This is a genomic window from Patiriisocius hiemis (genome assembly GCF_031846325.1).
Classification (GTDB): domain Bacteria; phylum Bacteroidota; class Bacteroidia; order Flavobacteriales; family Flavobacteriaceae; genus Patiriisocius_A; species Patiriisocius_A hiemis.
Window position 1 is genome coordinate 692057 of sequence record NZ_JAVRHZ010000001.1, and the last position, 57671, is coordinate 749727.

At 33.7% G+C, this 57671-nt stretch carries 52 protein-coding genes (2 of these 52 running past the window's edge); 15 read left to right on the forward strand and 37 right to left on the reverse strand.

Annotated features, from left to right (window positions below; genetic code table 11):
- A protein-coding gene (locus tag RM538_RS03310) for a M16 family metallopeptidase (RefSeq protein WP_311331969.1) crosses the window boundary here: on the reverse strand, positions 1-2432 show its 5' portion. It extends 439 nt beyond the left edge of the window; only the first 2432 of its 2871 coding nucleotides appear in the window; it begins with the start codon at positions 2430-2432; its stop codon lies beyond the left edge, outside the window.
- A 393-nt stretch (positions 2433-2825) separates the two neighbouring features.
- Between RM538_RS03310 and RM538_RS03315 the strand changes: the two genes are divergently transcribed.
- Both RM538_RS03315 and RM538_RS03320 read left to right on the forward strand, forming a co-directional pair.
- The gene (locus tag RM538_RS03315; protein ID WP_311331970.1) at positions 2826-3395 is read left to right on the forward strand and encodes a hypothetical protein; all 570 of its coding nucleotides are present in this window, start codon (positions 2826-2828) and stop codon (positions 3393-3395) included.
- A 4-nt stretch (positions 3396-3399) separates the two neighbouring features.
- The gene (locus RM538_RS03320; protein WP_311331971.1) at positions 3400-3768 is read left to right on the forward strand and encodes a response regulator; all 369 of its coding nucleotides are present in this window, start codon (positions 3400-3402) and stop codon (positions 3766-3768) included.
- Positions 3769-3825: 57 nt separating this feature from the next.
- Here the strand turns inward: RM538_RS03320 and RM538_RS03325 are convergent, their stop codons facing one another.
- The 13 genes from RM538_RS03325 to RM538_RS03385 form a co-directional block, all read right to left on the reverse strand.
- Positions 3826-5367: a YifB family Mg chelatase-like AAA ATPase gene (locus RM538_RS03325; RefSeq protein ID WP_311331972.1), complete on the reverse strand. Its 1542-nt coding sequence runs from the start codon at positions 5365-5367 to the stop codon at positions 3826-3828.
- A gap of 95 nt (positions 5368-5462) precedes the next feature.
- Entirely contained in the window at positions 5463-6293 is an 831-nt protein-coding gene (locus tag RM538_RS03330; protein WP_311331973.1) for a glycosyltransferase, read from the reverse strand.
- A gap of 59 nt (positions 6294-6352) precedes the next feature.
- The gene (gene pgi, locus RM538_RS03335) at positions 6353-7918 is read right to left on the reverse strand and encodes a glucose-6-phosphate isomerase (protein ID WP_311331974.1); all 1566 of its coding nucleotides are present in this window, start codon (positions 7916-7918) and stop codon (positions 6353-6355) included.
- A 38-nt stretch (positions 7919-7956) separates the two neighbouring features.
- Positions 7957-8832 (reverse strand): N-acetylglucosamine kinase, encoded by an 876-nt coding sequence (locus RM538_RS03340; RefSeq protein ID WP_311331975.1) that lies wholly within the window; start codon positions 8830-8832, stop codon positions 7957-7959.
- A gap of 3 nt (positions 8833-8835) precedes the next feature.
- Positions 8836-9834, reverse strand: a complete 999-nt coding sequence (gap, locus tag RM538_RS03345; RefSeq protein WP_311331976.1) for a type I glyceraldehyde-3-phosphate dehydrogenase — start codon at positions 9832-9834, stop codon at positions 8836-8838.
- 14 nt (positions 9835-9848) lie between these two features.
- Positions 9849-10835, reverse strand: a complete 987-nt coding sequence (gene pfkA, locus RM538_RS03350; RefSeq protein ID WP_311331977.1) for a 6-phosphofructokinase — start codon at positions 10833-10835, stop codon at positions 9849-9851.
- Positions 10836-11300: 465 nt separating this feature from the next.
- Positions 11301-13142: a CocE/NonD family hydrolase gene (locus tag RM538_RS03355; protein ID WP_311331978.1), complete on the reverse strand. Its 1842-nt coding sequence runs from the start codon at positions 13140-13142 to the stop codon at positions 11301-11303.
- Positions 13143-13144: 2 nt separating this feature from the next.
- Complete coding sequence (locus RM538_RS03360) at positions 13145-15115, reverse strand: protein-disulfide reductase DsbD family protein (protein WP_311331979.1); 1971 nt, start codon at positions 15113-15115, stop codon at positions 13145-13147.
- A gap of 4 nt (positions 15116-15119) precedes the next feature.
- Positions 15120-16430: a tRNA lysidine(34) synthetase TilS gene (gene tilS, locus RM538_RS03365; RefSeq protein WP_311331980.1), complete on the reverse strand. Its 1311-nt coding sequence runs from the start codon at positions 16428-16430 to the stop codon at positions 15120-15122.
- Positions 16431-16432: 2 nt separating this feature from the next.
- Positions 16433-17167 (reverse strand): DUF3307 domain-containing protein, encoded by a 735-nt coding sequence (locus tag RM538_RS03370; protein WP_311331981.1) that lies wholly within the window; start codon positions 17165-17167, stop codon positions 16433-16435.
- Positions 17168-17220: 53 nt separating this feature from the next.
- Positions 17221-17907, reverse strand: coding sequence for a fumarate hydratase (locus RM538_RS03375; protein ID WP_311331982.1), 687 nt, complete (start codon positions 17905-17907; stop codon positions 17221-17223).
- A 109-nt stretch (positions 17908-18016) separates the two neighbouring features.
- Positions 18017-19306 carry an anthranilate synthase component I family protein gene (locus RM538_RS03380; RefSeq protein ID WP_311331983.1) on the reverse strand — a complete coding sequence of 430 codons (1290 nt, stop codon included), beginning with the start codon at positions 19304-19306 and terminating at the stop codon, positions 18017-18019.
- Positions 19306-19848 (reverse strand): NADPH-dependent FMN reductase, encoded by a 543-nt coding sequence (locus RM538_RS03385; protein WP_311331984.1) that lies wholly within the window; start codon positions 19846-19848, stop codon positions 19306-19308. Before RM538_RS03385 ends, RM538_RS03380 begins: the two co-directional genes overlap by 1 nt.
- A 243-nt stretch (positions 19849-20091) precedes the next feature.
- Between RM538_RS03385 and RM538_RS03390 the strand changes: the two genes are divergently transcribed.
- Positions 20092-21279, forward strand: coding sequence for a phage tail-like protein (locus tag RM538_RS03390; protein WP_311331985.1), 1188 nt, complete (start codon positions 20092-20094; stop codon positions 21277-21279).
- Positions 21280-21360: 81 nt separating this feature from the next.
- Here the strand turns inward: RM538_RS03390 and lpdA are convergent, their stop codons facing one another.
- The 3 genes from lpdA to RM538_RS03405 all read right to left on the reverse strand — a co-directional run bounded on the left by lpdA (position 21361) and on the right by RM538_RS03405 (position 23974).
- Entirely contained in the window at positions 21361-22761 is a 1401-nt protein-coding gene (lpdA, locus tag RM538_RS03395; protein ID WP_311331986.1) for a dihydrolipoyl dehydrogenase, read from the reverse strand.
- Positions 22762-22877: 116 nt separating this feature from the next.
- Positions 22878-23516 (reverse strand): CPBP family intramembrane glutamic endopeptidase, encoded by a 639-nt coding sequence (locus tag RM538_RS03400; RefSeq protein ID WP_311331987.1) that lies wholly within the window; start codon positions 23514-23516, stop codon positions 22878-22880.
- Complete coding sequence (locus RM538_RS03405) at positions 23516-23974, reverse strand: Lrp/AsnC family transcriptional regulator (RefSeq protein WP_311331988.1); 459 nt, start codon at positions 23972-23974, stop codon at positions 23516-23518. The genes RM538_RS03400 and RM538_RS03405 overlap by 1 nt, the downstream gene beginning before the upstream one ends.
- A 151-nt stretch (positions 23975-24125) precedes the next feature.
- On the opposite strand from RM538_RS03405, the gene RM538_RS03410 reads away from it, so the two are divergent.
- The 8 genes from RM538_RS03410 to ribB all read left to right on the forward strand — a co-directional run bounded on the left by RM538_RS03410 (position 24126) and on the right by ribB (position 33577).
- Entirely contained in the window at positions 24126-25337 is a 1212-nt protein-coding gene (locus tag RM538_RS03410; protein WP_311331989.1) for an aminotransferase class I/II-fold pyridoxal phosphate-dependent enzyme, read from the forward strand.
- A gap of 66 nt (positions 25338-25403) precedes the next feature.
- A complete protein-coding gene (nhaC, locus tag RM538_RS03415; protein WP_349254601.1) occupies positions 25404-26873 on the forward strand; it encodes a Na+/H+ antiporter NhaC in 1470 nt (489 codons plus the stop codon).
- A gap of 77 nt (positions 26874-26950) precedes the next feature.
- Positions 26951-27451 carry a thiol peroxidase gene (tpx, locus tag RM538_RS03420; protein ID WP_311331990.1) on the forward strand — a complete coding sequence of 167 codons (501 nt, stop codon included), beginning with the start codon at positions 26951-26953 and terminating at the stop codon, positions 27449-27451.
- Positions 27451-27810 carry a diacylglycerol kinase gene (locus RM538_RS03425; protein ID WP_311331991.1) on the forward strand — a complete coding sequence of 120 codons (360 nt, stop codon included), beginning with the start codon at positions 27451-27453 and terminating at the stop codon, positions 27808-27810. The genes tpx and RM538_RS03425 overlap by 1 nt, the downstream gene beginning before the upstream one ends.
- 98 nt (positions 27811-27908) lie before the next feature.
- Positions 27909-30263 (forward strand): FtsK/SpoIIIE family DNA translocase, encoded by a 2355-nt coding sequence (locus tag RM538_RS03430; RefSeq protein WP_311331992.1) that lies wholly within the window; start codon positions 27909-27911, stop codon positions 30261-30263.
- Position 30264: 1 nt separating this feature from the next.
- Complete coding sequence (lolA1, locus tag RM538_RS03435; protein WP_311331993.1) at positions 30265-30906, forward strand: outer membrane lipoprotein periplasmic chaperone LolA1; 642 nt, start codon at positions 30265-30267, stop codon at positions 30904-30906.
- 10 nt (positions 30907-30916) lie between these two features.
- Complete coding sequence (locus RM538_RS03440) at positions 30917-32356, forward strand: LptF/LptG family permease (RefSeq protein WP_311331994.1); 1440 nt, start codon at positions 30917-30919, stop codon at positions 32354-32356.
- A 75-nt stretch (positions 32357-32431) separates the two neighbouring features.
- A complete protein-coding gene (ribB, locus tag RM538_RS03445) occupies positions 32432-33577 on the forward strand; it encodes a 3,4-dihydroxy-2-butanone-4-phosphate synthase (RefSeq protein WP_432279792.1) in 1146 nt (381 codons plus the stop codon).
- Here the strand turns inward: ribB and RM538_RS03450 are convergent.
- The 11 genes from RM538_RS03450 to dnaK form a co-directional block, all read right to left on the reverse strand.
- Positions 33574-35184: a thrombospondin type 3 repeat-containing protein gene (locus RM538_RS03450; protein WP_311331996.1), complete on the reverse strand. Its 1611-nt coding sequence runs from the start codon at positions 35182-35184 to the stop codon at positions 33574-33576. The two genes, ribB and RM538_RS03450, sit on opposite strands and share 4 nt — an antisense overlap.
- Before the next feature lie 121 nt (positions 35185-35305).
- Complete coding sequence (locus tag RM538_RS03455; RefSeq protein ID WP_311331997.1) at positions 35306-36502, reverse strand: DegT/DnrJ/EryC1/StrS family aminotransferase; 1197 nt, start codon at positions 36500-36502, stop codon at positions 35306-35308.
- A gap of 192 nt (positions 36503-36694) precedes the next feature.
- Positions 36695-37180: an aminotransferase gene (locus tag RM538_RS03460; protein WP_311331998.1), complete on the reverse strand. Its 486-nt coding sequence runs from the start codon at positions 37178-37180 to the stop codon at positions 36695-36697.
- A 5-nt stretch (positions 37181-37185) separates the two neighbouring features.
- Complete coding sequence (locus RM538_RS03465; protein ID WP_311331999.1) at positions 37186-37749, reverse strand: helix-turn-helix domain-containing protein; 564 nt, start codon at positions 37747-37749, stop codon at positions 37186-37188.
- 209 nt (positions 37750-37958) lie between these two features.
- Complete coding sequence (locus tag RM538_RS03470) at positions 37959-38441, reverse strand: hypothetical protein (protein ID WP_311332000.1); 483 nt, start codon at positions 38439-38441, stop codon at positions 37959-37961.
- 108 nt (positions 38442-38549) lie between these two features.
- The gene (locus RM538_RS03475) at positions 38550-39302 is read right to left on the reverse strand and encodes a DUF2321 domain-containing protein (RefSeq protein WP_311332001.1); all 753 of its coding nucleotides are present in this window, start codon (positions 39300-39302) and stop codon (positions 38550-38552) included.
- Between the two features lie 135 nt (positions 39303-39437).
- The gene (locus RM538_RS03480) at positions 39438-40151 is read right to left on the reverse strand and encodes a hypothetical protein (RefSeq protein ID WP_311332002.1); all 714 of its coding nucleotides are present in this window, start codon (positions 40149-40151) and stop codon (positions 39438-39440) included.
- Positions 40141-42795 carry a TrlF family AAA-like ATPase gene (locus RM538_RS03485; protein WP_311332003.1) on the reverse strand — a complete coding sequence of 885 codons (2655 nt, stop codon included), beginning with the start codon at positions 42793-42795 and terminating at the stop codon, positions 40141-40143. Before RM538_RS03485 ends, RM538_RS03480 begins: the two co-directional genes overlap by 11 nt.
- 164 nt (positions 42796-42959) lie before the next feature.
- A complete protein-coding gene (locus tag RM538_RS03490; protein WP_311332004.1) occupies positions 42960-43484 on the reverse strand; it encodes a hypothetical protein in 525 nt (174 codons plus the stop codon).
- 9 nt (positions 43485-43493) lie between these two features.
- On the reverse strand, positions 43494-44267 hold the full coding sequence (locus RM538_RS03495) for a hypothetical protein (protein ID WP_311332005.1): 774 nt from the start codon (positions 44265-44267) through the stop codon (positions 43494-43496).
- 685 nt (positions 44268-44952) lie between these two features.
- Positions 44953-46869 (reverse strand): molecular chaperone DnaK, encoded by a 1917-nt coding sequence (dnaK, locus tag RM538_RS03500; protein ID WP_311332006.1) that lies wholly within the window; start codon positions 46867-46869, stop codon positions 44953-44955.
- 182 nt (positions 46870-47051) lie between these two features.
- On the opposite strand from dnaK, the gene RM538_RS03505 reads away from it, so the two are divergent.
- Positions 47052-48509, forward strand: coding sequence for a T9SS type A sorting domain-containing protein (locus RM538_RS03505; RefSeq protein WP_311332007.1), 1458 nt, complete (start codon positions 47052-47054; stop codon positions 48507-48509).
- A 177-nt stretch (positions 48510-48686) separates the two neighbouring features.
- Here the strand turns inward: RM538_RS03505 and RM538_RS03510 are convergent, their stop codons facing one another.
- The gene (locus RM538_RS03510) at positions 48687-49946 is read right to left on the reverse strand and encodes a Y-family DNA polymerase (protein WP_311332008.1); all 1260 of its coding nucleotides are present in this window, start codon (positions 49944-49946) and stop codon (positions 48687-48689) included.
- 4 nt (positions 49947-49950) lie between these two features.
- Positions 49951-50313 carry a S24 family peptidase gene (locus RM538_RS03515; protein WP_311332009.1) on the reverse strand — a complete coding sequence of 121 codons (363 nt, stop codon included), beginning with the start codon at positions 50311-50313 and terminating at the stop codon, positions 49951-49953.
- 104 nt (positions 50314-50417) lie between these two features.
- Between RM538_RS03515 and RM538_RS03520 the strand changes: the two genes are divergently transcribed.
- Positions 50418-51842, forward strand: coding sequence for an L-serine ammonia-lyase (locus RM538_RS03520; RefSeq protein WP_311332010.1), 1425 nt, complete (start codon positions 50418-50420; stop codon positions 51840-51842).
- A gap of 67 nt (positions 51843-51909) precedes the next feature.
- On the opposite strand, the gene RM538_RS03525 is transcribed toward RM538_RS03520, so the two are convergent.
- Positions 51910-52374 carry a nuclear transport factor 2 family protein gene (locus RM538_RS03525; RefSeq protein WP_311332011.1) on the reverse strand — a complete coding sequence of 155 codons (465 nt, stop codon included), beginning with the start codon at positions 52372-52374 and terminating at the stop codon, positions 51910-51912.
- A gap of 67 nt (positions 52375-52441) precedes the next feature.
- Here RM538_RS03525 and panB point away from each other — a divergent pair, with 67 nt between their 5' ends.
- Together panB and RM538_RS03535 are read left to right on the forward strand one after the other, a co-directional pair.
- Complete coding sequence (gene panB, locus RM538_RS03530; protein WP_311332012.1) at positions 52442-53260, forward strand: 3-methyl-2-oxobutanoate hydroxymethyltransferase; 819 nt, start codon at positions 52442-52444, stop codon at positions 53258-53260.
- A 95-nt stretch (positions 53261-53355) separates the two neighbouring features.
- On the forward strand, positions 53356-54057 hold the full coding sequence (locus tag RM538_RS03535) for an RluA family pseudouridine synthase (protein WP_311332013.1): 702 nt from the start codon (positions 53356-53358) through the stop codon (positions 54055-54057).
- Here RM538_RS03535 and RM538_RS03540 read toward each other — a convergent pair.
- The 6 genes from RM538_RS03540 to pxpB all read right to left on the reverse strand — a co-directional run.
- Positions 54047-54700, reverse strand: a complete 654-nt coding sequence (locus tag RM538_RS03540) for a response regulator transcription factor (RefSeq protein ID WP_311332014.1) — start codon at positions 54698-54700, stop codon at positions 54047-54049. The genes RM538_RS03535 and RM538_RS03540 overlap by 11 nt on opposite strands.
- Complete coding sequence (locus RM538_RS03545) at positions 54675-55490, reverse strand: sensor histidine kinase (RefSeq protein WP_311332015.1); 816 nt, start codon at positions 55488-55490, stop codon at positions 54675-54677. The genes RM538_RS03540 and RM538_RS03545 overlap by 26 nt, the downstream gene beginning before the upstream one ends.
- Positions 55463-56155: a hypothetical protein gene (locus RM538_RS03550; RefSeq protein ID WP_311332016.1), complete on the reverse strand. Its 693-nt coding sequence runs from the start codon at positions 56153-56155 to the stop codon at positions 55463-55465. Before RM538_RS03550 ends, RM538_RS03545 begins: the two co-directional genes overlap by 28 nt.
- Positions 56155-56487 (reverse strand): hypothetical protein, encoded by a 333-nt coding sequence (locus RM538_RS03555; RefSeq protein ID WP_311332017.1) that lies wholly within the window; start codon positions 56485-56487, stop codon positions 56155-56157. Before RM538_RS03555 ends, RM538_RS03550 begins: the two co-directional genes overlap by 1 nt.
- A 101-nt stretch (positions 56488-56588) precedes the next feature.
- Positions 56589-57425, reverse strand: coding sequence for a 5-oxoprolinase subunit C family protein (locus RM538_RS03560; protein WP_311332018.1), 837 nt, complete (start codon positions 57423-57425; stop codon positions 56589-56591).
- Positions 57418-57671, reverse strand: partial view of a 5-oxoprolinase subunit PxpB gene (gene pxpB, locus RM538_RS03565; protein ID WP_311332019.1) — the 3' portion only. The gene runs 478 nt beyond the window's last position; only the last 254 of its 732 coding nucleotides appear in the window; the start codon falls outside the window, past its right edge; its stop codon occupies positions 57418-57420. The genes RM538_RS03560 and pxpB overlap by 8 nt, the downstream gene beginning before the upstream one ends.

Sequence of the window (57671 nt, forward strand, 5' to 3'; positions counted from 1 at the left end):
TTGCTCCCACTAAACCCTGTACGAGCTCCATAGGTATATCCTTTTTCTTCACGAAGAATTAAATTTACATTTCCACTAAATGATCCACCTAATTTGTAATTCATAACTTCAGCTGGGTAAAAATCCTTATCTGTTCTTGGTAATGCGATATATCCAATATTAATAACAGATTGTTTTGCGCTAGGGATATCTACAAAGTATAAGCTTGACTTATCTCTATTATTTGCAATTGGGTATTCTGGCAATTCAACCTCTTTTGAAGCCCAACGTTCTTCTAATCCTTTAAGGCTCTTTAAGGCATCATCTTTATTAATTTTTCCAACTACATGGAATTTACTTATAGATGGAGAAAAGTTTTTATCATAGAAAGACTTTAAGTCATTAATAGTAATAGCGTTTACAGACTCTACAGTACCACTTGTAGGGTAGCTAAAAATATGATCTTCACCATATAATAGTTTATTATACACTCTATTTGCAACTACATTTGGGTTTGCATCAGAACGCTTAATACTATTTATTGTGGCTGTTTTAATCCGGCCAAACTCTTCTTCATCCCAACGTGGTTCTAGTAAAATCTCTTCAATAAGGTTCATAGTCTTATCAAAATTACGAGTAAGCGTATTTCCTCTAATAACTATAGATTCTCTCGTTGTGTACATGTTAATGCTAGCTCCAAGTAATTCAATTTCTTCTTCAAGCTGTGCTGGAGTTTTATTAGCAGTACCTTCCATCATGATGTCTGTCATAAGGTTAGCAACTCCATTTTTATCCATGTCATCTAGTAAGTGTCCTCCTTCTATAACTAAACTAAAGTTTACTGTAGGAATTTCATTTTGCTCAATTCCATACACATCAATTCCGTTAGCTAACTCAGCAGTCCAATTTGAAGGGACATTTAAAGCAGGAGAAGGTCCTTGCTCTGGTGGAGTTGAACGATCAATATTTGAAGGTGTTTTTGCAACTTCAGTTTCAGCATCTTCAATAACTTTGGTTACATTTTCTTTAATTTCTTCTTCTACAACAGGAGCAACTATACTATTTTCTGTAATTAATTCTAATTGTCCTTTAGGGACAAAACTCGTCATTACAAAAGGTTTGTCCTTAATGTACTTATTGTAAACACGTATTACATCTTCCTTAGTTACTTTTTTAATGTTCTCAATATCTGTTTCAATAAAACCAGGGTCTCCAGCAAATACATTGTACTGTGCTAATTGGAAAGACTTACCTAAAACACTACTAATCCCGTTGTAAAAACTAGTTTCTAAACCAGCTTTTATACGTTCTACGTCTCTGTCTGTTACACCTTCAGTTTCAAATAATTTAAAACCTTCCATGATACCCGCTTCTACTTCATCAAGGTCTTTACCATCGTTAGCAGTAATAACAATATGAAATTCTCCTGCAATTTCTTGAGAATTGTTATATGCCGAAGTTCTAGAAGTTAACTCTTTGTCTTTTACTAATACCTTGTATAAAGGAGCTTTTTTTCCGCTTGATAAAATTTCAGCAAGGAAGTCTAGTGCATATGCATCGTCTGTATATTGTTGTACTGTTGGCCAAACCATATTTAACTGAGGTGCTGTAGCAAAGTTATCTTCATGGTATAAACGCTTTGTTTCTGAAATAGTAACAGGTTGTGGCTCTAACTTAGGTACTTCTTGACGTCTTTTAATTTCACCAAAGTATTTTTCAATCATTGCTTTAGCATCAGCAGTTTCGAAATCTCCTGCTAATACAAGTGTTGCATTGTTAGGTCCATAATATTTATCGTAAAATTCACGAACGTCTTCTACTGTTGCGTTTTGAAGATCTACTAACTCTCCTATAACCTGCCAGTTATATGGGTGTCCCTCTGGATAAATATTCTTGTCTAATACCCAATTGGTATGTCCGTAAGGATTGTTATCTACACGTTGTCTTTTCTCATTTTGAACTACTTCTTGCTGATTGTAAAAAGCAGATTCTGTTACTGTATTTATTAAGAACCCCATACGGTCACTCTCTAACCACATAACAGTTTCTAGAGCATTACTCGGTACAATTTCATAATAAATAGTACCATCTTTCCAAGTACCACCATTAAGTGTTCCTCCTGCATCTTGAATCATTTTGAAGAATTGATCTTGCGGTACATTCTCAGACTCTTGAAATAACATATGCTCAAATAAGTGAGCAAAACCTGTTCTTCCTGTTTTTTCACGATTAGAACCTACGCCATACTGTATTGCTACAGAAACTATTGGATCACTTTTATCTTGGTGTAATATTACATCAAGTCCGTTTTCTAGTTCATACTTTTCGAATGCTACTGAAAGTTTTGCACTTTCTTCTGAAGAAGTTTCATTTTTATTATCACATGATAAAAACGAAAAAGCCACTACAAAAGCAGCAATCAACGAAATTCTAGATACTTTTTTTGTTATCATTATTTGATTGTTTAGTTTAATTTTTAATAAGACTCTAAAAGTACACACACGTTACATGACATACCTTAAAGAATTGTTAAAAAATAACTCTGAGCATCTTAATTATTAGAAAGTTAGGAGTTTTTATCCCAACCAACCATCTCTATCTAAACTTCTATATTGAATGGCTTCAGAAATATGAGTACTTGTTGTTTTAGTAGAGCCTTCTAAATCTGCATCTGTTATGTTGTTAGTTGCAGAGGTGAAAATGGTATATACTAAATTAACAATAAATAAGATATTATATTTTATTTATCACTATAATTGAAAAATACTGATTTGCTATTTCTTGAAAAGAAATCTATCTTGCTTAAATATTATCCCCCTTTAAAAAATCACATTCTTTTGTTGCTTATGGATTTAGAAGTCTGGCTTGCATTAATATCATCATTAAGTGCCATCGTTATAGCCGTTATAGGAATATTTGGCACATCGTTTAATAAAAAAAGAGTTTTGAAAGCTGAAAAAGCTTTAGAGGATTTTAAGGTTAAACTAGAAACCGAAAAAGTAAAATATCAATTATATAGTGAGAATACAACACGAAGGTTCAAGTTTATGGGTGAATTTATAAACTTAATCCAAGCTTTTAAAGATTATATATTAATGCTGCAAACTTCAAATGCAGTTTTAGAAAAAGAAATTGTAGTTAGAGCTATCTCTGAATTAAAGTCAAACTTCTTTACATTTTACCAGACTAACTCACAATTCATGATAGGTAAATCTTTAGATGCTGCTCATAATGCTAAGCATTTAGTAAACGAATTAGATAATTACGTAAGGTACTGCTGTCAAAATGGGTCTAATGATATAATACATTTCAAAGATGACACATCAATAAAATCTATTCATTCAAAATTGAGTGATTGTCAGAACACAATGAGAGACGCTAGGGCTGAAATTATTACTGTTCCAAATGAATTATAATCTCTTGATTATTGAAGATGCCTATTTAGAATCTTTAATTCTTGCACAACAATTAGATAGATTTGGTTTTAATATTGTTCACCTATTCAAACCTGAAATATTATTTGAAGAATATGATATAAGTAGATATGATTTAATACTAACAGATGTTAGCTTAGTTGATTCAATGGATGGGTACGAAGTATGCAGAAGAATTAGACAAATGAATTTAAATATTCCAATAATCGTTAGGTCTTTCAGTATGGAGTTTAAAAGCGAAATTGAAAAGGCTTATTTTTATGGAGCTACTTCCACTATCTCTAAAGGTGCTAAAATTGATGAGCTAGTAATTATTATTAATGAACTTTGCTTAGAATATAAGTCAGATAATTAAAGTTTGTTTAATATCATAAATTAAATTTCTATTATTTCTTTGAATTTAACATTTGTTTTACCCCAACCAACCATCTCTATCTAAACTTCTATATTGAATGGCTTCAGAAATATGAGTACCCGTTATTTCTTCTGAAGCTTCTAAATCTGCAATAGTACGGGCTACTTTAAGAATTCTATCATATGCCCTAGCCGAAAGATTAAGGCGCTCCATGGCTGTTTTCAACAACTGCAAAGAGGCTTCATCAAGTTTACAATACTTTCTAATTTGTTTTACTCCCATTTGAGCGTTATAATGAATTTTATCATATTCAGTAAAACGTTTCGTTTGTAATTCTCTTGCTTTGGTTACACGTTCTCTAATTACAATACTAGACTCCCCTCGCCTATCCTCACTTAGTTTATCAAAAGGCACAGGAGTAACTTCAATATGTATATCTATTCTGTCCAACAAAGGGCCAGATATTTTGCTTAAATAGCGTTGCATTTCGGCTGGAGAAGAAGATACAGGCGCATCTGGGTCATTAAAATAACCACCAGGACTTGGATTCATACTAGCGACTAACATAAAACTAGCAGGGTATGTAACAGTAAACCTTGCTCTAGAGATGGTTACGTCTCTATCTTCTAGTGGTTGTCTCATTACTTCTAGTACGCTACGCTTAAACTCTGGTAATTCGTCCAAAAACAAAACCCCATTGTGTGCCAATGATATCTCACCAGGCTGCGGGTATTGGCCTCCACCTACCAAGGCAACATCGCTAATGGTATGATGTGGGCTCCTAAATGGTCTTGATGTCATTACTCCTCCCTTTTCCATAGTACGTCCAGCTACACTATGAATTTTGGTTGTTTCTAAAGCTTCATTTAAATTAAGTGGTGGAAGTATACTTGGTAGTCTCTTGGCTAGCATTGTCTTTCCTGAACCAGGAGGTCCAATTAAAATAATATTGTGTCCTCCTGCAGCAGCTATTTCCATACAGCGTTTAATGGACTCTTGCCCTTTTACATCTGCAAAGTCAAACTCTGGGTTTTCAAGATGTTCATAAAACTCAGCTTTTATATCAATAGTAGTTTGCTGTAGTGAAGCATCTTCATTAAAAAAATCAATTACTTCTTTAATATTTTCTACTCCAAATACCTCCAAACCTTCAACAATAGCAGCTTCTTTTGCATTTTGTTTTGGTAAAATAAAACCTTTATATCCTTCATTTTTTGCATTGATAGCAATAGGTAGAGCTCCTCGTATTGGTTGTAGACTTCCATCAAGAGATAGTTCTCCCATGATAATGTACTGGTCTAGAGGGTTTCTCTCGTTAATTTGCTCTGTAGCTACTAAAATACCCATGGCAAGCGTTAGATCATAAGCTGAGCCTTCCTTACGCATATCTGCTGGGGACATATTAAGTATTAACTTTTTACCTGGGATTTTATAACTGTTATTTTGTAGCGCAGCAGCTATCCTATAATTACTCTCTTTAATAGCATTATCTGGCAATCCAACTAGATGATATCCAATGCCTTTATCAACGTTAACCTCTACAGTTATAGTAGTTGCTTCCACACCAAAAACGGCGCTTCCATAAACTTTTGTAAGCATATAAATTTAAAAATTGTGGGGAGTACAATTGGTGGGAAGATAATAAAATTATTTAGAGAAAAGAAAACAGTAAAGGTTGAACCTAAAAGAATAGTTTAAATCTTTGTAGTAGCACTTATCCCATAATACTCCATCAACTGTTCCCATTGTGTTCTATTATAATCTTGATGCTTATTGGTTCGTTTTAAAGCAATTGCTTGTGTTCCTAAAATTAAAACAGCAGGACTAGGTTGTGTTTCACTTATAATAACCTCTGTTTTTTGTAAAATTCCCATGGCTCTAAACCATAAATCATCTGCCTTAGGAGCTAGTTTTTTAATTAATTCAGAGTTGGTTGCATCTTCATGTAGTGAGTTAGGAGGATATAAGACTCCAAAAACACCAAGTGGCAGTAAAAAAGTACTATCCTTAGGTTGTTCTTTTGTGTGATACCACTCTACATATGGTTTAGGAGTGCCGTCTTTAGTATAAGTAATTTGCCTTACTTCATTCGCTACAATTGTATTAGGATACTTTTTATGTGTATTGTACAAAAGAGTTAAAAACTCTGGTGGATACATTAAGTCATCATCTACAGTAATTATATACTCGTCAGGATATAAATTAATTGTTTCAATTAGTTTTAAATGTGAAAAGTCATTTTTTGTAAAATGAATTTTAAATAAAGGACCTTCTATTTTCTGTAATGAACTTGGAACTTTAGACTTTAGATTTTCATGTAACCATAACACTACCTTCTTAGGCTTTTGATTTTGCGAAAGAATGCTTCTAACAGTTAGGTGCACGCTTTTAATTCTAGAGGGTATAGTTGTTAATGAAACAATAACTGGTATATCTGTATCACTAGAAGCATGTAATTTCTTAACAGGAATACTGCTTAATTTAAAGCGAGTACTTATAAAAGGCCAGATTTCACGAAATTTCAAAAAAGATAGTTTTAGAATTTAAAAATAGAAAACCTTGAGTAGTATAGAAAATGTTAGGGTTACGAATTTACTTTTTTTAATAATCCTTTTGTTGAAGAATTATTAATCATAGTAGTATTATTAGTCTCTATTGCGGTAAGGGTAGTCTTTGCTAGTTTTTTACCAAGTTCAACTCCCCATTGGTCGAAACTAAAGATATTCCAAAGAATTCCTTGACAAAATAATTTGTGTTCATACATCGCAAGTAGCTTGCCCAATGAATTTGGCGTTAGCTTTTTGATTACGATAGTGTTAGAGGGTTTATTGCCGTCAAAGACTTTAAAAGGGGTTTCTACTTCTTTTTTATAAGTTCCATTAAGTAATGCTTCTGTTTGAGCAATACAATTTGCTAATAACTTATTTTGATGATCTTCTTTACCATGAAGTGACTTTGAAAAACAAATAAAATCAATTGGAATTAATTTTGTTCCTTGGTGTACTAACTGAAAAAAAGCATGCTGTGCATTTGTTCCCGTGCCTCCCCAAACAATTGTTCCTGTTTGATAATTTATGGGTTCGCCATTTCTATCTATACTTTTTCCGTTGCTTTCCATTACTCCTTGTTGTAGATATGCAACTAGTTTATTTAAATACTGAGAGTAAGGTACTAAAGCTTCAGTTTCAGTACCATAAAAATTATTATACCAAATAGATAATAAGGCTAGTACTACAGGTATGTTTTCGGAAAAAGGAGTGTCTTGAAAATGGGTATCCATTTCGTTAGCACCTTGTAGTAGTTTTTCAAAATTAGGAAACCCAATAGCGCAACAAATAGAAAGTCCAACAGCACTCCATAATGAAAAACGGCCTCCTACCCATTCCCACATTGGGAAGCTATTTTCTGAATCAATTCCAAATGTCTTAACTGCTTCTAGGTTAGAGGAAACTGCTACAAAATGCTTAGCAATCGCTTCTTCTGAAGCATTTTCAAGAAACCAAGATCGTATTGTATTTGCATTGGTTAGTGTCTCTTGCGTAGTAAATGTTTTAGAAACGACAATGAATAGTGTTGTTTCTGGGTTTAATCCTTTAAGTGTTTCCATAACATGGTCACCATCCACATTAGAAATAAATTGAACGTTAAGATGGTTACGATAGTATCGTAACGATTCTACAACCATATCTGGACCTAAATCGCTTCCGCCAATTCCAATATTTACAATGGTATCTATAGATTTCCCTGTGTGTCCTTTCCAGTTACCTTTAATAATTTCTTCTGAAAAAAGTTTCATTTTCTGAAGCGTTTCAGCAACTTCAGGTTTTCTGTTATTAAAATCCCTTAAGGCAGTATGTAGTACTTTTCTATCTTCGGTTTCATTAATCGTTTCACCTTCAAATTGTGAAGTAATTGCTTCTTTAAGTTTAACCTCCTCTGCTAACTCGAATAGTAGTGTTAGTGTTTCATGAGTAATTCTATTTTTTGAATAATCCACATAAAAATCTTCCCAATCTATTACCTTCTTAGAAGCTCTTGAGACATCATTGGAAAATAAGTCTTGCATCTTAAGGTTTCTTGTTTCCTCAAAATGCTGTGTTAACTTTTTCCAAGCTTTTGTAGTTGTTGGGTTTATTTTGGGTAGTAGCATTTACTGGCTTTAAATGTTAGATTGATAATCAAAAATAATTACATTCTATTTTCTCTGTAGTAATCTATTAAACCATCAATTGGTCTTCTTATAATATTTCCTAACTCAAGATTATATGGTTTCATGCAATTTCGAATTATATCTTCACTAAAGTGTGCTATAGAACCAATAAAATGAATTGGGACATGCTGTGCTTCTTTAAAGCAAAGTATTTTATACTCAATAAACTTAAGCATTCCTTCGCTAATTAATTTATAAAAGTAGCCATTAATTTCTCCAGCTGAAGTTGGTCTATTTTCTCCAGGATTAAAAATAAACTCGGCAAAAGAAGCCAGATACATATTGGGATTGGGTTTTTTGTATAAGTTAAGTTTAATGTGGTCTGGATCTAGATTAAATCTTTTTTCAAACTCCTCTGCCAATACTGCCGGCATTTTTTTATAAAAATAATCACGAATGAGTCGCTTACCAAAGTAGTTTCCGCTTGCTTCATCCATTAAAGTATACCCTAAGGATTCTACACTATTCATTATGGTTTTTCCGTCATAATAACTACTATTGGACCCTGTTCCTAAGATACAAACTATACCTGGTTTATTAGTAGCAGCATGAACTGCCGCAACAGTATCTTCATTTACTGAAACTTTTGCTTGGCTAAAATACGTTTCTAATATTCTTTTTAAAATTGCTTTTGGAGTTTTGGTTCCACAACCTGCTCCATAAAAGTCTAAAGTAGTAACCTTCTTAAAAAGCGATTGTAAGTCTTTATTAAACTCAATTCTTTGAGCAAGTTCTTCTTCAGGAACGACAGCTGGATTAAGTCCCAATGTTCTTGTTTTAAGAGATACATTTCCTTTTGTATCCAATAAAATCCAATCGCATTTAGTAGAACCACCATCTGTAATTAATATCATAATTTAAACTGTTGCTATATGAGCTGCTAAGTCTATTAATTTTGAAGAATAAGCATATTCATTATCATACCAAGCAACTAATTTAAAGAAATTATCATTGAGTGCTATTCCTGCTTCTGCATCAAAATTACACGTGTTTGAATCACTTACAAAATCTTGAGAAACCACAGGTTCATCTACATAATCTACCACGCCTTGATATGCACCATTTGCAGCATCTTTAAAAAGTTGTTTAATTTCTTCGTATGTGGCTGCTTTTTTTGTTCTAACAGTTAAATCTACAACAGAAACGTCTGCCGTTGGTACTCTAAAAGCCATTCCCGTAAGCTTCCCTTTTAGCGCTGGGATAACCTTTGTTACAGCTACTGCAGCTCCAGTAGAAGTTGGAATAATATTGTTTATAGCGCTTCTCCCTAACCTGTAGTTTTTTCTAGAAGGGCCATCAACTGTAAATTGGGTAGCGGTTGCTGCATGAACGGTAATCATTAAACCTTCAACAATTTCTAAATTATCGTCTATGATTTTTGCCATAGGTGCCAAACAATTTGTTGTACAAGAAGCATTAGATACAATTGTGTCCTCAGGTTTCACTTCTGTATGGTTTACTCCCATTACAAACATAGGAGCTGTCTTTGAAGGTGCCGAAATAACTACTTTTTTTGCTCCGGCTTTTATATGAGCAGAAGCAGAATCTATTTCAGTAAAAATTCCTGTACAGTCTATTACAATCTCTGCCTCTACTTCATTCCATTTTAAATCTTCTGGATTTCTTTCAGCTGAAACTCTAATCTTTCTTCCATCTACACTTAAATGCCCATCTACAACCCCTACATCTCCAGGAAATTTCCCGTGAACAGAATCATATTCTAAAAGATAAGCTAGATGGTTTACATCTAGTAAATCGTTTACAGCAACCACTTCCACTTTAGGGTTTTGTGATGCTATTCTAAATGCGATTCTACCTATACGACCAAAGCCATTAATTGCAATTTTTGTACTCATATTTTCTTTTTCTTTTAAACAGATGTAATATCTGCTACTCTTATTAAATCTATATCTATTTTATTTTCTCCTTCTAGTCCTTTACCAAAATCTACGTGTACTATTTTATTGTGGACAAGACCTATCATAATATTTTTTTTACCATCTAATAGTGCATCAACTGCTCCAACTCCTAACCTACTCGCTAATACTCTATCAAAACAACTTGGAGCTCCTCCTCTTTGTATATGACCAAGAACAGTAACTTTAACTTCGTATTCTGTAAGGTTTTCTTTAATGTATTCCGCTAACTGGAATATATTTTTTCCAATTTGATCACCTTCAGCTACTACAACTATACTTGAAGATTTTCCAGATTTTTTACTCTTTTTTAAAGAATCTAATAATCTATCACGCCCTAAATTTTGCTCAGGAATTAAAATTTCTTCAGCACCAGCACCAATACCTGCATTTAAAGCAATATCACCGGCATCTCTTCCCATAACTTCTATTAGAAAAAGCCTATTATGAGAATTTGCTGTATCCCTAATTTTATCTATAGACTCTACTACTGTATTTAGCGCAGTATCATACCCAATAGTATAATCTGTACCATTAATATCATTGTCAATAGTTCCTGGAAGTCCTACTATAGGGAAATTAAACTCTTCATAAAAAATTTTACATCCTGTAAATGTTCCGTCACCTCCAATAGCCACAAGAGCGTCTATATTGCTATCTACAAGACTTTTATAAGCCTTAGCTCTTCCTTTTTTTGTTTTAAATTCTTGAGAGCGAGCAGTCTTGAGAAAGGTTCCTCCTCTATTAATAATATTTTTTACTGAACGAGGTCCAAGTTCTTTAAAGTCTCCTTCAATGAGTCCTTGTAGCCCTCTGTAAACGCCAACAGCCTCTAAGTTATGATAAGCGCAAGAGCGCACTACAGCACGTATTGCAGCATTCATGCCTGGAGAATCTCCTCCACTTGTTAGTACTGCAATTTTTTTAATTTTCTTACTCATTCATGTAAAACTAGGCTATTAATATGATTTGTACAATTTACAGTAAAAACTAAAACGTTTTCGTTTAATAAAAAGTTATAATTAGTAAAAAAAATAAAATTTTTATCACTTTTTTACTGCAATAAGCGAACTAGAATAAAAAGGAGATTAAGGCAACTTATTGGTTTTCACACAAAAGGACAAAAAGGTTATAGAGTCTTAACAAACAACCAGATAACTACAAACTGTTAATAAATCCTAAATACGTGTATATACGTATAGGTTTCTTTTAAGGTGCAACTTATATTTGATTATGAATTAGTGAATGTGTATTTGTTTAAATTTTTTGTGGGGATAGAAAATTTACTCAATGCATTTATTTAGAAGTAAAAAACTTTTAAAATTTACTAAGTTAGGTTTGTTATTAGCGCCTTAATCGAAAGATTGAGGCGCTATCTATTTTTCCCTATTTGTAATCCTATTCTATTACTTATCTAGGATCATAAACTCTATAGCAGAGTCATTAAAAACTTTGTGTGTTTGTTTTTTGAAGTCTGATTCTTTTGCTTCAAAAATATTAGGAACATAGGTTTGTGGATTTAAATCTATATATGGAAACCATGTGCTCTGAACTTGTACCTGTATTTTGTGTCCTTTCTTAAAAGTATGGTGAACATCTTGTAGTTTTATATTCACATCTGTCTTTTCATTTGCAACAAAAGGCTCTGGTTTACTAAAGCTGTTTCTGAAACGGCCCCTTAACACTTCACTTCTTACCATCATGTGGTAATTACTCATTTTTAAATGGTCTTGTGTTTCTTGCGTGTCCTTTGCATCTGGAGGATAGACATCTATCACTTTTACAATCCAGTCTGCAGCTGTGCCTGTAGTAGCAACTTTAAGTTTGGCTATGATTTCTCCTGCCATGGTTACATCTTCAGTAAGTACTGGAGTTTCAAAAACTAAAACATCTGGTCTTCTACTTGCAAAACGTTGGTCATCTGTCATATACTTACGTGGTGTAAATACCATTTTGATGTCTTCAGTATAAGGAACAGGTTTTTTAGGGTCACTTACAAACTCTTCAAAAGTATAGCTTTTTTCTGCTACAGGATTTAAGCGTTCTCTGCTTTGTAGCCAATAGGATTTCTTTTTTGAGTTCTTTGGAGGCCATTCAGAATATGTTTTCCATTCTTTAGTACCACTATCAAACATATATGCTTCCGGAAGATCAGTATCGCCTTTTCCGTCGTTCTTTAAAAAGTGATTAAAGAATTTAGTCTCTATGTTTTTTTGATAATCTATTGAAATATCATCTCCAAAATAGACATTACCTATTGCCTGACGTTTTTTGGTTCTAGCCCAATCTCCATGACTCCAAGGTCCAAAAACTACAGTATTGTAGTTGTTACTTCGGTTTTCAATTTTTTCATAGGTTTCAAAAGGTCCATATAAATCTTCAGCATCAAACAATCCGCCAACGGTCATTACAGCAGGTTTAATATCTTTTAAATGCTGAATAATTCCTCTCGATTGCCAAAACTCATCATAATTAGGGTGCTCCTTTAATTGTTGCCAGAATACATTGTCTTCTTTATAATATTTATCTAGGTTAGATAATGGGCCAACATCTAAAAAGAATTGATATTGGTCTTGTGTTCCTAACTGTGGGAACTTGTACCAAGACTCTTTTTTAGGGCCATCTTTTTCATATCCAAATACTGAAGTCGCTCTCCAGTAGCTCAATAAATATGCTCCATTATGATGAAAATCATCAAAAAAGAAATCTCCGATACATGCCTGTGGAGAAGCTGCTTTAAGTGCGGGGTGTGCATCAAGTAAAGAATAGGTTGTGTAGAATCCAGGGTAAGAAATTCCATAGGTTCCTACATTACCATTGTTGTTGTCAAGGTTTTTTACTAACCAATCTATAGTATCATATGTATCACTTGCCTCGTCAAACTGTTTTCCTTTTTTGTTTGGGATGTATGCTCGCATATTATCGTAGGTCCCCTCACTCATCCATCTACCTCTAACATCCTGATAAACCATAATGTTTCCTTCTTTCATTAAGAATTCATTAGGTCCAACCTTTGAGGGAAATTGATCTTCACCATAAGGTCTACAGCTATATGGCGTTCTTTTTAAAAGTATAGGATATTTTTTTGAAGTATCCTTAGGGCTATAAACAGTAGTAAACAGTTTTGTGCCATCACGCATTTCTATATACGTTTCGGTTTTATTGTAGTTCTCTTTTACGTAATTTTTTTCTTGAGCATTTGTGACAAAAAGTACACAAATTGCAATTAGTGTTATTAGTTTTTTCATATTTATAATTTTGAAAAATTATTCATTCCTTCTTTAAGCCAAGCTAGATATTCATTTCCATTTGGTGTATAAGCGATAGGCGAATTAATTAAATTTAAGTTACTATCAATTAAAACATAGTAAGGCTGAGAGTTATTCTTAAAATTAATAGTTTGAAATGTTGCCCATTTATCCCCAATAGTTCTTATAGTTTTGGTATTACCGTTCTCTTTTAGAAACTTAAATTGTTCGGCAGGATCTAATTTCTCTCTATCATCAACATATAATGAAATTAGAATATATTCTTCATTGATCACTTTAAAAATATCCTCCCTGCTCCAAACATGTTCTTCCATTTTTCTACAATTAACACATGCCCAGCCCGTAAAGTCTATCATAATGGGCTTACCTTCTTTCTTTGCAGCTATTAAGCCTTTTTCAAAATCTTTATAAGCTGTTAAACCTAATGGTGCTGAGGTTCCTTTATCATATAGACTATAAAACATTGGTGGTGCAAAGCCACTTAACAATTTTAAATTAGCATGTTTAGTATTGGTAAGACCAGGTATAAGATAAATAGCGAAAGCAAAACTTGCTAAACCAATAATTATATTACCAAGTGGTAGTTTTCGTTTAGAACCATCATGCGGGAATCTTATCAATCCAAATAGATATAATCCCATTCCCAATGCGCATAATAACCAAATACCAATAAAAATTTCTCTTTTTAATATTCCCCAATGTGCTACGAGGTCTGCATTAGATAAGAACTTAAATGCCAATGCTAATTCTGCAAAACCTAACACAACCTTTACTGTGTTTAGCCACCCTCCACTTTTAGGCAATGAGTTTAACCAGTTAGGAAACAATGCAAACAACGCAAATGGTAATGCCAAGGCTAATCCAAAACCACCCATCCCAAATGTAAGCTGCATAGCTCCTCCATCACTACTTAATGACCCTCCTAAAAGAGAGCCTAAAATTGGTCCTGTGCAAGAAAAAGATACTATAGCAAGAGTTAATGCCATAAAAAATATACCTACAATACCTCCTATACTAGTTGCCTTATTATCCATTTTTGAACTCCAAGAACTTGGTAATGTTAATTCGAAATATCCAAAAAATGAAAAAGCAAATACAACAAAAATTATGAAGAAAATAATATTTAGAGTAACGTTAGTTGAAATATTGTTTAGTATTTCTGGGTCTACAGAGTCTAATAAGTGAAATGGTAAACTAAGCAGTATATAAATAATAAAAATGAAGAGTCCATAAAGAATAGCATTTCCTAAGCCTTTCTTTTTGTCTTTAGCACCTTTAGTAAAAAAAGATACAGTCAATGGTATCATTGGGAATACACATGGTGTAAGTAAAGCTATAAGCCCTCCTAAGAACCCTAATAAAAAAATGGTTAAATAGCTTTTGTCTTCTTCATTAGCATCTTTTAAATAAGTTTCCTTTCCTTTTAAATCTAACTTTAAAGCATTAGCCTTTTCTAAATCATTGGCTGATAAATTTATAGCATCATTAGAAACTTCATTTGATGTGCTTAATGGGACATGAAACTCACTACTTTCAAAAATACACTTCTCATCATCACAGGTTTGATATTCTACTAAAACATCAATAAAATCAATATTTGTGTTTTTTAAGTTTATTTTTTGAGTAAATACTGCTTTATCGTAAAAAAAAGCCATATCCATTTCAAAAATTTTATCAAACTTTAAAACAGGTTTACCTTCTTCTGTTTTACCTACTAATTCAAAATCATTATTTGGATTTTCAAAAGTAAAAGTTGTTGGTATAGGGCCACCCTCATCTATATATTGTGAGTAAATAGACCAGCCATCTTCTATTGTAGCAGTAAAAATTAACTCACCATTTGTATCGTCAATTTTTTTATATTCAGATTTCCATTTTACGGGTTCTATAATTTGTCCAAAGCTTGTTATTGAACAAATTAAGAACAATAAAAAAGCTATGTTTTTTTTCATAAAATTATGCTGGAGTATATACAATTTTTAAAATATTTTTAGTCTTTTGGGTTACTTTAAATTTCTCGTCAAGTCGATGCCCAACTACCCAAACTATGTCATTATTACTAATTAAAACAAACGTTTTTTCTTTAGCTATCAAAGATAGCTTTTCATCTTTAAAAAATTTACTCAATTTCTTTTTTCCTTTCATCCCAAAAGGTTGAAAAGTATCACCTTCTTTCCACTTTCGTAATTCTAAAGGAAATTCAAGAGTCGAAGCATCTATAAAAACAGTATGGGCATTTGTAATTTTATAAGTATCTGCTTCAGAAAAAGTTAAATGAATGGGTACAGTTATTTCTGAAGTTTCCTTGTCTATAATTACAGTTTTGAAGTCTACTTCTTGATTTTCAGAAAGCAATAAGAACTCTCTATCTTTTAATAATCTATGAGAGTTTGAATAAACAGATTTACCACTTTGGGAGTCCATTAAATCTAAAATAGAGTCAAAGTCAGTAAATCCAAATGGAGATAATAACTGAAACAATAATGCTTTTGAGTTGGGTAATGATTTTGTTTTTTCAATATCAATTTTATAGCCATCTTCTATTTCTGAAATAACTAGATTATATACTAATGTCATGTAGTCATCTAGCAAATTAGAAACCTCGCCTAAATTTTGCTGGGTCTGTTTTAAAGAATCTAATATTTTTGGGGCTGCCGACTTAAATCCAGGAATAACAGTATGACGCAATTTGTTACGTAAATAATCTTTTGAAGCATTACTACTATCTTCTCTCCAATATAATGATTGTGCTTTTGCAACACCTTCAATCTCCTTTCTACTGAAAGGTAGTAAAGGCCTAATTACAGTTTCAGTTTTTTCTGGAATACCTAACAAACCTTTTATACCTGTACCTCTAGAAAGGTTTATTAAAAAAGTTTCTAAAGTGTCATCTGCATGATGTGCAGTTACTACAAAATCATATCCATGTTCTTCTAGAAGATGAAAAAACCAATTATAACGTAATTCTCTAGCTGCCATTTGAGTAGAAATCCCTTTTTCTGAAGCATATTTCTTTGTATTAAATCTTTCAGAATAAAATACAAGATTATAGTTACTCGACATCTCTTTCACAAATGCTTCGTCTTCATCACTTTCCTCGCCTCGTAATGAAAAGTTGCAATGTGCTACGGCAGTTTTAATATTTAGTTTATGTAAAAAATATAGTAACACCATACTATCTACACCTCCACTACAAGCCAAAAGAAGTTTGCTGTTTTTTAATGAAGGAAATTGAGTTTCAATATGTTTTTTTAGAGCTGCTAGCATTATTAAAAGAAAGAGGTTAAAATTCCTAATAGTACAGCAGTACCAAAACTTAACATAGTCCCTATAAGAACATATTCTGTCTTTAAAGTATCTGTATCCTTATATCGAAGTATCGATTTTGCAGCAATTAAAAACCCTACTGCAGCATATTGTCCAACTAAAATAAAAGTAAGTGTTAATAGTCTTTCTAAAATACCTATAAGTTTACCCGCATTAGGAAGCTCATTTGTATCTAATGAAGTATCGATATCCATATTAGTTATAGCTACATCAATTTCTGAAGACTTAAAGACTTCTTTAATTAAGATATTTGTTGGTTTTAAACAGAATAGATATGCAGTAATTATTCCTATAGTATTTGCATCTATTGGAAGTTCTATAATAAATTTAAGACCGTGATACTCTGTAAAAAGCCATGATACTATTATCAACACTAGTATATGCAATCCTTGGTCTATAAAGAAGATAGATTTTTTAAGAATAGAGTGGTTATTGTATTTTGCCTTAATTCCGTCAATAAAATAATGTGAAATTGCAATTACTCCTGAGCCAATAAAAAATTCAATTTGAAAAGAAAGCAGCCAAGAAGTTACAAAAACAATAAGCGTATGCCAGATTAAAAAACGACTTTTAAAGCCTAAGGTGTTTTTTTGGTTTGCTAACGCATTTGTTTGCAAAAAATAGTCTGCCAGTACATGTGCCAAAAACTGAAGAACAATAAACTCTTGAAATCCCATACTTTAATAATAAAATACCTTAAGACGCCCTATAAAGCACTAAAAAAATCTGATTAATGGCTAAAACTACTAGCAAAATAGGCTACTACTCCCTCAATAGCATTCCAACCAACACTAGTGGAATGTCTATTTACAACAGATTGGTCTATTCCTAGTTTTTTAGAGATTGTGCTTTCATCGTTACCTAATAACTTCAAATATAATACTTCGCTTTGTCTTGCCGTAGCCTTTGCCAATAAAACATCCAGTAGACCAAGTATAGCTTCCCATTCTCTATTTAAATCATTGTCTTTAGATATAAAAAACAATGTGTTTTTTATGGTTATTCGGTCTTTGTTATATGTTGAAGTACTGTTTATTTTTCTGCCAGCCATATATATAGCTTCACCATCCATTACACCATTTTCAAAATCTAATCGATCCATACTCCCTAAACCAATTGCTACACGTATCCCGTGTTCTTTAAATAGTTTTACACGCTTTTTTTCTTTCTTGTAACTACTTACATCAAGTGGAATAGATTTTACATAACTTTTTATAGCTAACGCTATCGTTAGTGCATCTTTAACTTTAAGTGGACTACACTCTATATTATCGCCTTTTACAACTCTACCAAAAACATTAAAAGAATTATCTAGTTCTGTTATCATAGCAGACAAAGCTTCTTCAAGTATAACCTTATCTTTTTGTTCAAGACTTGTAGAAGAAATAATATCTCCAGAAATTATTGCGTGTAACATCTTATTATCAATTTAAACAACACAAATATATGCATAAATTTAAACATAAAGATTAATTATGCTATTTTTAATACATATTTAATGTTTATGTCTTTATTAAAACATAAATTTATTCTAATACACTACGCATTGCTTTAGCTTTTAAAAGGCATTCTTCATATTCAGCTTCCGGGAGAGATTTGTTAGTGATTGCGCCTCCAACAGAAAAACTAACGTACTTATTAGCTTCATTAAACAAAATACTTCTAATAATTACATTAAAATCAAAGTTGTTATCCGGAGTAAAATAACCAACAGCTCCACTATATAAACCTCTTTTGGTATCTTCAAGGTTTTCTATAATTTTCATAGCACTAACTTTAGGAGCTCCAGTCATGCTACCCATAGGAAACGTATCTCTTAAAAGTGAAACAATAGATACAGTAGGGTCCACTTCACATCTAACTGTAGAAATAAGTTGATGTACCTGTTCAAAAGTATAAACCTTACAAAGCTCATCTACTATAACAGAGCCCTTTTTGGCAAATCGAGACAAATCATTACGAACCAAATCTGTAATCATAATGTTTTCACTACGCTCTTTAGGGTCGTTAAGAAGTTTATCAATTATAGCCCTATCCTCTTCATTATTATCAGCTCTTTTAGCTGTCCCCTTTATGGGTTGAGATATAACTGTACTACCCTCTTTCTTTAAATATCGTTCTGGAGAAGCAGACAGTAAAAACCTTTGATCAATCTTTAAAAAAGTAGCAAAAGGGGGTTTCGAAATTTCATTAAGCTGTAAAAAAGTAGTAATTGGGTTTATGCTTGTATTCTCTGAAAAAAATTCTTGGCAAAAATTAGCTTCATAAATATCGCCACGCTCAATATGGCTTAGCATTGTTTCTACTTTTTCGAAATAGGAATCTTTTGACGTACGCAAGCGTATTTTAATATCCTTCTCACTAGGGTTTGAAGCAGTAACAACTTGATTACTAATTGCTTCCCAATCATCATCAATTTCATCTGCAACAAAATTGAGATACATAAATGTTACAGCATTATCGTCAAATACTAAAATTTTTTTAGGTTGAAAAAAACTAATATCTGGGAACCCTAAATAGTCTTCGTTTGCAGAGGTAAGTTGTTCAACATCATTTTTAAGGTCATAGGTTAAATAACCAAACAACCAATCTTTTGTGGTTTCTTGATATTCTTCTAAAGCATTAAAAGCTCCATGATAACTAGTTTGTATACTAGTGAGCGCATCTACAGCCAATAATGCTTTAAAGTTACTGTGTTCTTGTTCATAATCATTACTGTCTAACCAAACTACTTCATAAAACTGAGAGGCCCATGTAAGTAGTTTTTCCTTAAATGTTTCAGTAAGTGTAAAAGATTTTGAAACTTGACTGCGCATTATTTTAATAGCTGGTGTTCAAAATTTTGCAAAACCTCCATAAAACCTAAGTGTAGAAGCTCGTTTGTAATTTTATTTTCTTCTTTAGAAAAATTTTCTGAAAAAGATGGAAACGCAAAACTTTCAATTATTTCGGCACCAAACCTTGGTAAAGAGCCTTTAGTGTATTCTAATGCCGAAGCAGCTCCTCTTTTTCCATTTGATGTACTCATCAACATTACTTTTTTTCCATCTAAAAAGTTTCTATCTAATCTAGACAACCAGTCTAAAACATTTTTGAAAAACGCAGAAACAGTTCCGTTGTGTTCATTTACCGAAAGAAGCACACCGTCTGCAGCTTTAAGTTCGTTATTAAGCATCATTAATTCTACACTATATCCCTTCTCTTTCTCAATATCTTCACTAAACATAGGTAAAGAGTAATCGACCAACTTGATAATTTTTACTTCACATTGAGAAACACAAGACGCTGCAAAAGAAACAAAAGCGTGATTTATAGATGTACTACTATTACTCCCTGCGAATGCAATTATTTTTTTCATGTTATAAAGATATTGAAAAGACAAAAACTCTATACAATAAAAGTTAGCTAATTATTAAAGCGGATAAACACATAGAAATTACAAATTCATTTAATTTGAAAGAATTAGACTACAATATGTTACATTAAAACGAATAAATATGTTTTTTGTCGAATATTTAAAAGATTTATATGTTAAATAATCAATGTGTGTAATTATTTTTTATAGAATTGTACTCGATAAATCCCAAATTATCAATCTATTATGAAAATCTATACCTACGTGCTATTAGCATTATGCCTTTTTGGTCTATATCCAAAAATAAATGGTCAAGTTGGAATAAACAACACAGATCCTAAAAGTATATTAGACATAAGAGCATCAGATTCATCTTCTCCATCTGCTCAAGATGGAATATTAATCCCAAGAATAGAAAGTTTCCCAGCTACAAACCCAGGAGCAGACCAAGATGGTTTGTTAGTGTTTTTGTCTAAAGACATTTCTGGGTATTTAAAAGGATTTCATTACTGGGATTTCCCGTCGCTCTCATGGCTTCCTTTCGCTACTGAAGAATGGAAAGATGGTGTTAATTCATCTGGAGATGACTTAATATTTGCAACTAGAGCTAAACTTGCAGGAACTGATATAGTAATTACAGACGATGGACGTATTGGTTTTGGAACGAGTGATCCCGTAGAAAGATTTGAGTTTAGAGGTCCAGGAGATAATGATTTTCAAATAACAAGTGCAAATACAAATCCTCCAAACTACATATTATATAATACAGGAGGAACTATTGACGCTCCAACTGCCTTTACAAATGCAGACCAAGAAATTGGGTCATTTATTGTAAAAACTCATGATGGTAGTGCAATACGAGAGCCTGGAGGGTTTAGGTTTTATGCAGAAGGTATTCCAACACCCGGAAATACACCATCAAGATTTGTGATTAGTACAACTCCCAGTGGTTCTACAAGTCAACAAGAAAGAATAATTGTAAGAAGTACAGGTAATGTTGGACTTACTGAGCAAAACCCAACTGCTACACTACATATTAGACCAGGGACAGCAACGGCAGGTTCTGCTCCTTTAAAATTTAGCTCTGGAACAAATCTAACAACACCGGAGGCTGGAGCAATGGAATTTAATGGTACTGACCTATACTTTACGCCTTCAACAACAAGGCAAACAATAATGAAAGGATATACAAATACTGCGGTTTTAGATTTTCCAAATATAACTGTTAACAATGCTTCAGATTTAACTGTTACTGTCACAGGTGCAACACTTGGAGACGTTTGTAATTGCTCTCCAAATGGCGCAATAGAAACTGGAATTGTATGGAACTGTTTTGTTAGTGCTGCTAATACGGTTACTATAAGAGTATCTAATGTTAGAAATAGTAACGTAAATCCAGCTAGTAGATCTTGGAAAGTTAACGTTATAAAATAAACTACAGCACTTAAAAAAATAAATCTAAAATGAATCTAAGGTATGTACTACATACCTTAGATTCATTTTTTTTTACAGTATTTAAGCATGTAAAGGTCTATTATCTGTAGCTGCCAAAGCTGCTTCTTTAACAGCCTCTGCATACGTTGGATGTGCATGGCTCATTCTTGCAATATCCTCTGCACTTGCCCTAAACTCCATTGCAGTAACAGCTTCACTAATTAAGTCTGCTACTCTGGCCCCAACCATATGTACTCCTAAGACTTCATCTGTCTTTGCATCACTTAAAATTTTCACAAAACCATCGGTATCGCCACTTGCTCGGCTTCTTCCTAAAGCACGCATTGGGAATTGTCCAGATTTGTATTCTACTTTCTCATCTTTAAGTTGCTCTTCAGTTTTACCAACACTAGCTACTTCTGGCCAAGTATAAACAACTCCAGGAATTAAATTATAATTAATATGTGGTTTTTGTCCAGCTAATGTTTCTGCTACAAAAACACCTTCTTCTTCAGCTTTATGAGCAAGCATTGCTCCTTTAACAACATCTCCAATAGCATAAATATTAGAAATATTGGTCTGTAAGTGTTCATTAACTTCTATTTGTCCTCTTTCTGTAATTTTTATGCCTGCATTATCAGCTTTAAGCCCATCCGTATAAGGCCTTCTACCTACTGAAACTAGACAGTAATCACCTGTAAAAGTAACTTCTTTGTCTTTTTTATCGGTAGCAGTAATAGTAACTTCATTTTTCTTTCTTTCTACTGCAGAAACTTTATGCGAAAGATAAAACTTCACACCTTGCTTCTTCATTACTTTAGTAAGCTCCTTACTCTGTGCAGCATCCATTGTAGGAATAATTCTGTCCATATACTCTACCACAGATACTTCAGCGCCTAATCTTCTATAAACCTGTCCAAGTTCTAGACCAATTACACCCCCACCAATAACAATCATATGCTTAGGGATTTCAGTAAGGGAAAGTGCTTCGGTAGAAGTAATAACTCGTTCTTTGTCTATTTCAATAAAAGGTAAACTAGATGGCTTACTACCAGTTGCAATTATGGTGTTTTTTGCTTCTATTGTTTCATTTTTATCACCAGAAATCTCAATATGTGTTGCATCCTTAAAGGCTCCTATTCCCGTAAAAACATCAATTTTGTTTTTATTCATTAAAAAATCAATCCCTTTTGTGGTTTGATCTACCACAGCAGCTTTACGCTCGATCATTTTTTTGAAGTTAACTTTAACCTCTCCGGGGATTTCAATTCCGTGATCTTCAAAATGCTTAATGGCGTCTTCGTAATGGTGAGAGGAGTCTAGAAGTGCTTTACTTGGGATACACCCAACATTAAGGCAAGTACCACCCAGCGTATTATATTTTTCAATTATTGCTGTTTTCATACCTAATTGCGCACAACGTATTGCTGCTACGTATCCACCAGGTCCTGAACCAATTACTGCAACATCATATTTTGACATATCTAATTATTTATGTTTTGAAATACAAAGGTACGATACCCATAAATAGTTTAAAAGTTTAGGGGTTTAAAAGTTTTGTTAAGCTGGGGTTGTTCTTGAAAAGTAAAATTTCGCTTTTATGGAGTTTCCATACCAGGAAAAGCTAGCATTTGTCCCATTCCAACTGTAAATAACCAATTACCATATAACGCATGTTCAATGCTAACAAGTAATGTGGAACGTGTTCTAAAAAAAGTGATGCCGAATAAAATTCCACCAATAAAAGTTAAAATAAGCACTAGCGTATTTCTGAAGAAAATATGTGCCAAAGAAAATACTATTGCATTTATAAATATAAAGAGCGATTTACTTTGAAATAGTTTTTCGTACCTAGAAAAAAAGAAAGTACGATAAATTAACTCTTGTGGCCAAACCGAAAGAAAAGTATACACTCCTAAAATTATTACAAATAAAAGAAGGTTAGTTTTTGGTACAAAGAAAAGGGCACTTTTATCTTCATACCAAACAAACAAGGTAGTTAGTAAAGCAATTACTGTAAACTGAATTACAATACGTTTAAAGAATCTCCCCCATTTTTTCTCAATCGTAGTCCTAAAACTAATGCCCTCAACTTTTAAAAGAATATAAATTATATATCCAAACCCAATAAGCGTTAATGCGCCTTTTAAATAAAATGAGTAATCATATGCAAAACTTATAGGTAGTAAAATGAATAGTAAAAAAAATTCAACAAGTAAGTATCTATTTTGTTGCATTAGAGCGGAATCTTAGTATTATTTTTTACTTCACTAATAGTAAAGGAGCTTTGTGTACTACCTACATACTTTAAAGTTGTAAGTTTAGTAATCATAAAGTTACGAAAGTGTTCCATATCCTCTACTATAACTTTTAATAAGTAATCATATTCTCCACTAACATGAAAACATTCTAAAACCTCATCTAGTTTTTTTACTTCGGTTTCAAAAATTGTTATGTGTTCCTGAGAATGTTGGGCTAGTTTTATATGACAAAATACTAAGAAACCAAGATCTACCTTCTTCTTATCAATAAGACCTACATATTTCCTAATAAGTCCAGACCTTTCCAACTTTTTTATACGTTCATATACTGCTGTTACAGACAAATTTAATTGCAATGAAAGTTGTTTGTTAGTTTGTTTTGCATCTTCCTGTAGAAGATTTACAAGCTTTTTATCAAGGGTGTCTAATTTCATTCTGAAAATTTTTCTTAAAGATAACTACTTAAACTATAAATATACTACGATAATCTATCTAGATAAACATTAATAGAATTAAATACTAAATAATAGTCTCTTCATTGATAAAAAATCTATCATTATATACTTTTGATGTAAAACAAATACAATGAAAGATACAAAAGATTTTAAGCCCGCAAACAACATCCAGGATTTACAATACTTCGGAGAATTTGGAGGTGTAAATCCATCTATCTCAGATTCGTCAACTTATACTTTTCTTTCAGCAAAAACAATGTTTGATACTTTTGAAGGGAATGCAGATGGTTGTTATCTATATTCAAGACATTCTACACCTTCAAACTTATACCTAGGAGAAGCCCTCGCTGCAATGGAAGGCACAGAAACCGCAAATGTTGCTGCTAGCGGAATGGGAGCTATCACTCCTACTATTTTACAGTTTTGTGAGACTGGAGATCATATTGTTTCTAGTCGTACAATTTATGGTGGGACTTATGCTTTTTTGAAAAACTTTGCACCAAGATTGGGCATTAACAGCTCGTTTGTTGACATTACAAAACTAGAAGTAGTTGAAGCTGCAATTACTTCAAAAACAAAAATAATATATTGCGAAAGTGTAAGTAACCCTTTACTAGAAATAGCAGATATAAAAGGACTAGCAGCTATTGCAAAAAAACATAAGCTTAAACTACTTGTAGATAATACCTTTTCTCCGCTTACTATTTCACCAGCTGTACTAGGAGCCGATGTAGTGTTACATAGCCTTACAAAATTTATTAATGGTAGTAGTGACACTATGGGAGGTGTAGTTTGTGGAAGCCAAGAGCTAATAGATACTCTTAGAAATGTAAATGATGGAGCTTGTATGCTTCTTGGAGCTTCTATGGACAGCTTACGTGCTGCTTCAATATTAAAAAACCTAAGAACATTACACATTCGTATGCAACAACACAGTAAAAATGCAATGTTTTTGGCTGAAAAATTTGAAAAAGATGGATTAAGAACAGTATATCCTGGATTAGCTTCGCATACGGGACATGAGCTAATGAAAAGTCAAATGAACCCACAATATGGGTTTGGTGGCATGTTAACTATAGATGTTGGAAGTTTAGATAAAGCCAATACACTAATGGAGCTAATGCAAGAACGAAATCTTGGCTATTTAGCCGTTAGCTTAGGTTTTTACAAAACCTTATTTTCTGCTCCCGGAAGCTCTACTTCTTCTGAAATACCCGAAGAAGAACAAAGTGAAATGGGGCTAACAGATGGACTAATTCGCTTTTCTATTGGACTAGATGCCGATATTAAACGTACCTACCAACTTATGAAACAATGCATGAAAGATGTAGGCGTTTTGTAAATCACGATTATTAGTATTTGCATAGCAAGTAACAAAATCGTAACATTACAAGACAAAATTTACACTATGCAAAGCCAAGACAAACAAAACGAAAAAATTGTCGAAAATAAGGAGTTAAATATCTGGGAAGCATTGATTCCTGTTATTGCTCTAGTGATTATGCTTTTTTACAATGTTTTTTATGCTTTTGGTGATGATGCTTTAAGTGGAAGCAATCAATTTATTCTTCTATTAGGAGCTGCTGTAGCTGCAGTTGTAGGTGTATTTAATAAAGTAAGTTATAAGCAAATGGTTGAAGAAGTTGCCCAAAATGTAAAGTCTACAACTGGAGCTCTCTTGATTTTACTTATGGTTGGAGCCCTTGCTGGAACATGGCTTATAAGTGGCATAATCCCAACAATGATTTATTACGGATTACAAATTTTAAATCCAACTATTTTTTTAGCCTCATGTGTAGTTATTTGTGCAATCATATCTATTGCTACCGGTAGTAGTTGGACTACTTCTGCAACTGTAGGTATTGCATTAATTGGTATTGCTGAAGCGTTAGGAATATCGTTAGGAATGACAGCTGGAGCTGTATTATCAGGTGCCTATTTTGGAGATAAGCTATCACCACTAAGTGACACTACAAACCTAGCACCTGCTATGGCGGGAACAGATTTGTTTACACATATAAAATACATGACTTATACAACTGTTCCTACTATTATAGTAACGTTAATTGTATTTATAATAATTGGGGTTGGTTTAGATCCTGTAGGAGTTGCAGACACAACTTCAATACTCGCATCTATTGATGCTTCATTTAATATTAGCCCTTGGCTTTTTATTGTACCAATTTTAGTTATTGTCATGATAGTTAGAAAAACGCCTCCTCTTATTGCATTATTAGCGGGTACTTTATTAGGAGGATTAGCAGCTTTAATATTTCAACCGGAAATTGTTACAACAATTGGTGGTGGCGATACCTTGGATTTTACTTCTGGTTACAAAGGAATTATGAATGCGATAACAGTAGACACTTCAGTAGCTACAGATAATGAAGCTTTAAATGATTTATTTTCGGCAGGAGGAATGAGTGGAATGTTAGGTACTATTTGGTTAATAATTTGTGCCATGGTATTTGGTGGAGTTATGGATGCCATAGGTGCTTTAGCAAGAATTAGTAAAGCGCTATTATCATTATTTCATACAACCTTTGGTTTATTTGCGAGTACAGTTGCTAGTTGTTTGGCATTAAATTTAACTGCAAGCGACCAGTACTTAGCAATAGTTGTTCCAGGAAAAATGTATAGCAAAGCATTCAAGGATAAAGGGTTAGCTCCAGAAAACCTATCCAGAACTTTAGAAGATAGTGGTACTGTTACTTCAGTTTTAGTCCCATGGAATACCTGCGGAGCGTATCAAAGCGGTGTTCTCGGAGTTCCTGTGATAGATTACTTTGCATTTGCAATTTTTAACTGGCTTAGTCCATTTACTACACTCTTATTTGCAGCTTTCAGAATTAAAATAAGACAACTTAAGGAAGCTTAATAAAGGCAAATCTTTAAGAAGATTTTAGTTATTTCCTGTAGAGGATTATGTACTTTTATGAAAATTATAAAAGACAAATGGCAAAAATTACACTAGGCGGAAATGCAACAGAAACAACAGGGAATCTTCCAGAAATTGGATCAAAAGCATCAGAATTTACTCTTACAACTTCAGAGTTAGGTTCTAGAAAACTTTCAGATTACAACGGAAAAAAATTATTGCTTAATATTTTTCCAAGTGTAGATACTGGTGTCTGTGCAACTTCTGCTAGAAAATTTAACGAAAGTGCTTCAAAGCTTAAAAACACAACTGTTTTGTGTATTTCTAGAGATTTACCTTTTGCACAAGCTCGTTTTTGTGCCGCAGAAGGAATTGAAAACTTAGAAATGCTAAGTGATTTTAAAGATGGTAGTTTCGGAAAAGAGTATGGTTTAGAAATTACCAATGGTGCTTTTCAAGCATTACATTCTAGAGCCGTTATTACTCTTGATGAAAACCATACAGTACTTTATACTGAGCAAGTACCAGAAATTGGACAAGAACCTAATTATCAAGCTGCTATTAATAGTTTACAATAATGTGGAACACCTTCTTAGGAAAACGCCTTAAAGGTGTAAAATATGCAGCCAAAGGTGCATGGATGCTAATAAAAAATGAAGCTAGTATTCAAGTACAAACTGTAATTGCTATTGTAATGACCTTTGCAGGATTTTATTTTGAAATAAATACTACGGAGTGGATTTTTCAAATAATAGCAATTGCATTAGTAATGAGCCTTGAAGGTATAAATACTGCTATAGAAGAAATTTCAGATTTTGTTCATCCAGATTTTCATAATCGAATAGGTTATATTAAAGACGTTGCCGCAGGTGGAGTTTTTATTGCTGCACTAGGAGCTGTAATTATAGGATGCATAATATATATTCCAAAATTTTAGACACATTTATTAAAAGGGAGCCCATCTACTTACAATAATTTTATGTAGTTTGCATCGTTGTATATTTGTAATTTTGCACTAAGACAACCAACCACTTCATGGCCAAGAAAAAAAGAGCTACATCCAAAAAAACTAAGAAACCTCGAAAAAAAATAGCGTTTACACTTTCTAGGCAACAAAAAATAGTGCTTGGGAGTGCCCTTTCCATTATTGGGTTAATGTTTATAATTTCGTTTATCTCATTTTTATTTTCATGGCAAGTGGACCAAAGTGAACTTGCAGTTATTGGTAATAGAGATGTTGAAAAAGAAAACTGGTTAAGCACTTTTGGTAGTGCAGTAAGCAACTTTTTTGTTTACAAAGGCTTTGGTATATCAACTCTAATCTTCGCATTTTTAATTACACTTACAGGAATTTATTACTTCTTTGATTATGCAAAAAAGCAACTAGTACGATTTTGGTTTTGGGGAATGTTAGTAATGGTATGGCTAGCTGTATTTTTTGGATTCTTCCCTGCAAAGTCTACAATTTTAAGTGGAGTTATTGGATACGAGGTAAATGATTTTTTACAAGATTATTTAGGCTTTATTGGCGCTGTATTAGTTATGGCTTTTCTTGCCATTGTTTACTTAGTGATTAGACTTAAAGTGACACCAGAAAAGGTAACTAGTGCATTTAAAAAGACTAAAAATTCTGTTGTAGAAGATTTTACTTCAGAAGAAAGCACCGTTTCGCAAACAGACTATGAGAAAGAAGTAATAGAAACTACAATTACTACTGAAGAAAACTCAATACCACTTGAAATTCAGAAAGAAGAGAATTTAGAACCAGGTTTAAAAGAGAAAGTTCCTACTAATGAAGAAGCTGAAGTAGCAATGGAAGTTGAAGCTCCTGTAGAAGAAGAGACCGTAGAAGATAATTTAAGCAAAAAGCTAGTAGAAGATTTTGGACAGTTTGACCCAAAATTAGAGCTAAGCAACTATAAATTTCCAACCATAGAGTTGCTTAAGGATTATACACAAGGACAAGGAATTACTATAAATCAAGAAGAGCTCGAAGAAAACAAAAACCGAATTGTAGAAACCCTTAATAACTATAAAATTGGTATTGCAAATATTAAAGCTACCGTTGGTCCTACTGTAACACTTTATGAGATTATCCCAGAGGCAGGTATTAGAATTTCAAAAATTAAAAATCTTGAAGATGATATTGCTTTATCGCTTTCTGCATTAGGAATACGTATCATTGCTCCTATTCCAGGACGTGGTACTATTGGTATTGAGGTTCCCAACAAGAAACCAAAAATCGTTTCTATGCGCTCTGTCATAGGTTCTCCTAAGTTTAGAGATGCCGAGATGGAACTTCCTATAGCTTTTGGAAAAACAATTAGTAACGAGACCTTTGTAGTAGACCTAGCAAGAATGCCACATTTACTTATGGCTGGTGCAACTGGACAGGGTAAATCGGTTGGACTAAATGCTATACTTACCTCACTACTTTACAAAAAACATCCAGCCGAAGTTAAGTTTGTGCTTGTAGACCCAAAAAAGGTGGAGCTAACACTTTTCAACAAAATTGAAAGACATTACTTGGCAAAGCTTCCCGATACTGATGAAGCAATTATTACAGATACTAACAAAGTAATTAATACCCTTAACTCACTTTGTATAGAAATGGATGCCCGTTACGACCTGCTTAAAGATGCTATGGTTCGTAATATTAAAGAATATAACACCAAATTTAAAAACCGAAAGCTGAACCCTAACGACGGTCATCGCTTTTTACCTTACATTGTTTTAGTAATAGATGAGTTTGCAGACCTAATTATGACAGCGGGTAAAGAGGTAGAAACCCCTATCGCCCGTCTAGCACAGTTGGCTCGTGCAATTGGAATTCATTTAATTGTCGCAACGCAGCGACCTTCGGTAAATGTGATTACAGGTATTATTAAAGCCAATTTCCCAGCTCGTATAGCATTTAGGGTAACTAGTAAGATTGACTCAAGAACTATATTAGACAACTCAGGCGCAGACCAACTAATAGGTCGTGGTGACATGTTGTACACACAAGGAAATGACCTGACAAGGCTTCAATGCGCGTTTGTAGACACACCAGAAGTGGCAGATATTACAGATTATATTGGTGCTCAAAAAGCCTATCCAGATGCACATTTATTACCAGAGTATGTAAGTGAAGAAGGTGGCACAACTCTTGATAATAATATTGAAGAACGAGATAAATTGTTTGTTGAAGCTGCCGAAGTGCTTGTAATAGCACAACAAGGTTCTGCTTCACTTTTACAACGAAAATTAAAATTAGGATATAATCGTGCAGGTAGAATTATAGATCAACTTGAAGCTGCAGGTGTTGTAGGTCCTTTTGAAGGAAGTAAAGCAAGACAAGTACTCGTTCCAACTATTGAAGCATTACACCAACTACTAAATAATGAATAAGATGAAAAAGATAGTATTAATTTGCATAGCAATTTTGGCAAGCTCAACAATACAAGCGCAAAATGCGAAATCATTATTAAATGAAGTTTCTACAAAGGTTAAAAGCTATGACAATATTTCTATAGACTTTAAATACACGCTTAATAATGCCAAAGAAAATGTAAGCCAAGAAACTCGAGGTGATGTTACCCTTTCTGGCGAAAAGTATGTTTTAAACATGTTGGGTACTACTACGCTATTTGATGCTACAAATATGTACACCATTGTTCCAGAAGATGAAGAGGTTACTATCTCAAAGTATAACCCAAACGACGACAAATCTATAACACCTTCTAAGATGTTGACTTTTTATGAAAAGGGATACACTTATAAAATGGATATAGTACAAAATGTAAGAGGAAGAAAAATACAGTTTGTAAAACTTACTCCTATAGATTCCAACGCAGAGATAAAAGATATTTTATTAGGTATCGATGTGCAGACAAAACATATCTATAAATTAATACAGACTGATGCTAAAGGAACAAAATATACACTTACAGTAAATTCTTTTAAGACAAATCAGCCTCTTTCAAAAACCTTGTTTACTTTTGACGAAGCCAAGTATAAAGACGATGGCTATTACATCAATAGGTTAGACTAAGTACATTGCATTGAAAATATTAGACCGCTATATATTAACAGCATTTTTGAAGACGTTTTTTAGCGTCTTCATTATTTTGATGTTCATTTTTGTACTGCAAGCCGTTTGGCTCTATATTTCAGAGTTGGCTGGTAAAGACTTAGATGCAGGTTTAGTATTAAAGTTTCTCTGGCTCTACTCTCCCAAGATAATTCCATTAGTATTACCACTAAGTATTCTGGTAACCTCACTCATGGTCTTTGGTAACTTTTCTGAAAAATATGAATTTGCAGCCATGAAATCTACTGGGATTTCATTACAAAGAGCGATGCGAAGTCTAATTTTATTTATTGGATTATTAAGTTTTGTAGCCTTTTTGTTTGCCAATAATGTTATTCCTTATTCTGAATATAAGTGGCAAAATCTACGACGAAATATCAAGCAGTTTAGTCCTTCTATGGTAATTGCCGAAGGGCAATTTAGCCAAATAGGAGACGATTTTAATATTAAAGTAGAAGAAAAAAGTGGTGATAATGATGAGTTTTTACACGATGTTATTATTCATCAAAAAACCGAAGAAAAACGAAGTGGAAACCATAGAGTGATTGTTGCCGAAAAAGGAGAGCTCACAAGTGAAGAAGGTAGTAATACACTCTCACTTATTTTAAGTAACGGGTTTCATTATAACGAAGTACAATTTAAAGACTTTAAAAAACAACAAAGACTTCCATTTACAAAGACGCATTTTGATGAATACACCATCAATATCGATCTTACTGAAATGAACAAACAAGACATAGATAAAGACAACAACTATAGTAACCACAATATGTTTAAAGCTAGTGAGTTACGTGTAGAGATTGACTCTATGGAAACCAGTTATACAAAAGAAACTATAACTGTCTCTGAAAATTTATATTACCGTAGTGGCCTCTCAAAGTTTGGAGCAACAGCACCAAAAAAAGGGGTAAATGACACACTACAATTCTCTAGCATTGTAGAACCTTTTGGCCCTCGAAAACAAGCGCAAATTGCCTCTCTCGCGCTAACTAATGCTAGAGGAACACTACAAACTGTTGCTGGGAAAAGAAATGCCTTTGCAAAAAAACTTAGAACACTTAACAAACACAAGATAGCATTGCATGAAAAGTATGCATTAGCCGTTGCGTGTATAATTTTGTTTTTTGTAGGCGCTCCTCTTGGCGCTATTATTAGAAAAGGAGGTATGGGCTTACCTATGGTAGTAGCCATCCTACTGTTTTTAACATATCACTTTATAGGTATTTTTGCTAAAAACAGCGCCGAAGACAGTACAATCTCTCCATTTATTGGTACTTGGATAAGTACTGTTATTATGCTCCCGTTAAGTATTTGGCTTACCATTAGAGCCACGACAGATCAAGGTATATTTGATATCGATTCATTTACACAACGGTTTACAAGATTATTTAAGAAAAAAGAAGATAAATAATACTTCAGCTCAATTCTAAATTCTTACTTCTAACACAACATTCCGTATCTTTGTACTATAATTCTATTTGTTATGATGACTACTGAAAAAGAGACTACCATTCAACTTAACACTATACAAGAAGCCATTGAAGATATTAAAAAAGGTAAGGTTATTATCGTGGTAGATGATGAGAATAGGGAGAACGAAGGAGATTTTGTAGCTGCATCAGAGCTTATTACACCAGAGACCATTAACTTTATGGCAACCCATGGTCGTGGCCTTATTTGTGCCCCAATTACCGAAAGTCATTGCAAAGAACTACAGTTAGAAATGATGACTGGTAATAATACAGATCCTATGGAGACTGCATTTACCATATCGGTCGATTTAAAAGGGCATGGCGTTACAACAGGAATTTCGGCAAGTGATAGAGCCAAAACAGTAAAAGCACTTATAGACCCCAATACAAAGCCACATGATTTAAGCAAGCCAGGACATATTTTTCCTTTAAAAGCAAAAGATGGTGGCGTATTACGAAGAACAGGGCATACCGAAGCAGCAATAGATTTTGCACGCCTAGCAGGACTACAACCAGCAGGTGTGATTGTTGAAATTATGAATGAAGACGGTACCATGGCTCGCTTACCGCACCTTGTTGAAGTAGCTAAGCGCTTTGATTTAAAACTAGTCTCTATTGAAGATTTAGTTGCCTACCGAATGGAGCACGACTCTTTAATTGAAAAGAAAGAAGATTTTAATATCACGACCAAGTTTGGCGAATTTAGATTAAGAGCCTACCAACAAACTACCAATGAACAAGTACATATTGCGCTTACTAAAGGAACCTGGCAAAAAAATGAAGCCGTTCCTGTACGTGTAAACTCTACACTAGTAAATAATGACATTTTAGGAACCCTTACCAACGATGCAGATAAAAAGCTTGACGAAATGTTTCAGGTAATTAATCAACAAGGAAAGGGAGCAATAGTGTTTATTAATCAACAAAGTCAATCTTTTAACTTGTTAAATCGTCTTTCAGAATTAAAACAAAACCAACAGCCCGGTACAGTAACCAAAGCACCAGGTATCATGATGGATGCAAAAGATTTTGGAATTGGTGCTCAAATCTTACACGATTTAGGTATTCATAAAATAAAACTTGTATCCAATTCTAAGCAAACCAAACGTGTAGGAATGATTGGGTATGGACTTGAGATTACAGAGTATATTAACTATTAATTATCTGGACATGTAATTTGTTTAGAAACTAGTTTCCCGCTATCGTCTGGTTGGTAACGGAAACAATTCCCACTTGCAGACTTCATAATAACACCACGGTGAATATTATTAATAAATATATCACCATCTGCGACTTCGAGTAAAGTATTTGGCGTAGTTGTATTAATACCTACCCCTCCTACTCCAGAACCTGTTGTTCCTGCTGCTGTTTCGCAATCATCACCAATCCCATCACCATCGGTATCGGTTTGTGATGCATTTGCAGTATCTGGACAATTATCACATGGGTTTCCTATACCATCACCATCAGTATCTTCTTGATTGGGATTAGACTCGCTTGCACAGTTATCTGTACTATCTGGAACACCGTCACCATCAGAGTCTGCATAGGTTGTATTACAGTAGGTAATCACTTCTGGGATACTGATGCAGTTTGTATCGTTACCAACTATATTAATACTTCCGCCAATAAAACCATTGCCGCTAATAAAATTTTGGAACACACAACATTCACTTAGTGAACTATTACTTCCTACCACTAAATCCTCACCTAGATATAATACATTATCAAATTGAGATACATCAGTTAGTACAGAATTATTAGAAATAGTAGCATCTCCAGATATAGAAGTAAGGTCCTCAAAACCTGCTAAGCTTGCAAGTAGTGTACTCCAAATTTCTAGGTCTCCATTTACTGTTTCTAAACCATTAAGAGCAGAGATATCTGTTAAACTTGGCACAAAATTAATGTAAAGAAAGTCAAGTTCATTATTAGAAGCACTTATTCCTCCTAAATCTGTAATTCCCAAATTGGAAAAATTAATCCCTTCAACAGTACAAGTAATAAAAGAAATGTCTGTTAAGGTGGGCGCATCATGAAAATAGAATGAACCATCAACCTGGGTAAGATTGCTTAATGCATCAACATTAGCTAAGGCAAAATTTCTATCAATATAAAGGTTTGCTGTGGTTGTGAGATTATCAAGACCATCTAAGCTTGCCAAATTATCATTAGTGTATATGCTTATACTTGATGCAGATGTGATAGCATCTAAACCTGTTAAATCTACAAGTGCGTCAGAACCTGTAATTGAAATTTGCACATCTGGAGAGGCTATGTTATGTAGTCCATTTAAAGTTGCAATATTTGGATTATATTCTAAACTAATTGCAGTTGCTTGTGTTATACCACTTAACCCAACAATAGAAGTAAGATTATTATTATAGCGTAATTGTATGTTACTATTAAAAGAGGTCAGGTTTTGTAATCCATCAATGTTTAGTAGACTATTATTAGATTGTAAATATAAAAATGTTCCTAAAGTAGTAAGATTTTCAAGTCCAGTTAAGTCTGTAAGATTTGTAGAGCGTATATACAAATAGCCTGTAATTTCTGTAATAAAAGTTAAACCTGATAAATCGTTAATAGATGCTCCGGTTATATACAAATCTCCATCTATCTGGCTACACCCGCCTCCACCATAAGTAGTGACAAAATTGTCAATTTCGGTTTGACTTGTCCATGTATAATCTGTATGCCCACAGGTTTGACCAAAAGTAAATTGCGATACTAGAACAACAAATAATAAAGTAAATAATTGCTTCAAAACATAAAAATTTAAAAGCGTAAATAGGTTAAATTCTTCATAAAGAAGAGGCAATACAAATATATAAATGAGCTATTTATAAAACCTCTATGAAAACATAGATTTTACTTCCAGCAGAATTCTATGAAAGTACGGAAGCTACTGTTTTTGCTATCATTTGCGCTCTTTCTTCTACTTCGTTTTTAGTCAATCCTATTTTAACTAAAGCCGAGATAGTTCGTCCCATCCAAGCATCACTTTTTGAAAAGTCCTTACTATTTAAATCTTGCATCTGTTCTTTTATTTCAGTAGAAAGTGGCTGCATAGATTTTAAATTGCGTAGGTGTTCCCAACCATTAATGTAGTGCCAATTATTTTTGAACCAGTAAAAACAAGCTTCTACTCCTGCTCCACCTAAGGCTTTATGTGCTTTTTCGGCTAGCTCTTGGGTTGGTAAATAAAAGTTTACAAAGGAGTAATTCTCTATACCGCCTTCTGGGACACGTCTAAATGTAACCCCATCTACTAGTGAAAGAGCTTCCCTAACAATAGTGTAATTACGTTTTTGTAAGTCTAATATCTCATCCATCTTGCCAAGTTGTGCTATACCAACAGCAGCGTTTAGCTCTGAAATACGGAAGTTATACCCTAAGTGCGGATGAGTTTCTGCTCCTCTATCATTACCAATATGGTCGTGTCCGTGGTCTTGGTATTGGTCTGCGTTAATGGCATATTGCTTGTTGTTGGTAATAACTCCACCACCTTCTCCACAGGTAATGGTTTTTACATAATCGAATGAGAAACATCCTAAGTCTCCATAACTTCCTAGCGGTTTCCCTTCAAAGGTACCTCCAATAGCCTGACAAGCATCTTCTAGCAATACTAAGTTATGTTTGTCGCAAATAGCTTTTAACGCCTTTAAATCTGCCATAGAGCCGCACATGTGCACGGGCATAACACATTTCGTCTTTGCGGTAATTGCAGCTTCTACTGCTTTTGGGTCTAAAGTTAACGTATCGTCTATATCTACCAATACTGGAACAGCTCCTAACATCATAATTGACTCAAAGCTTGCGACAAAAGTAAACGTAGGCATAATCACTTCATCCCCTGCTCCAACACCTGCCGAAGCTAATGCTACGGTTAAGGCAGATGTTCCACTAGAAACCAACTGGCAATGGTTGGATTGCATACGTGCTGCAAAAGCCTCTTCAAATTCTTTGGCTTTCCAATGGTTATTACGCATGCCATCAAAGCCATAACGCATTAATACTCCTGTTTCTAATACATCGTTTACTTGTTTTCGCTCTTCGGCTCCAAAGACTTCAAATCCTGGCATATAGTATGGTTTTAATGTTAGTAACTACACAGATTACTACTGGTTAGTTACAAACTAGATAAGGAACAAAGGTAAGGGTTGCGTTTAGGGTTTGCAATGATAATGTACTCAGATTCTTTTGGTATAATCACTACGACATTAAGGTAGAAACGATACCTGCATATGCTTTTAGGTATAGTAACTTTTTGGTTATTACAGAGCACTAATTATAGCTAGATAAAGGTTTGTGGCATAACCACAATACACTAAGAGTTCTTTTATGTCAAATTCTGAATTAAAGTCTGCAATTTCAATATCGTAATCATAATTTAGCTTAGTCCATTTATTAACAGAGTTAAGTGAAAACTGAAGCGTATCAGATTCATTGTAAACTTCAAATTTTAGCTTCCACTTTGCCTTATTTTTTAATACATAATTACACTCCGTTCCATCAGGTTTTTCTAATCGAATAATCATCTGGCCTTTTAAATTAAAAGTAATATCACCAATGTTAGTGTTGTTCTTATAAATATCAACCTTGCTTGTCCAAATATTTTTTGGCTTGATTTCGATTTTGTTTCCGTCCAGATCAGTTTTAGCTTTTTCTGAAAACCAATTAGTATAAACCAATTCACAAATTTCTTGATTGTTCTCGGTTAATTTAAAATTTCCCTTTCCAGAACTTGATACTATTTTCATAATAGTTATTTTATGAGTTTTATAATATTTGGGTATAAACCTTTGGTTTGCCCCTTACTTGTTTTAATCGCAAAAAGTATTGGCAGTACTACATTTAATAAATAAAGCCCAATAAACACGTAAAATAAAACTGGATAATATCCGTAATGCATAATTTTTAAAAAAGCAAAAGCAGCTATTGAAATAAAGGTTACAATAGACCAAATTATCTGGTAGTTTAATAGGTTGGCTCCCATTTGTTTAAGCCCAATTACTTTATCTTTTTTATTCATCCACATAATTAGTGGAATAATTATATTTCCAACAGGAATTGCTAAAAACGTAAGTACCGTAAGATGAAATATTGTAAGGTAACTTTTATCCGGTTGTTTTCCATAATCAAAAAGGTCTTCTGCGTTTATGTCAAGAACTTCACAAATTAAAGTAAGCGTTTTTCCTCTTGGTTCACTTTCGTTATTTTCGATTCGCTGAATTGTCCTTAAGTTTACCTTTGCAGATTCTGCTAATTCTTCTTGAGATAAGCCTTTTTTCTTTCGAATCTCTCTAATTTTTTTTCCGATTTCGTTCATAATTGATTTTGTTTTATTGTTTCGACAAATCTACTTATGAAACTATCTTTTTGATAACGGTTTATTTGCGACATTTTTACGACATTCTTGTCAATATACCAATTTTGCTGCGTTCTTTGAACAACTAATTTAGCAAATACATACCGAATAGAAAACCTGTAAGGATTATAAAACAAGCATAAACGAGTAATTACATACCCTTGTTTTGCTTAGTTGTTGCTGTTAAAGTAAGAAAGAGTTTGTGCCTTATCAAAATCAACTGAATTTGTAATAACTGGTTTTTTGTCTGGGTGAATCAAAACCATATCTCCATCTAGTTCTTTTCGTTTTAAAACTGTCTCGGAGTTATCACTATGTTTAATAATTATTGAATCCTTATCAAAATATTGATTTTTAATATTTAAAGAATCTAGTTGCTCACCAGCCATGTCTGGATACCAAGTCATGTCTGAAATAATCTCAATAAAGTCCTCCTCTACGTATTTAGATTGCATCTCATTAATTTCTGTTGAGTCGGGCATTAAAAAAAGTACCATGCGCTCATTAATCACTATGGCGTTTTTGTTATCTACGGTATCTGCAACTTTTGCGTTAGCGTTCGTATCAATCTCTGTTGATGCCTCTGTACGCTGTTTTCCTTGATTACAGGCCGAAAGTATTACCAGTACAATTAAAAGCTTAAGGTTTTTCATAGTTTGTTTTTGGTATGGTGCTATTTTAATATACTCAAAGATAGGGAGTTTGTGTGAGATTTATAAGTAATTAGCTATGAGCTATATACGTTGTTAGCAACAGATTTTTTAGTGTCCTTTCGGAACTATTTTTACTTTAACTTTCAATTTGCTTTTATCATCATTTAGGTCATTTTCGATTCCTCTTGGATTATTTATATAACCTTCTGGGTCATACACAAAGCAGTATAGAAGTTTACAATTCGGATGCGTTTTATATTTGGCAATATCAATAATAAGTTGTTCGCCAAGTTGTTTAGCTTTAAGTGAACTTCTGGTTTTTTTAACTTCTATTACTATTTCCTCATCTTTCAATAAAAAATCGGAACGAGTAGAGCCACCAGCATAGCTTGGATTCCATTCTTCACATCTAATATCTTCATAATACATCCTTAATAACGAATGAAGTAAATCTTGTGTGTCATATTCGTCTTTAACATCCAATGTTTCTCTATCATTGTATCGATTTCGTAATTGTTTGACTACAAGATGAAATCTTTCGAAAATTGTTTCCAATAACAGTAAATCATCTTTATCTGCTTTAGTTGTATTTTTTGCAATAACTTTTTTTCTGGACTTCCAAGGAAAATCATTTCCGCAATGTTTACAAATATCAGGAACAGGCGTCATATCAGCTGAAATAAATACCACATCTGATTTGTAATCACCTTCAATTTCTTTTCCACAATTCGGGCAATCCTTCAAAGTTTTACTTCCACAATAAGTGCAGAATTTTTTATTGAATTCGGGACTCGAATGAAATGAATCATTAATTCCGTGTCCTTTTTCACAAACTAAATAAGCATCGTAATATCCTAGCATATTGTTTTTTCAAATTTGTTGCTAACGGTCTAGTATAAGAATAGTAGCGGATTTTCACGCATTAACTTTTCGGTTAAACACAGACCTTTTTTATATTTACTTACTTTGGTTTTAGCGATTAAACCGCTATTATTTTTATACATTGTTGGCAACTGGCTTTTTATTCAATCTTTTTATTATTTCTTCGTCTTGGAAAGTCTTAATTCCATTTTTATAATTGTTCAAGAAATATTCGTCATATCCAGTTTCATTAATTTTTTCTGCTATAATTTGTTCGTTAAGTAAAGACTTTGGATTAGGAACAGTCAATGTCGCTATTAGAAAATCAAATTCGTTCAATTCATCAGTCCACTCTATTTTAAGAAATCCATTTTTGTCAATTAATTCAGGTTCTTTTTCTATTGTATAATCCGATGGATTGAAATTATATTCTGCATATATTTTTCCCCAACGTTCCTTTATTATTTCTAGGTTTCTACTATTCGCAAGATTTGGATTTATTAAAAGACCAACAGTCCCCCAATTTTTGTTTAGTGAAGGCCCACTTTTTTTCCAAAGTCCTTCCGCAGACGCCATAGCAAATGCTTGACTTTCTAAATTCCTAGCATTTTTAAGTGTTTCCTTAAATGGAAGTATGTACGCATTTCCGAATTCAGTTTTAGGGTGATTTGATAAAATCATTGTATGCGTATATCTTCTAGAACTTGATTCTCTTCCGTATCGTATTCGTGCCTTTATTGGTATTAAATTTTCTGAAGATGCAAGATAAAGTTTTCTCCATTTGAGTCGTTTGGGTTCATTGTCCCAGAGTAATGAACCAATAATTATAGCACCTCCGTTAAATTCCATATATGAATTGTCTCTGTTTAAATGCGCTTTTACCTCCTTCTAAAATTTCACAACATATTACTCTTGTTTCTGTTCGGTCAATCGAACCAGAATCTAAAATATGAGATTTAACACTCGTGCTTTTTAATGGAATGATTAATTCTGCGTCTCCTAGAACTGCAATATTTGGATTGTGGGTCACAATTATAACTTGTCTAGATTCTTTGATTTTTCTTAGATTTTTTACAATGGTTTTAAAAATAAACTCACTATCCAAATTGTCTTCTGGTTGGTCAATAACCAATGGATTTTTACTTTTTGAGAGCATCAATATGCCAAGTAAAACAGATTGTTGCTGACCTAACGATAATTGAGAAATTGATTTTGTATTCCTGATGGTCTTACCATTTTCATCTTTGAAAACTTTTGTGACAGAAATTGAAGGTCTATCTTCAAAGTCGATTGCCTCAAAATCTTCATACGTATAATCTTTCATTATACGAGTTATGATTGATGTAATGTCATAATCGTTTAAAAGCCTGTTGCCTTCACTATCCTTAATTGTTTTGAATTTAGCTATGTCATTTTTTTTACACGCATCTACAAATTCTAATGGTGTCATTTGTTTTGAAATGACAGTCGCTTTTGGAACTCTAGCTGTTTTCCATTCCATAACGCTTTTAAGTTGACTCTCAAAAATGTCGGAATATTTGCCTTCTTCGTATTTTACTGTAATAAATAACCCATCTAATGTGTTTTTTAGATTTTGATTTATAATATCTGCAAATGCATAACGATTGTAATAAAGTTTTCTCTTTAGGTCTGCTCTTTTCGTGAGTAGTTCTTTACGAGTTTTATCAAGCTCTTTTAATAATTTTTGACTGTTTTCAAGTTTTTTAACTCTAGCAGTAAGTTCAATAATATCTTTAGAAATTTGATTTATTTTACCTAAGTCAAAAGGAATTCCTTGTGCTTCTAATTCCTTTTTCTTTTTATCAATTTTTTCTTGGATTGTTTTTTCTTTTTCTTTCCAGTTATTCAATTCTACTTGTAGTTCTTTGATTTTAATGTTTAATGCATCATTTAATTCTCCGGATTTTTTACTTACTATTTTTGAAAACTGAGAAACAAGGTCTTTTACTTTTTTAAAGTAATCTTTACCGACAATTATTTCTTCATCTGTTAGACTTTCAAATGCTTCAAAGGTGTCGTTATCGCTTAAAACTTCTCTGTAAGATTTAACTAAATCATTCAAATCTTCAATAAGAACTTTTCTTATCTGTCTTTCCTTAATTAAACCATTTTGGAATTTTACTAAATCCCCAGCTTTTTCTTTTTCAAGACTTTTTAGCTTTTTCTGTTCATTTAGTAAAGCCTTTTTAGTTTCTTTTAAACTCAAAAGTTCAAGTCTTAATTTACGAGACTCACTTTGATTATCTAATAACTTGTTCTGAATATCTTTTTCCTCAAGTTTGAGTGAACTTAAATCTAAAAATGAGTCTAAAAAGTTTACTAGTATAATCGGGTTTTCATCACTATGCTGTATAGTGTCCGCTGTTTCTCCTTGACCGTAGCTTTCTATATCAACTTTTGAAATACCATTTAATGGGTCTGTGATATTCTCTGTTATATTGTTTTTTTCTCTACCAAATTCAATTACTTGTCCAGCTTCATCTTCAAAAACCAAACTAGCTTTTTGAGGCCATACTTCTGAATCAACTACTTTGGACAATGACTTATTTCCTGATGTTTCTCTAATGACTTCAAGCAAAGTTGATTTGCCTGCTCCACGACTTCCAATTATACAAGTCAAATTTGGACTTAGATTAACTACCATATTATCTAAAAGTCCTCCTTCAATTTTTATTGATTTAATAAGTGGTCTTTTTTCAGGAATGAACTCTTCTAATCTTATTCTAGATTCTTGACTTTGTAAAGCAATTTTGAAAGAATGATAATTTAATTCATCAACTTTAATTCGAGTGACTTTTTTCTCGCCTTCAGCATTAGTTCCAAGCTTAATTAAAGTATGAGCATCAGAAGACATAAGTTTAGGTAAATTATAATCTTCTGTAAGTTCTAGCTCAGCTCTTCTTAGATTTATTAATCTTTTTCTATTATCATCTTCATCTAAATCAGTATAAAAATCTACACTTCGTTTTGTGTTGATTTCGAGACCATATAAGTTTTTATGCTTAAAAACTTCTTCCATTTGTGGTCCGAATCTACCAATAGTTTTTTCAAATCCCGAATCTACTTCTATATGTGCAAGTACTCCAATTCCATTGTACTGTTCTGCTAAATCCAAACATTGCACAATTCCTTGCTGACAAGTTTTTTTATCAGCACTTACTGTTAATTTACCAAAGCAATCGCTTAAATTTTTGAAGGTTTCAAAATATAACAGTAAATGACCTTGAGTAGTACTAACTTCTATTCCTGGTATTACCAAGATGTCTTTATCTTTAGAATAGTTTATTGCAATTCTAGAATTTTGAATTTCATTATGGTCTGTAATACTAATTATTTTTAGTCCTTTTTCAATAGCAGTATCAACAATGGCTTCTGGTGTCATTGTATGGTCATAAACATCATAAGAGCCATAATCTTCTCCATAAGAATGAATATGTAAGTCGGCTCTTAAAAATTTAGCTCCTATTGTCATATTTTGGTTTTTTTTTCAGCTTGTTGCCAACGGTCTGGGCTATGAGTAGTTGCGTGGTTTAGCGATTAATTTTGCAAGTACACACCAAGTTGGAAATTCCGCAGGAATTTCCAAAGTAGGCGAGAACAAGCAATTACTTATAGCCATTGTTGTGAGCTGCCTTTTTATTCAAACATTTTTTTCAGTTCCGCTTCCATATCTCTCGATACTTTGTAATTCGCCTCATTTCCATTTTTAGAGTGTTGGAATGTTTTCTTGTTTTCAGCTAATTTTTTAACAAATTGGCTTGTATTTGAAAGCTTTATACTGTGTTCTTTTAAAAGTCTTGAAATATCTCTACTCCTGAATGTTTTTGTTTCTGAATTCAGCTGTGTGTAATAACCTGCTAATAAAGCTTTTCTAGTATCGCTCGTGTCTTTTGGAATGGCATTTAACCATTCGCCAAAAGTTTCTGGTAATTCAGACGTTACTATAGTTTCCGATGGTGTTTCAGTAGCTGTGCCATTTGCTTGTGCAGTTGTTTCTGTGGCTTGAACTACAGCTTTTGGTTTTTCAGTTGTTTTGGACAACTTAACGTATGTTTCTAAATGCTTTTCAATTTTATCATAGTGATTTGATACGAAATCAGAAGGTCCTTCTAATTCTATTTTGATTTCGCCAATTTTAATTTCAAGTTTTGCTTCTGCCATATTTTATAATTAATTAGGTTTCCAATTTTCATAGTTGTCTTCCACGTATTTCTGACCTGGTGGAAGAAGAAATATTTTGTCATCATTTGTTAATTCAATGTACTGAATTTTATCCAATTCCTTTAAAATCTTGTTTTTAAGATAAGTTCTATTTTCATATTTGAGATGAAGGCATAAATTGTCAATTGTTAAAAAGCTAGAGTTTTCAGAATACATTAAAAGTAAAATCTGGTCTTTTATTTTAAGTTTTGGGTTTAATATTCTCTTAATCCCATTAAGGTCGAATACTAATTCTAATTTTCTTGATACCAATATGTCAACTAATCCCTGTGCCTCTGTAAGCGAAATGTTATAATTAATTCGATAAAGTTCAGCTAAAGTCCATTCGCTAATAGTAATGATTAAAAGAGAGTCCGATTTATTAGGGTTCACATCTCCACTTAAATGTCCAACACCTCTTCTGTTTCTAATATTGTAAATAGCACCAAGGCATCTTGGAATATGAAGTCTGTACGAATCTAAAATTGAAGATGGCGCTCTTTGGATTCTCTCGAGTTCAGCGAATGTATTCCTTATGGATGTTCCGATTGGTGTATAGGTTCCAAAAACTTGGTGTTGCAAAATTCGTATTACGGCTTCAACAAATTTCCCTCCATTCAGTTCGGAAGGTTCCCATTTTTGAGTAATAAAATTTGTTTTGATTTCGACATAACTATCCATTAATGCATCAACTAATTCTGATGGGAATACACTTTTTAATTCAGTCGAAAATTGGTTTAGCATTTAATGTTTTGTTTTTTCAGGTTGCTCACAACGTCCTGCGGATAAGGCGAGTTGCGTTGACAGCTTGCTGTCATTAGCAATAGTAGCCTTTAGACGCTATTCGCTTTATCCGTTGTTGGGAATACGTGCCGTAGGCACGCCAAGCGAATAGCAGTCGTACTGCAGGACGTTAGGGAATAATAGGATTAAAGTAAGGTACGCAGTACCGTTTAACCGTGCCGTAGGCATTATTCCCTAACTTGTTATATGATTATATTTATTAGCGTTATCCCGTAATCATTACAGGATAACAACATACTTTAATATTCTTTATCCCGTAGCACTTACAATACATAGTACCCAGAACAAACCTTCAATTTACAAAAAAATAACCCAAGTTTAGGTAGGGTTTTTCCCCTACCGCATTAGGGTATTTTCCCTTTTTTTTCTTACAAATTGGTGTAGGAGGATAGATTGTTAGATAATTAGATTTTTAGATGGTTAGATGGTTGGATTTTTAGATGGTTAGATGGTTGGATTTTTAGATTTTTAGAGATTTCTTGTTGCACTCTTAATGACAGTTGGGTTACAGGTATTAAAAAAGCCCTAACATTGCTGTTAGGGCTTTTTTTATTTAGTCTTATGAAGATCCCGAAGCGAGTTCGGGATACGTTCGCTAACGCAAAACTTAGATTTGCTAGCTCACTTATTTCACTTCTTCAAAATCTACGTCTTCTACGTCTGCGTTTTCATCGTTACTTGCAGAAGCTCCTGCATCGCCAGTAGGTTCTCCTGTTGGAGCGCCTTGTTGCTGTGCTTCGGCTTGTGCTTTGTACATCTCTTCAGAAGCTGTTTTCCATACTTCATTCATTTTATCTAATGCTGGTTGTATGGTCTCAACATCCTTAGTTTCAAACGCTTTCTTTAATTCTTCAAGCGCTTCTTCTATAGGCTTCTTTTTATCGTCACTTAGCTTCTCTCCAAACTCTTTTAATTGCTTTTCTGTCTGGAAAATCATTGCATCTGCTTCGTTAATCTTATCTGCCTTTTCTTTTACGGCTTTATCTGCTTCAGCATTTGCTTCGGCTTCTTGCTTCATCTTTTGGATTTCTTCTTCAGTTAATCCAGAAGACGCCTCAATACGGATATCTTGCTTCTTACCAGTTGCTTTATCCTCTGCACTTACTTTAATAATTCCGTTTGCATCAATATCAAAGGTTACTTCAATTTGAGGTACTCCTCGTTGTGCTGGTGGAATTCCGTCAAGGTGAAAACGACCAATGGTCTTGTTATCGTTTGCCATAGGGCGCTCTCCTTGTAGTACATGAATTTCTACACTTGGCTGATTATCTGCCGCAGTAGAGAATACCTGGCTCTTTTTTGTTGGGATGGTTGTGTTTGCTTCTATAAGCTTTGTCATTACACTTCCCATGGTTTCAATACCTAGTGATAGCGGAGTTACGTCTAATAATAATACGTCTTTTACATCTCCTGTTAATACACCACCTTGTATTGCAGCTCCTACTGCTACTACCTCATCTGGGTTTACTCCTTTACTTGGTGCTTTCCCAAAGAATTTTTCTACAGCTTCTTGTACTGCTGGAATACGCGTAGAACCTCCAACTAAGATAATCTCATCGATATCACTTGTGCTTAATCCTGCGCTCTTTAATGCAGTCTGGCAAGGCTCAATAGTTCTCTTTACAAGATCGTCTATTAATTGCTCAAACTTAGCACGTGTTAATGTTTTAACTAAGTGCTTTGGTCCACTTGCCGTAGCTGTTACATACGGTAAGTTAATTTCGGTTTGTGCCGAAGATGATAACTCAATCTTTGCTTTTTCTGCCGCTTCTTTTAAGCGTTGTAAAGCCATTGGGTCTTTTCTAAGATCCATGTCTTCTGCAGATTGAAACTCATCTGCCAACCAGTTAATAATCTTGCTATCTACATCATCACCACCTAAGTGTGTATCACCATCTGTTGCTAGTACCTCAAATACACCATCTCCTAATTCTAGGATAGATACATCATGCGTACCACCACCAAAGTCAAAAACCACTATTTTCTGGTCTGTACTCTTTTTATCTAATCCGTATGCTAATGCTGCCGCTGTTGGCTCATTAATAATACGTTCTACTTTTAATCCTGCAATTTCTCCGGCTTCTTTAGTTGCTTGACGCTGGCTATCATTAAAGTACGCTGGTACTGTAATTACGGCTCTGCTTACGTCTTGTCCTAAATAGTCCTCAGCAGTTTTCTTCATTTTCTGAAGAATCATCGCACTTAATTCTTGTGGCGTATAAAGACGCCCATCGATATCTACACGTGGTGTGTCGTTATCTCCTTTTTTTACATTAAATGCAGCAGACTTTACTTCTTTTGAAGATTCTGAATATTTATTACCCATAAATCTCTTGATTGAAGAAATTGTTTTTGTTGGGTTTGTTACTGCTTGTCTTTTTGCAGGGTCTCCCACTTTAATCTCACCACCTTCTACAAAGGCAATTACTGAAGGAGTTGTTCTTTTTCCTTCGGCATTAGGAATTACCGTTGGCTCGCTACCTTCCATTACGGCTACACACGAGTTGGTTGTTCCTAAGTCGATTCCTATTATTTTACTCATAGCGTTATAGTATAATTTTAGTGTTCAATATTTTAATTTACGCTTACTATATGTCAATCTTTATGCCAGCAGAAATTTTATGACAAGGTGTCAGAAAGTGTGTCTAATAAGACAAAAATACCCGTCAATGGGTATTTTAATTATGTTAAAAGTTTTATGTCTTTGTAATAAATTCAGAAACAATGAAAAAGTTTTTAGTTTTATTATGCACAATGACTTGTTCTATTTCTTTTGGGCAAGAACAAATTGGAACCGACATAGACGGTGAAAACATTAATGATAGAATTGGCAAATCTGTAGTTTTAGCAAGAAATGGTTCAAGAGTTTCTATTGGAGGTGATAAGTCACCTAATGGTTTAGGTAGTGTATCTGTTTATGATTTTAACGGTACAGATTGGGTACAGGTTGGTAATACAATATTTGGTGAAAATGAACTTGATCAGATTGGAAATCATGTATCAATGTCTAATAATGGAGACATAATAGCAATTGGTGCACCACTAAGTGATGAACTGGGTAATAATACTGGGCAAGTACGAGTTTTTCAATTAAATAATGGAGTTTGGGAACCATTAGGCAATAAGCTTATTGGAGAGCAAGATGTTGATAGATTTGGTAGCTCTGTTTCTCTGTCTGCTAACGGTACAATTCTAGCGGTTGGTGCGCTTAGTGGAACTGGAAATATGAGTGATAGTGGGTATGTAAAAGTGTATGAGTGGGATGGGGCTGAATGGGTACAAAAAGGAAGTAAAGTTAATGGAAATAACTTTTTTGATTATTTCGGTGCTGCTGTTTCATTTTCTGAAGACGGCAATAGACTAGCGATAGGAGCATATAAAGAAGATGATGATGGAAGAGTATATATTTTTGAATGGAATGGGAGTGATTGGTCACAGCTTGGAAATACACTTCAAAGTGCATCAACAAATGCAGACCGTTTTGGTTCTTCTCTAGAAATTTCTGGCAATGGAGAAACTGTAATTATTGGTGATTTATGGGACGATACTGGAGGAAATCAAAGTGGAACTGCTCAAGTTTTTAAATATAATGGTAGTATATGGAATCAAGTAGGCGCAACCATTACTGCAGTAGGGTTTGGAGACCATAATGGTTGGGGAGTTTCAATTTCATTTAATGGAAATACTATTGCTGTTAGTTCGCCAAAAAACTCAACCAATTCTTTTGAAGCTGGAAGTGTACGAATATTTCAGTTAAACAATGGTAATTGGGTACAGTCAGGAAATACTATTTATGGAGAAGGGAGCAATGATAAATGTGGTCAACAAGAAGCAATAAGTTTAAGTCGAAATGGTGAAATTGTTGCAATTGGAGCAGAATTTAATGATAACGAAGGGCAAGGTTATGGCCATGCAAGAGTTTTTAATCTTTCAAACATTTTATCAACTAATTCTACAACAAGTAAGAAGTTTCAATTTTTTCCAAATCCAACCTCAGCAAAAATAACGTTTGAGAACATTGATTCAGCAAACGTTAATATATATAACAGTATAGGACAATTCTTAGAAAAGAAAACCATTGAAAACCATTCTCTAAATATTTCAAATCTAGCAGATGGTATATACTTTTTGAAGATTAATACACAAGATGCAGTAGAAACAGTAAAAATTATTAAAAAATAAGAAACGCTAGTCTTACTATTGTAATTGTTTTAACTCGTTGTGGAATTTTATAAATTCGTCACTTCGAGTGTCCCGAACTTGTTTCGGGATGTATCGAGAATAAGATGTTTAGTGCCTAAAAATCACTCAAACTGACGCCTAGTCCCATAGATACTATTTTTGATTTAAAATGAGAGATTACACTTCCAGCAGTTCCTTCCATTGTGTGGTATAACGAGAAGTTCGTTCTTTTTTAATGAGCTCCCACTCGTCCATACGAGTGCCAATCATAGCTGAAGCAACACTTGTTTTGCCATATTTAAGATTAATACGGTCTAGCGTTTCAGTAAGTTTTTTGCTACTCGCCGTTTGTGGCATAAATAAGTTTCCTTGCACGTACTCCTGCGGAATAATTCCGAAGAGATTTACACCTACTTTTTTATAACGGTAGCCCTTTTTGTAAATTTTTCGCAATGCTTTTCGCGCTTCAGTAATAAGTGCAAAAGTATTGTTTGTAGGTATGGGCATTGTAGCTGTACAACTATTAGCATATTGCTTATCTATATCGCTATGATAGTTTGTAGTGACAAATACATGTATATAGCTTGCGCAGGATTTTTGAGCACGTAGTACCTCTGCCACTTCAGTTACATAATAAGCACATGCTTCTTCAATTCGCTCTAGGTCTTCTAGTTTTTTTCCAAAAGATTTTGCCGTACCAATCGCTTTTTTAGGTTTTGGCATAGTCATAAACTCTAAACAGGATTCGCCATTGAGCTCTTTCCATAGCCGCTCTCCTACTACGGTCATTTCTTTTCGTACCCAATTGATGGGTAATTGTGAGAAATCGAATGCAGTATGTATTCCAATATTTTGCAAACGTTGCACATGCTTACGCCCCAATCCCCAGACATCTTTGGTCTTTGCCCATTGTAAAGAATCTATTTGTTTTTTAATTGTATCTATTACATACACATGGTTATACGCAACAATTTTTTTTGCTCTTTTGTTTGCTAACTTAGCCAGCACCTTAGTTGGTGCAATCCCTACTCCTACTGGTAATCCTGTATATTTATAAATGGTGTCTTTAATGTGGTGTCCGTATTCTTGCAGGTCTTTGTGTTCCATCCCTGATACGTCAATAAATGCTTCGTCTATACTATATACCTCAACATTAGGCGAAAACTGCCCTAAAATATTCATTACCCTTTGGGACATCTCGCCGTATAAAGTATAGTTTGAAGAAAAAAAAGTGACCTTGTTTTTTATAAGCACCTCTTTAATTTTAAAAACAGGCTCAAACATAGGGATGTGTGTAAGCTCTTTTGCCTCCTTATTTGCAGCAATTATACATCCGTCATTATTACTTAATACTACAACAGGTTTCCCCCACAAGTCGGGTCTAAATACTTGCTCACAGGAAGCATAAAAGCTATTGCAGTCTATCATTGCTATCATTGTATTACTTTTTATGAATTACATAGCTAACGACACCCCAAACTGTTATTTCTTCTTGTAACTCTTTTGAAATTGTAAGCAACACAAAGGCGCCTTCTTTAATAGCCAATACGAGACTCCCTTTTCTAGGCATTACAGAACGGTCTACAAGTAATACGTCCTCTTTAAAAACAGTAAATTGTTTCCAATCATTGGTTGTTATTCTCACAAAAAAAGTAGCGTCTTTTGTGAGAACAAGCTCTTTGTTTAAGTCTATAGGCGCTTCCATGTAGTGGGTTGCCGCACTAGGAAACCCTGTTTGCTTAGAAACTTCGGGAGCATGCCTGTTGGCGCTTGGTTGTATTTTCCCATGTATTTGAATTTCCATACTTCAAAAATATGGAATTATTCCAATAAAAAGGATTATTTCCATGTAAAAATAACACCAATCACTCGAAAAAGAAAATTACATTTGTGTAACAAACAAAAACTATGGAAAGTATAAGTGTTTTTGACATGCTTAGCATAGGAGTTGGTCCTTCGAGTTCACACACTTTAGGACCATGGCGTGCTGCAAAAATGTGGATTGAGCGACTACAAAGAGAAGAGCGATTTACAATGGTCGCTGCTGTTTCGGTAGACTTGTATGGTTCATTATCGCTCACGGGAAAAGGACACGCTACAGATGTAGCTGTATTAATGGGATTACTAGGTACAGATCCTGTAACATTTCCTATTGAAGATATTCAGAAAAAAGTAGATGAAGTTAAAAGTTCTAAAACACTTCTTTTAAATCTTGAAAAACCCATCCCATTTGTTTTTGAAGAAGCCATCACCTTTCATAGAAAGTTTTTAGAATTTCACCCTAACGGAATTACCTTTAGAGCTACCCTTCGCAATGGTAAAAAAATCTCGCAGACCTATTATTCTATAGGAGGTGGATTTGTAATTCAAAAAGAGCGAAAAAGAAAAAAACGGCAGTTAGAAAAATTTAATCACTTCCCCTTTCCTGTTGAATCTGGCACCGAATTATTGGCGCATTGTACTGCGGAAGGAATTCCTATTAGCCAATTGGTTTTGCGTAATGAATTGTCTCTTCGTGACCCCGACAGAATAGACGTAAAATTAAAAGCAATATGGGATGTAATGCTAGATAGCATGTACACCGGTTGCCATACCGAAGGTATTTTGCCTGGAGGTCTTAATGTAACACGTCGTGCTTTTGAAACACATACAAAATTAATGGGTGATACTCCCTATACCAATGCTACAGAATGGTTAGGAGCGATACGAAATACTGAAGTAAAATTTAGGCAAATTTTAAAATGGGTTTCTTGCTTTGCCCTTGCCGTAAATGAGGTTAACGCCTCTTTAGGGCGTGTTGTAACGGCTCCTACTAACGGTAGTGCAGGTGTTATTCCTGCGGTATTAATGTACTATCTAGTTATAGAAAACCACGACGGGAACTTTGAGGATATTAAAAAGTTTTTACTAGTAGCAGGCGAAATAGGAAGTCTGTTTAAAAAAGGAGCTACCATTTCGGCTGCCTTAGGAGGTTGCCAAGCAGAAATTGGAGTTTCATCTGCGATGGCAGCGGGTGCCTTAACCGAGTTAATGGGGGGAACTCCTGCACAAGCACTTATGGCTGCAGAAATTGCAATGGAACATCATTTAGGATTAACCTGCGACCCTATTGCTGGACTTGTACAAATACCCTGTATAGAACGTAACGCTATGGGTGCTATAAAAGCGATAAACGCATGCGAAATGGCGTTAGATAGTGACCCAACAAAAGCTAAGATTCCTTTAGACAAGGTAATTGCTACCATGTGGGAGACAGCAAAAGACATGACCTCCAAATACAAAGAAACAAGTGAAGGTGGGCTTGCAATACAAGTAAATGTAAGTGATTGTTAGATTTGAGGTTAGACCGCTTCGCTGTTAGAATATAAGCCTCACATACTATTTAAATTTGCACCTTAAATTATCCCTGCTTACAAGAACTTCTTCTCCTAGAATCTATAAGATGAATAATTTTCCAACCATTATCTGTTTTGGCAAGGGTAAACGCATTAGCACCACAATGGCTAAAGTTTCCGTTTAACCAAAATTCATAGGGTGTCCAAACGTGTGCTAAGTTGCCATCAATTTGTACGGTGTAGTCTAATAGTTTTTCTTCCCATTTTTGTTCTGCTGGTCTATTGGCAATAGCATTTAATAAGTTATCTAGTGAACCATTAGACATCATATGCTTACCTTCTTGGTTTGTAGCTACTGTTTGTAAGGGCACTTCTTTAATTAATACAGAACGCATAACTGCTGTATCTCCCTTATGAAAACCTTCAAAAAAAGTGTCCACAATGCCTTTTGCGTCTTCTTTTGTAAAATTGTCTTGAGCAGTTACCATTCCTGTTACTACTAAGCTAAGTGCTACTATAAAAGTTTTCATATTGTAATGTTTTAAAGATTGAGTATCAAAATTAGTACTTTTACAGTTCAATTTGTTACAAAAAACTATGAGCGTAGCTAAAAAAGAATACAAGCGTATTACCACAAAGACCTTAGTGGACATGAAAAAAAGAGGTGAAAAGATATCCATGCTTACTGCCTATGACTTTACTATGGCAAAAATAGTAGATGGTGCCGGTATTGATGTAATACTAGTAGGAGACTCTGCATCTAATGTAATGGCGGGGCATGAAACTACATTGCCTATCACATTAGACCAGATGATTTATCATGCATCATCTGTAGTAAGAGGTATTAGTCGTAGCCTTGTAGTAGTAGATATTCCTTTTGGAAGTTACCAAAGTGATCCAAAAGAAGCCTTACGCTCTGCTATTAGAATAATGAAAGAAAGTGGAGGGCATGCAGTTAAAGTAGAAGGTGGTAAAGAGATTAAAGAATCTGTTAAGCGTATACTTAATGCTGGAATTCCTGTGATGGGACACTTAGGTCTCACTCCACAGTCTATTTATAAATTTGGAACCTACACAGTAAGAGCTAAAGAAGAAGAGGAAGCAAAAAAGTTAATTGAGGATGCAAAACTGCTAGAAAAATGTGGATGTTTTGCAATTGTACTCGAAAAAGTCCCTGCCAAATTAGCTGCAGAAGTAGCTAGCCAACTAACCATTCCTATTATTGGTATTGGTGCGGGTAATGGAGTAGATGGACAGGTATTGGTTACCCATGATATGGTTGGTATGACCTACGAGTTTAATCCTCGCTTTTTAAGGCGCTACTTAGACTTATATAAGGAGATGACAGGTGCTTTTGAACAATATAGCAAAGATGTAAAAAACGGTGATTTTCCTTCGGAAAAAGAGCAGTATTAATTTTGACTATTTAAACATTTTAAATTATTAAATGCATACTAAAACTTTAGCTTAACTAAATATTTTTTACAATCAACTAAATCTAATAATCTAGCATGTCTAAAGTTTTGTCTAATAAGTCTAATCTTCAAGTCTTGTATGAAGACAATCACCTATTAATTGTAAATAAGCGAGCTGGAGATATTGTACAAGGGGACAAAACTGGAGATACTCCCCTATCTGAAGTTGCTAAAGAGTACATTGCAGAAAAATATAATAAACCCGGTGCTGTTTATCTTGGCGTGGTACACAGATTAGATAGGCCAACTTCTGGTGTTGTAGTTTTTGCTAGAACCTCTAAGGCATTGTCTAGACTTAATAAGCTTTTTGCAAACCGAGAAACAGAAAAAACATATTGGGCGGTTGTAAAAAACGAACCTAAAGAAGTTACAAATAGGCTTATCCATTTTTTAAAAAGAAATCCAAAGCAAAATAAATCCTACGCGCACATAAAAGAAGTTCCTGATAGCAAAAAGGCTATTTTGAGTTATACGGTAGTAAAAAAACTAACCAATTACTATTTGCTTGAGGTTGCATTAGAAACTGGTAGGCATCACCAAATAAGAAGTCAACTAGCAGCCATAAACTGTCCTATAAAGGGAGATTTAAAGTATGGTTTTGATAGAAGTAATAAAGATGGGAGTATTCATTTACACGCAAAAAAACTTTCATTTATTCATCCAGTAAAAAAGGAACCATTAACAGTAATTGCTCCTACTCCAGACGATGTAATCTGGAATGCATGTACTAAGGCGTAAATAGCTTATTTTTAATAGCATACAACACAAGTCCTACTCTGTTTTTTACTCCTAGTTTCTCAAACACTTCTTGCCTATAATTCTCTATTGTTTTTGGGCTAAGATTCATTTCTTCGGCAATTTCACGATAGTTCATCTCAGAACAACTTAGCTCAATAAACCTTAGTAGATTTTCCCTTAGAGGTTCTTCTTCTTTAAAATTTCCAGAAAGAGAATTAATTAAGGTTTTTGAAACTTTATCTGTATGATGATATCCCTTTTCTAGAACTTCATCTAGCGTCTGCTTTAAATCATTTGGATGAATATCTTTCAGTAAAAAACCTTTTGCTCCATTGCGTAGCATTTTTAAGATTACCTCTTCCTCATCATCCATAGAAAGTGCAATAATCATTATATCCGGATGATTTTTAGTTAGCCAGTCTGCAGTAGCAAAACCATCCATAACTGGCATGTTAATATCTAGTAATACGATATTTAAGCCATGGTTATTTGCAATCAACTTTGTCTGGAAATCTTTTCCGTTTTTTGCAATAAAGCTAACTTCATACCCTTTAAAAGTATTTACTAGTTTTTCTAGGGAACTAGCAAATAAAGAGTGGTCATCTACAATGGCTATTTTATGTACTACTGAGTCGTTGCTCATGATAATAAGGATATTTTATAGTTAGTCTTGTTCCCTCGTTAGGGGACGAAGTAAGTGAATAATCTGCAAAAAGTAAAGCTGCTCTACTCTTCATTGTTTCTAAGCCAGAATTTTCTGTTTTTTGGGATATATCAAAACCAATGCCGTCATCTGTGGCAATGATTTCTAAAAAGTCTGAAACGTAATTTAATTTAATTTTTAATCTATCAGCATTTGCATGTTTAAGAACATTATTTAAGAACTCCTGTAAAATTCTGAATAAGAAAATTTCATCTCCAGAATTAATAAGCTTTTCTTCACCTTCAACAATAAGTGAAGCTTCTACTAACTGAAGCCTGTTAAGTCTTTTAAATTCATATTCTAACGAAGCAATAAGCCCATTTTTTTTAATTACATCATTATTTAATGTTCTAGATAAGTTCCTAATTTGTTGTACAGAATCTGTAAGCAAGTTTTTGGTTTCAGTAACCTGTTCAATATTATCTTTTGAAACGGAAACTGAAAGCATATTTAACTGCATACTAGCGACAGAGAGTAATTGACCAATATTATCATGCAACTCCCAAGCAATATTTTTAAAGGTTTGTTCTCTAGTCTCCATTTGAGATTTTACAAGTTCTTTTTCGTATTTTTTTTGCGCTTCAATTTTATCGATAAGAAATTGGTTTTTTCGTCTTTGAAAGACTACAAAAAATATAATTGCAAAGCACCCAATAAAGAGCAGCACGCCAACAAAATATACTATCAAGTATATTTCTTGGTCTAGTAAGGGTTCTTGTATCGAGAGCATAGTAGTAAACCAAATATAAAGATACTGTAAAGAAAAAAGTTAGCGCTATAATTTATATTCTGATATAAATTCACAAATTGTGGGTCTATAGAATTACTGTAATAAGCACTATAAATTCTCAATGGTGTTGTTGTAATTTCAAAAAGAAGTATCCCGACAGAAATATAAAATGGGAGTAATTTAAAAATTCGTAATATGTTTTTAGATTCTAATAATTCAAAATAATACATAAACACACTTAAAATTACTAATAAAGTCCCTAAAATTGAATTAATTTTTGAATAGAAAGAAAAGAAATCTCCAGATACAATAAATACGGTTACTGCAATAAACACATAGACAACTACCAAGTATTTTAAAAGCTTTTTTACGACTTTGTTTTTTAGAAAAAAGCTAAAGAACAATGTGTAGAAAGAATAGCTATAGATATAGTAAGTATTATACATCCAATAATTTCTCCTAAAGGGTGTAGTATCTAGAAAACTTAATGGACCATCATCCACAACTAATAAAGCATAACGTCCAACAAGTTCAACTAAAGAAGTTACTCCTAAAAAAACTACTAATGTTTTAATTTTTTGAGAAGGATGTTTTTTATAAAAGTAGATACTGGCAATAAATGCCAGTATCTCCAAAATATTAAATACAAACGTAAAACTATACATTAGTAAATTTTTGGCGGAATACCTCCAATTACTACATTTAATGGATCTATATTATAATTATTATTTGCTGTAGCAGATGTTCCATCCGTAGCAGATAAAAATACCGTTGCATTTTCATTATCTTTATTATCGTAGGCTGCAAAGTAAATGCGCACGCCAGGATTATCTATTCCTTGTTTTCCAGACTCATCTTTTACATAATCTAAAAATTCTTGCAAATTTTCAAGACTAAAAACAAACTCGCAAGTGTCCTCTTGGTTGTTTCTAGATTGTTTAATTACAACAGCACGTGTTGTATTCCAGTTGCTTTGCAAGTCTTTTGCTTTCTGCACGGTAATGCAGTTCTGTGGTCTCCCCATGAGATAAAAGTTTAAATGTTAATAAATTGTCAAATTAAGGATTTTATTAATCAAATAAAATCGACGAACTGACTTTATTTCAATAAAATATGAATTTTTGATGTTGGCATTTTTTGAGAAATCGTATTTATCGCATTTTCAGAAAGTTGCAAAATTCTATAATAACCTCCTGTTGTTTGTGCGTCTCTCATTAACACAATTAATTTTCCAGAAGGTGTTAATTGTACAGTTCCAGGTTGAACTGGACTTGAGATTATTTGTCCTCCTTTTATGGTTTTTTTAGTTTCTAACAATATAGCCATCCTATTACTTTGGGAAGAAATAGTAAAGTCCCAATTTATAAGTTTTTCTTTAGTTGTTTTAGAAAGTAAGTCAAACTCAGGACCTTTGCTTACCTCAATTTTGTTAGAGAGAATGTAAGAGGTGTCATGTTTTAAAAACTTATTTACAGATTTAGACTTATTAGCAGGTGTGATGATAGTATCTTTTAAAATTGCATTTTGGCTTGTGAGTTCTCTGTAAAAACTCGAGCTTTCCAATACACTTCTACAAGATATCCCTCCTTTAACAGCAATATAACCTCGCATACCACCTCTTACTTGTTTAATGTCTAGTGTGGCACCCTTGGTAAGAAAAACCTCTTTGTAAGTAGTTAAAGCTTCTCCATTTATTGTTGCAATAACTTCTGGTCCTGTAATACAAATAGTACAAGGCTCTAAGACTAGCAATTTTGGTCCTAACATTGCGAACTCTATAAGCGGATAACTTAATTCATTTCCAAGAATTCTATTTGCAATAGTAGCTGCATAACTATCCATACATCCACTTACAGGAACACCATACTTTCTATATCCAAATCGTCCATTATCTTGAATCGTAGTTTGAATTCCTACTCGAAGTACTTTAAACATCTTGTACCTCCTTTTCTACTGTAAAGGTGTTACTTTCTACTTGCAATAGTATGTCATTAAATTCGGTCAAACTCACTTCATAAAATTGTATATAGTCCCCAGCTTTAAAAAGAGTAATATGGTCTTTACTTGGGTTAAAAAGTTGCAAAGGAGTTTTTCCTATTATATTCCACCCTCCTGGAGAATTTACAGGATATATCCCTGTTTGCTCGCCTCCTATTGCTACACTTCCTGCTTCTATTACAC

Excerpts from the sequence above, each read along its gene's own strand:
- dnaK (WP_311332006.1), bottom strand. The coding sequence starts at position 46,869 with ATGAGTAAAATAATAGGAATCGACTTAGGAACAACCAACTCGTGTGTA.
- RM538_RS03540 (WP_311332014.1), bottom strand. The coding sequence starts at position 54,700 with ATGAGCAACGACTCAGTAGTACATAAAATAGCCATTGTAGATGACCAC.
- RM538_RS03425 (WP_311331991.1), top strand. The coding sequence starts at position 27,451 with ATGTGGAACACCTTCTTAGGAAAACGCCTTAAAGGTGTAAAATATGCA.
- RM538_RS03410 (WP_311331989.1), top strand. The coding sequence starts at position 24,126 with ATGAAAGATACAAAAGATTTTAAGCCCGCAAACAACATCCAGGATTTA.
- pgi (WP_311331974.1), bottom strand. The coding sequence starts at position 7,918 with ATGCTACTACCCAAAATAAACCCAACAACTACAAAAGCTTGGAAAAAG.
- RM538_RS03515 (WP_311332009.1), bottom strand. The coding sequence starts at position 50,313 with ATGGAAATTCAAATACATGGGAAAATACAACCAAGCGCCAACAGGCAT.
- RM538_RS03560 (WP_311332018.1), bottom strand. The coding sequence starts at position 57,425 with ATGTTTAAAGTACTTCGAGTAGGAATTCAAACTACGATTCAAGATAAT.
- RM538_RS03460 (WP_311331998.1), bottom strand. The coding sequence starts at position 37,180 with ATGAAAATAGTATCAAGTTCTGGAAAGGGAAATTTTAAATTAACCGAG.
- lpdA (WP_311331986.1), bottom strand. The coding sequence starts at position 22,761 with ATGTCAAAATATGATGTTGCAGTAATTGGTTCAGGACCTGGTGGATAC.
- nhaC (WP_349254601.1), top strand. The coding sequence starts at position 25,404 with ATGCAAAGCCAAGACAAACAAAACGAAAAAATTGTCGAAAATAAGGAG.
- RM538_RS03355 (WP_311331978.1), bottom strand. The coding sequence starts at position 13,142 with ATGAAAAAACTAATAACACTAATTGCAATTTGTGTACTTTTTGTCACA.
- RM538_RS03390 (WP_311331985.1), top strand. The coding sequence starts at position 20,092 with ATGAAAATCTATACCTACGTGCTATTAGCATTATGCCTTTTTGGTCTA.
- panB (WP_311332012.1), top strand. The coding sequence starts at position 52,442 with ATGAGCGTAGCTAAAAAAGAATACAAGCGTATTACCACAAAGACCTTA.
- RM538_RS03550 (WP_311332016.1), bottom strand. The coding sequence starts at position 56,155 with ATGTATAGTTTTACGTTTGTATTTAATATTTTGGAGATACTGGCATTT.
- RM538_RS03510 (WP_311332008.1), bottom strand. The coding sequence starts at position 49,946 with ATGATAGCAATGATAGACTGCAATAGCTTTTATGCTTCCTGTGAGCAA.
- RM538_RS03525 (WP_311332011.1), bottom strand. The coding sequence starts at position 52,374 with ATGAAAACTTTTATAGTAGCACTTAGCTTAGTAGTAACAGGAATGGTA.
- tpx (WP_311331990.1), top strand. The coding sequence starts at position 26,951 with ATGGCAAAAATTACACTAGGCGGAAATGCAACAGAAACAACAGGGAAT.
- ribB (WP_432279792.1), top strand. The coding sequence starts at position 32,432 with ATGACTACTGAAAAAGAGACTACCATTCAACTTAACACTATACAAGAA.
- RM538_RS03520 (WP_311332010.1), top strand. The coding sequence starts at position 50,418 with ATGGAAAGTATAAGTGTTTTTGACATGCTTAGCATAGGAGTTGGTCCT.
- RM538_RS03315 (WP_311331970.1), top strand. The coding sequence starts at position 2,826 with ATGGATTTAGAAGTCTGGCTTGCATTAATATCATCATTAAGTGCCATC.
- RM538_RS03545 (WP_311332015.1), bottom strand. The coding sequence starts at position 55,490 with ATGCTCTCGATACAAGAACCCTTACTAGACCAAGAAATATACTTGATA.
- RM538_RS03495 (WP_311332005.1), bottom strand. The coding sequence starts at position 44,267 with ATGCTAAACCAATTTTCGACTGAATTAAAAAGTGTATTCCCATCAGAA.
- RM538_RS03400 (WP_311331987.1), bottom strand. The coding sequence starts at position 23,516 with ATGCAACAAAATAGATACTTACTTGTTGAATTTTTTTTACTATTCATT.
- pfkA (WP_311331977.1), bottom strand. The coding sequence starts at position 10,835 with ATGAGTAAGAAAATTAAAAAAATTGCAGTACTAACAAGTGGAGGAGAT.
- RM538_RS03475 (WP_311332001.1), bottom strand. The coding sequence starts at position 39,302 with ATGCTAGGATATTACGATGCTTATTTAGTTTGTGAAAAAGGACACGGA.
- tilS (WP_311331980.1), bottom strand. The coding sequence starts at position 16,430 with ATGCTAGCAGCTCTAAAAAAACATATTGAAACTCAATTTCCTTCATTA.
- RM538_RS03340 (WP_311331975.1), bottom strand. The coding sequence starts at position 8,832 with ATGATATTAATTACAGATGGTGGTTCTACTAAATGCGATTGGATTTTA.
- RM538_RS03360 (WP_311331979.1), bottom strand. The coding sequence starts at position 15,115 with ATGAAAAAAAACATAGCTTTTTTATTGTTCTTAATTTGTTCAATAACA.
- RM538_RS03380 (WP_311331983.1), bottom strand. The coding sequence starts at position 19,306 with ATGCGCAGTCAAGTTTCAAAATCTTTTACACTTACTGAAACATTTAAG.
- RM538_RS03535 (WP_311332013.1), top strand. The coding sequence starts at position 53,356 with ATGTCTAAAGTTTTGTCTAATAAGTCTAATCTTCAAGTCTTGTATGAA.
- RM538_RS03470 (WP_311332000.1), bottom strand. The coding sequence starts at position 38,441 with ATGAAAAACCTTAAGCTTTTAATTGTACTGGTAATACTTTCGGCCTGT.
- RM538_RS03455 (WP_311331997.1), bottom strand. The coding sequence starts at position 36,502 with ATGCCAGGATTTGAAGTCTTTGGAGCCGAAGAGCGAAAACAAGTAAAC.
- RM538_RS03480 (WP_311332002.1), bottom strand. The coding sequence starts at position 40,151 with ATGGAATTTAACGGAGGTGCTATAATTATTGGTTCATTACTCTGGGAC.
- lolA1 (WP_311331993.1), top strand. The coding sequence starts at position 30,265 with ATGAAAAAGATAGTATTAATTTGCATAGCAATTTTGGCAAGCTCAACA.
- RM538_RS03325 (WP_311331972.1), bottom strand. The coding sequence starts at position 5,367 with ATGCTTACAAAAGTTTATGGAAGCGCCGTTTTTGGTGTGGAAGCAACT.
- RM538_RS03405 (WP_311331988.1), bottom strand. The coding sequence starts at position 23,974 with ATGAAATTAGACACCCTTGATAAAAAGCTTGTAAATCTTCTACAGGAA.
- RM538_RS03485 (WP_311332003.1), bottom strand. The coding sequence starts at position 42,795 with ATGACAATAGGAGCTAAATTTTTAAGAGCCGACTTACATATTCATTCT.
- RM538_RS03430 (WP_311331992.1), top strand. The coding sequence starts at position 27,909 with ATGGCCAAGAAAAAAAGAGCTACATCCAAAAAAACTAAGAAACCTCGA.
- gap (WP_311331976.1), bottom strand. The coding sequence starts at position 9,834 with ATGAGTACAAAAATTGCAATTAATGGCTTTGGTCGTATAGGTAGAATC.
- RM538_RS03465 (WP_311331999.1), bottom strand. The coding sequence starts at position 37,749 with ATGAACGAAATCGGAAAAAAAATTAGAGAGATTCGAAAGAAAAAAGGC.
- RM538_RS03370 (WP_311331981.1), bottom strand. The coding sequence starts at position 17,167 with ATGGGATTTCAAGAGTTTATTGTTCTTCAGTTTTTGGCACATGTACTG.
- RM538_RS03490 (WP_311332004.1), bottom strand. The coding sequence starts at position 43,484 with ATGGCAGAAGCAAAACTTGAAATTAAAATTGGCGAAATCAAAATAGAA.
- RM538_RS03505 (WP_311332007.1), top strand. The coding sequence starts at position 47,052 with ATGAAAAAGTTTTTAGTTTTATTATGCACAATGACTTGTTCTATTTCT.
- RM538_RS03375 (WP_311331982.1), bottom strand. The coding sequence starts at position 17,907 with ATGTTACACGCAATAATTTCTGGAGATATTATTTCTTCTACAAGTCTT.
- RM538_RS03385 (WP_311331984.1), bottom strand. The coding sequence starts at position 19,848 with ATGAAAAAAATAATTGCATTCGCAGGGAGTAATAGTAGTACATCTATA.